General features: G+C 59.8%; 50 protein-coding genes and 1 pseudogene (1 of these 51 running past the window's edge). 30 read left to right on the top strand and 21 right to left on the bottom strand.

Going from position 1 to position 57259, the window contains the following annotated elements:
* The 3 genes from RYB09_RS00575 to RYB09_RS00565 all read right to left on the bottom strand — a co-directional run.
* Nucleotides 1–311, bottom strand: partial view of a RidA family protein gene (locus RYB09_RS00575; protein ID WP_058407567.1) — the 5' portion only. Its footprint begins 88 nt before the window's first position; the window shows 311 of its 399 coding nt (coding positions 1–311); its start codon is at nucleotides 309–311; the stop codon falls past the left edge of the window.
* Between the two features lie 77 nt (nucleotides 312–388).
* Nucleotides 389–2362 (bottom strand): DNA topoisomerase III, encoded by a 1974-nt coding sequence (locus tag RYB09_RS00570; RefSeq protein WP_122281716.1) that lies wholly within the window; start codon nucleotides 2360–2362, stop codon nucleotides 389–391.
* 158 nt (nucleotides 2363–2520) lie between these two features.
* Nucleotides 2521–3348 (bottom strand): HDOD domain-containing protein, encoded by an 828-nt coding sequence (locus RYB09_RS00565; protein WP_316887114.1) that lies wholly within the window; start codon nucleotides 3346–3348, stop codon nucleotides 2521–2523.
* Between the two features lie 334 nt (nucleotides 3349–3682).
* Between RYB09_RS00565 and RYB09_RS27095 the strand changes: the two are divergent.
* The 16 genes and pseudogenes from RYB09_RS27095 to RYB09_RS00490 all read left to right on the top strand — a co-directional run.
* Nucleotides 3683–4714 (top strand): annotated as a pseudogene (locus tag RYB09_RS27095) (cache domain-containing protein); the annotation flags it as partial.
* Between the two features lie 93 nt (nucleotides 4715–4807).
* Entirely contained in the window at nucleotides 4808–5572 is a 765-nt protein-coding gene (locus RYB09_RS27090; protein WP_371875234.1) for a methyl-accepting chemotaxis protein, read from the top strand.
* A gap of 264 nt (nucleotides 5573–5836) precedes the next feature.
* Nucleotides 5837–6670, top strand: a complete 834-nt coding sequence (gene phnC / locus RYB09_RS00555) for a phosphonate ABC transporter ATP-binding protein (RefSeq protein ID WP_002553874.1) — start codon at nucleotides 5837–5839, stop codon at nucleotides 6668–6670.
* A gap of 38 nt (nucleotides 6671–6708) precedes the next feature.
* Complete coding sequence (phnD, locus tag RYB09_RS00550; protein ID WP_316887113.1) at nucleotides 6709–7719, top strand: phosphonate ABC transporter substrate-binding protein; 1011 nt, start codon at nucleotides 6709–6711, stop codon at nucleotides 7717–7719.
* A 28-nt stretch (nucleotides 7720–7747) separates the two neighbouring features.
* Nucleotides 7748–8536, top strand: a complete 789-nt coding sequence (gene phnE / locus RYB09_RS00545) for a phosphonate ABC transporter, permease protein PhnE (protein WP_060707654.1) — start codon at nucleotides 7748–7750, stop codon at nucleotides 8534–8536.
* Between the two features lie 36 nt (nucleotides 8537–8572).
* Complete coding sequence (phnF, locus tag RYB09_RS00540; RefSeq protein ID WP_058400264.1) at nucleotides 8573–9307, top strand: phosphonate metabolism transcriptional regulator PhnF; 735 nt, start codon at nucleotides 8573–8575, stop codon at nucleotides 9305–9307.
* A 14-nt stretch (nucleotides 9308–9321) separates the two neighbouring features.
* On the top strand, nucleotides 9322–9786 hold the full coding sequence (phnG, locus tag RYB09_RS00535) for a phosphonate C-P lyase system protein PhnG (protein ID WP_004658080.1): 465 nt from the start codon (nucleotides 9322–9324) through the stop codon (nucleotides 9784–9786).
* Nucleotides 9786–10382 (top strand): phosphonate C-P lyase system protein PhnH, encoded by a 597-nt coding sequence (gene phnH / locus RYB09_RS00530; protein WP_316887112.1) that lies wholly within the window; start codon nucleotides 9786–9788, stop codon nucleotides 10380–10382. The genes phnG and phnH overlap by 1 nt, the downstream gene beginning before the upstream one ends.
* On the top strand, nucleotides 10382–11461 hold the full coding sequence (locus RYB09_RS00525) for a carbon-phosphorus lyase complex subunit PhnI (RefSeq protein WP_002553868.1): 1080 nt from the start codon (nucleotides 10382–10384) through the stop codon (nucleotides 11459–11461). The genes phnH and RYB09_RS00525 overlap by 1 nt, the downstream gene beginning before the upstream one ends.
* A gap of 11 nt (nucleotides 11462–11472) precedes the next feature.
* On the top strand, nucleotides 11473–12345 hold the full coding sequence (locus RYB09_RS00520; protein ID WP_371875235.1) for an alpha-D-ribose 1-methylphosphonate 5-phosphate C-P-lyase PhnJ: 873 nt from the start codon (nucleotides 11473–11475) through the stop codon (nucleotides 12343–12345).
* Nucleotides 12342–13163 (top strand): phosphonate C-P lyase system protein PhnK, encoded by an 822-nt coding sequence (gene phnK / locus RYB09_RS00515; RefSeq protein WP_054076594.1) that lies wholly within the window; start codon nucleotides 12342–12344, stop codon nucleotides 13161–13163. The genes RYB09_RS00520 and phnK overlap by 4 nt, the downstream gene beginning before the upstream one ends.
* A 47-nt stretch (nucleotides 13164–13210) precedes the next feature.
* Nucleotides 13211–13927, top strand: a complete 717-nt coding sequence (gene phnL / locus RYB09_RS00510; RefSeq protein WP_316887111.1) for a phosphonate C-P lyase system protein PhnL — start codon at nucleotides 13211–13213, stop codon at nucleotides 13925–13927.
* The gene (locus RYB09_RS00505; protein WP_316887110.1) at nucleotides 13921–15066 is read left to right on the top strand and encodes an alpha-D-ribose 1-methylphosphonate 5-triphosphate diphosphatase; all 1146 of its coding nucleotides are present in this window, start codon (nucleotides 13921–13923) and stop codon (nucleotides 15064–15066) included. Before phnL ends, RYB09_RS00505 begins: the two co-directional genes overlap by 7 nt.
* Nucleotides 15066–15632: a phosphonate metabolism protein/1,5-bisphosphokinase (PRPP-forming) PhnN gene (phnN, locus tag RYB09_RS00500; protein WP_122258624.1), complete on the top strand. Its 567-nt coding sequence runs from the start codon at nucleotides 15066–15068 to the stop codon at nucleotides 15630–15632. Before RYB09_RS00505 ends, phnN begins: the two co-directional genes overlap by 1 nt.
* The gene (gene phnP / locus RYB09_RS00495; RefSeq protein WP_122281721.1) at nucleotides 15623–16384 is read left to right on the top strand and encodes a phosphonate metabolism protein PhnP; all 762 of its coding nucleotides are present in this window, start codon (nucleotides 15623–15625) and stop codon (nucleotides 16382–16384) included. The genes phnN and phnP overlap by 10 nt, the downstream gene beginning before the upstream one ends.
* 126 nt (nucleotides 16385–16510) lie before the next feature.
* A complete protein-coding gene (locus RYB09_RS00490) occupies nucleotides 16511–18874 on the top strand; it encodes a glucose/quinate/shikimate family membrane-bound PQQ-dependent dehydrogenase (RefSeq protein WP_316887109.1) in 2364 nt (787 codons plus the stop codon).
* 79 nt (nucleotides 18875–18953) lie between these two features.
* On the opposite strand, the gene RYB09_RS00485 is transcribed toward RYB09_RS00490, so the two are convergent.
* The 12 genes from RYB09_RS00485 to RYB09_RS00430 form a co-directional block, all read right to left on the bottom strand.
* Nucleotides 18954–19256, bottom strand: a complete 303-nt coding sequence (locus RYB09_RS00485) for a contact-dependent growth inhibition system immunity protein (RefSeq protein WP_219171740.1) — start codon at nucleotides 19254–19256, stop codon at nucleotides 18954–18956.
* 136 nt (nucleotides 19257–19392) lie between these two features.
* Nucleotides 19393–19854, bottom strand: a complete 462-nt coding sequence (locus tag RYB09_RS00480) for an SMI1/KNR4 family protein (protein ID WP_219171391.1) — start codon at nucleotides 19852–19854, stop codon at nucleotides 19393–19395.
* Between the two features lie 101 nt (nucleotides 19855–19955).
* Nucleotides 19956–20429, bottom strand: coding sequence for a hypothetical protein (locus RYB09_RS00475; RefSeq protein WP_058407555.1), 474 nt, complete (start codon nucleotides 20427–20429; stop codon nucleotides 19956–19958).
* Entirely contained in the window at nucleotides 20429–21799 is a 1371-nt protein-coding gene (locus RYB09_RS00470) for a DUF6861 domain-containing protein (RefSeq protein ID WP_316887108.1), read from the bottom strand. Before RYB09_RS00470 ends, RYB09_RS00475 begins: the two co-directional genes overlap by 1 nt.
* A 335-nt stretch (nucleotides 21800–22134) precedes the next feature.
* Complete coding sequence (locus RYB09_RS00465; protein WP_316887107.1) at nucleotides 22135–23658, bottom strand: amidase; 1524 nt, start codon at nucleotides 23656–23658, stop codon at nucleotides 22135–22137.
* Nucleotides 23659–23776: 118 nt separating this feature from the next.
* On the bottom strand, nucleotides 23777–24928 hold the full coding sequence (locus RYB09_RS00460) for a M20 family metallopeptidase (protein ID WP_122258620.1): 1152 nt from the start codon (nucleotides 24926–24928) through the stop codon (nucleotides 23777–23779).
* Nucleotides 24925–26352 carry a M20 family metallopeptidase gene (locus RYB09_RS00455; protein WP_316887106.1) on the bottom strand — a complete coding sequence of 476 codons (1428 nt, stop codon included), beginning with the start codon at nucleotides 26350–26352 and terminating at the stop codon, nucleotides 24925–24927. The genes RYB09_RS00460 and RYB09_RS00455 overlap by 4 nt, the downstream gene beginning before the upstream one ends.
* Nucleotides 26349–27362 carry an ABC transporter ATP-binding protein gene (locus RYB09_RS00450; protein ID WP_122281726.1) on the bottom strand — a complete coding sequence of 338 codons (1014 nt, stop codon included), beginning with the start codon at nucleotides 27360–27362 and terminating at the stop codon, nucleotides 26349–26351. Before RYB09_RS00450 ends, RYB09_RS00455 begins: the two co-directional genes overlap by 4 nt.
* On the bottom strand, nucleotides 27359–28360 hold the full coding sequence (locus tag RYB09_RS00445) for an ABC transporter ATP-binding protein (RefSeq protein WP_122281727.1): 1002 nt from the start codon (nucleotides 28358–28360) through the stop codon (nucleotides 27359–27361). Before RYB09_RS00445 ends, RYB09_RS00450 begins: the two co-directional genes overlap by 4 nt.
* Nucleotides 28361–28376: 16 nt before the next feature.
* Nucleotides 28377–29285 carry an ABC transporter permease gene (locus tag RYB09_RS00440; RefSeq protein ID WP_122281728.1) on the bottom strand — a complete coding sequence of 303 codons (909 nt, stop codon included), beginning with the start codon at nucleotides 29283–29285 and terminating at the stop codon, nucleotides 28377–28379.
* Nucleotides 29286–29293: 8 nt separating this feature from the next.
* The gene (locus tag RYB09_RS00435; RefSeq protein ID WP_003348343.1) at nucleotides 29294–30211 is read right to left on the bottom strand and encodes an ABC transporter permease; all 918 of its coding nucleotides are present in this window, start codon (nucleotides 30209–30211) and stop codon (nucleotides 29294–29296) included.
* Between the two features lie 102 nt (nucleotides 30212–30313).
* Nucleotides 30314–31834, bottom strand: coding sequence for an ABC transporter substrate-binding protein (locus tag RYB09_RS00430; RefSeq protein ID WP_054070851.1), 1521 nt, complete (start codon nucleotides 31832–31834; stop codon nucleotides 30314–30316).
* Between the two features lie 205 nt (nucleotides 31835–32039).
* Between RYB09_RS00430 and RYB09_RS00425 the strand changes: the two genes are divergently transcribed.
* The 4 genes from RYB09_RS00425 (at nucleotide 32040) to RYB09_RS00410 (ending at nucleotide 35817) form a co-directional block, all read left to right on the top strand.
* The gene (locus RYB09_RS00425) at nucleotides 32040–32948 is read left to right on the top strand and encodes a LysR substrate-binding domain-containing protein (RefSeq protein ID WP_316887105.1); all 909 of its coding nucleotides are present in this window, start codon (nucleotides 32040–32042) and stop codon (nucleotides 32946–32948) included.
* 173 nt (nucleotides 32949–33121) lie between these two features.
* On the top strand, nucleotides 33122–34027 hold the full coding sequence (gene folE2, locus RYB09_RS00420; protein WP_316887104.1) for a GTP cyclohydrolase FolE2: 906 nt from the start codon (nucleotides 33122–33124) through the stop codon (nucleotides 34025–34027).
* A gap of 11 nt (nucleotides 34028–34038) precedes the next feature.
* Nucleotides 34039–34599, top strand: coding sequence for a carbonate dehydratase (locus RYB09_RS00415; RefSeq protein ID WP_005733507.1), 561 nt, complete (start codon nucleotides 34039–34041; stop codon nucleotides 34597–34599).
* 51 nt (nucleotides 34600–34650) lie between these two features.
* The gene (locus RYB09_RS00410; RefSeq protein ID WP_316887103.1) at nucleotides 34651–35817 is read left to right on the top strand and encodes a DUF1624 domain-containing protein; all 1167 of its coding nucleotides are present in this window, start codon (nucleotides 34651–34653) and stop codon (nucleotides 35815–35817) included.
* 48 nt (nucleotides 35818–35865) lie between these two features.
* Here RYB09_RS00410 and RYB09_RS00405 read toward each other — a convergent pair whose 3' ends face one another.
* On the bottom strand, nucleotides 35866–36471 hold the full coding sequence (locus RYB09_RS00405) for a helix-turn-helix domain-containing protein (protein ID WP_004665568.1): 606 nt from the start codon (nucleotides 36469–36471) through the stop codon (nucleotides 35866–35868).
* Between the two features lie 290 nt (nucleotides 36472–36761).
* Between RYB09_RS00405 and glnT the strand changes: the two genes are divergently transcribed.
* The 5 genes from glnT (at nucleotide 36762) to RYB09_RS00380 (ending at nucleotide 42962) form a co-directional block, all read left to right on the top strand.
* Nucleotides 36762–38096: a type III glutamate--ammonia ligase gene (gene glnT, locus RYB09_RS00400; RefSeq protein ID WP_002553848.1), complete on the top strand. Its 1335-nt coding sequence runs from the start codon at nucleotides 36762–36764 to the stop codon at nucleotides 38094–38096.
* Nucleotides 38097–38235: 139 nt separating this feature from the next.
* On the top strand, nucleotides 38236–39156 hold the full coding sequence (locus RYB09_RS00395; RefSeq protein WP_058400283.1) for a class II glutamine amidotransferase: 921 nt from the start codon (nucleotides 38236–38238) through the stop codon (nucleotides 39154–39156).
* The gene (locus RYB09_RS00390) at nucleotides 39153–39836 is read left to right on the top strand and encodes a protein glxC (RefSeq protein WP_058400284.1); all 684 of its coding nucleotides are present in this window, start codon (nucleotides 39153–39155) and stop codon (nucleotides 39834–39836) included. The genes RYB09_RS00395 and RYB09_RS00390 overlap by 4 nt, the downstream gene beginning before the upstream one ends.
* A 15-nt stretch (nucleotides 39837–39851) precedes the next feature.
* Nucleotides 39852–41192, top strand: coding sequence for an FMN-binding glutamate synthase family protein (locus RYB09_RS00385; protein ID WP_003423978.1), 1341 nt, complete (start codon nucleotides 39852–39854; stop codon nucleotides 41190–41192).
* A 444-nt stretch (nucleotides 41193–41636) separates the two neighbouring features.
* Nucleotides 41637–42962 carry an ammonium transporter gene (locus RYB09_RS00380; protein ID WP_316887102.1) on the top strand — a complete coding sequence of 442 codons (1326 nt, stop codon included), beginning with the start codon at nucleotides 41637–41639 and terminating at the stop codon, nucleotides 42960–42962.
* Between the two features lie 169 nt (nucleotides 42963–43131).
* Here RYB09_RS00380 and RYB09_RS00375 read toward each other — a convergent pair whose 3' ends face one another.
* Both RYB09_RS00375 and RYB09_RS00370 read right to left on the bottom strand, forming a co-directional pair.
* Nucleotides 43132–44169: an LLM class flavin-dependent oxidoreductase gene (locus RYB09_RS00375; RefSeq protein WP_122258608.1), complete on the bottom strand. Its 1038-nt coding sequence runs from the start codon at nucleotides 44167–44169 to the stop codon at nucleotides 43132–43134.
* 207 nt (nucleotides 44170–44376) lie between these two features.
* Nucleotides 44377–44712, bottom strand: coding sequence for a hypothetical protein (locus RYB09_RS00370; protein ID WP_058401113.1), 336 nt, complete (start codon nucleotides 44710–44712; stop codon nucleotides 44377–44379).
* 323 nt (nucleotides 44713–45035) lie between these two features.
* Between RYB09_RS00370 and sfnG the strand changes: the two genes are divergently transcribed.
* Nucleotides 45036–46136: a dimethylsulfone monooxygenase SfnG gene (gene sfnG / locus RYB09_RS00365; RefSeq protein ID WP_044322159.1), complete on the top strand. Its 1101-nt coding sequence runs from the start codon at nucleotides 45036–45038 to the stop codon at nucleotides 46134–46136.
* A 334-nt stretch (nucleotides 46137–46470) separates the two neighbouring features.
* Nucleotides 46471–48054, top strand: a complete 1584-nt coding sequence (locus tag RYB09_RS00360; protein WP_058401114.1) for a sensor domain-containing diguanylate cyclase — start codon at nucleotides 46471–46473, stop codon at nucleotides 48052–48054.
* A 38-nt stretch (nucleotides 48055–48092) separates the two neighbouring features.
* Here RYB09_RS00360 and RYB09_RS00355 read toward each other — a convergent pair whose 3' ends face one another.
* Nucleotides 48093–51236 (bottom strand): efflux RND transporter permease subunit, encoded by a 3144-nt coding sequence (locus tag RYB09_RS00355; protein ID WP_122258607.1) that lies wholly within the window; start codon nucleotides 51234–51236, stop codon nucleotides 48093–48095.
* Nucleotides 51237–51269: 33 nt separating this feature from the next.
* Entirely contained in the window at nucleotides 51270–52430 is a 1161-nt protein-coding gene (locus RYB09_RS00350) for an efflux RND transporter periplasmic adaptor subunit (RefSeq protein WP_122258606.1), read from the bottom strand.
* 180 nt (nucleotides 52431–52610) lie between these two features.
* Between RYB09_RS00350 and RYB09_RS00345 the strand changes: the two genes are divergently transcribed.
* Nucleotides 52611–53165 (top strand): TetR/AcrR family transcriptional regulator, encoded by a 555-nt coding sequence (locus tag RYB09_RS00345; protein WP_005779656.1) that lies wholly within the window; start codon nucleotides 52611–52613, stop codon nucleotides 53163–53165.
* 17 nt (nucleotides 53166–53182) lie between these two features.
* Here RYB09_RS00345 and RYB09_RS00340 read toward each other — a convergent pair whose 3' ends face one another.
* Nucleotides 53183–55681 (bottom strand): TonB-dependent receptor, encoded by a 2499-nt coding sequence (locus RYB09_RS00340; RefSeq protein ID WP_316887101.1) that lies wholly within the window; start codon nucleotides 55679–55681, stop codon nucleotides 53183–53185.
* A 394-nt stretch (nucleotides 55682–56075) separates the two neighbouring features.
* Here RYB09_RS00340 and RYB09_RS00335 point away from each other — a divergent pair, with 394 nt between their 5' ends.
* A complete protein-coding gene (locus RYB09_RS00335; protein WP_004658527.1) occupies nucleotides 56076–56681 on the top strand; it encodes an SCO family protein in 606 nt (201 codons plus the stop codon).
* Nucleotides 56675–57169, top strand: a complete 495-nt coding sequence (locus RYB09_RS00330) for a copper chaperone PCu(A)C (RefSeq protein ID WP_031596194.1) — start codon at nucleotides 56675–56677, stop codon at nucleotides 57167–57169. Before RYB09_RS00335 ends, RYB09_RS00330 begins: the two co-directional genes overlap by 7 nt.
* Nucleotides 57170–57259: the final 90 nt, after the last annotated feature.

Genomic DNA, 57259 nt, shown 5'->3' with positions numbered 1-57259 from the left:
CATTGGCCGCGCGGGAAGATACGGTTTTTCACGTCACGAAACACTGCCATGTGTTCGCTCATGGCTACGTGATAAGTCGTCATGTCGACTATGTCGTCGAACGTGCAGCCGCCCTCGGCAAGTACCGTGCGCAGGTTTTCCCAACAGGCGATGAACTGCGCTTCGGGGTTGAGGATGACTTCCATTTCCCGTGTGCGCCCCACCTGCCCGGCGCAGTAAAGGGTGTCGCCGACTCTGACTGCGGGTGCATAGCCTGCGCGGTCCATGATCGACTGCATGGTGGGCGGAACGATGAGCTCTCGGTCTGACATGTTGTAACACCTGTTTGTAACGCTTGAGTGTGTAACACCCGACGATGCAATTGCTGATCGGGTTGTATATGAGCCAGTCATCTGGCCGCCGGTTTGGCTGTACGTCGCGGTTTTTTCGTCGTAGTGCCCGTTGCAGCAGAGGGCGTAGCAGCGCTGCGCTTCGCGGTTTTGCGTTTTTTCTTCCAGGGCGGCGCAACGCCTGCCGGGCTGGCCGGGCCGCTGATGCTCATGCGCATGCCGACGCAACGGCTGACCTGTTTGCTCATCCACGCTGCCTGTTTGGCGACGAACTCTTCAAGGCTCATTTCGCCGCTTTGTACCATGTCCAGTGCCTGCTCCCAGATCGCTGTAGTGCCGGGGTCGGCGATGGCGCGGGGAACGGCGTCTATCAGGCTGAACGCTGCGGGCGCTGCGCAGAGTGCCTTGCCCAGTTTGGTCAGATAGCCACGATCCAGCAGGCCTTGAATGATCCCGGCGCGGGTGGCTTCGGTACCGATGCCGGTCGTGTCCTTGAGCTTTTGCTTGAGCAGTGGGTCTTCCACCAGTTTGGCGACGTTTTTCATCGCCTTGATCAGATCGCCTTCGGTGAACGGTTTGGGCGGTTGGGTCCAGAGGTCCTTGAGGATGACCTCAGCGACGGCGCACTCGCAGCCTTGAAACAATGCCGGCAACGGCTGCGGCGCAGGCGCTTCGCGACCCTTGGCCGGTGCCAGTGCCTCGGGCATGGCACGTTTCCAGCCTGGCTCGACAATTTGTTTGCCGACCGCCCGCAGCGCATGGCCTGCGCAGTCGAAGTCGGCCTGGGTACGGTCGTATTCGTGGTTGGGCAGGAACTGCGCCAGATAGCGCGCCCTGATCAGGGTGTACACCGCTCGCGGCTTGCCGGTCAGACGCTCGACGCCGCGCACGGCAGCAGTGGGAATGATGCCGTGGTGGGCTGTCACTTTGCCGTCATTCCAGGCCCGCGACCGGCGTTGCGGGTCAAGGTGCGGCGACAGGCTGGCCAGCGTCGCGTCTGCCTTGCACAGCGCTGCGATGATACCCGCGGCTTCGCCATGCTGACTGTTCGGCAGGTAACCGCAATCGCTGCGCGGGTACGTGATGACCTTGTGGGTTTCATACAGCGACTGAGCTATATCAAGGGTTTCCTGCGCCCCGAGCCCGAGCTTTTTCGAGCAGATTTCCTGCAGGGTGCCCAGATCGAAAGGCAGTGGGGCAACTTCGCGAATCCGCTCGGTGCGCAGCTTGACCAGCCGTGCGCTGGCCGCACTGCGCATCGCTTGGGCAGCCTGTTGCGCCAGCGGTTGATTCAGGCAGCGGTCCTGATCGTCGCAGGCGTCGGACGGTGCGCGCCATTGGGCGATAAAAGCCTGGTTGTCGTGCAACAGCCTGACGTCGATGGCCCAGTAGGGTGCCGGTACGAAGTTGGCGATGCTGCGATCACGGTCCACCACCAGCCGCAGGGTCGGGGTTTGTACTCGTCCGACTGGCAATACGCCCTGATAACCCGACTGGCGACCCAGCAGGGTGAACAGGCGGCTCATGTTCATGCCGATCAGCCAGTCGGCACGGGATCGACCCAGCGCCGAGTGATACAGGCTGAACGTATCGGCACCGGGTTTGAGCGCTGCCAGCGCCTTGCGGATGGAGGCGTCATCGAGTGCCGACAGCCACAAACGCTGAATCGGCCCGCGATAGCGACAGTGTTCGACCAGCTCGCGGGCGATCATCTCGCCTTCGCGGTCGGCGTCAGTGGCAATCACCAGCTCTTGAGCTTCGCCCAGCAATCGCTTGACTGCCTTGAACTGGCTGGCAGTTCTCGGCTTGACGAGCATCTTCCACTTTTCCGGAATGATGGGCAGGTCTTCCAGCACCCAGCGTTTGTAACGCGCATCGTAGGCGTCGGGCGGGGCGGTTTCCAGCAAGTGGCCGATGCACCAGGTTACGGTGGCATTGGCACCCACCCAGCAGCCGTCGCCACGCCGGGTCGCGCCGAGCGCAGCCGCAATGTCTTTGGCCTGGGAGGGTTTTTCGCAAAGAAACAGCCGCATGACTACCGTCGTCGATTACCGGTGCAAGGGCTGCAAGGATGAACGTTGAATACGCTACGGGCAAGTTTTATCTGTATGGATATACAGATAAATGAGGAGGACCATGGGGTGAAGCACTCACGCCATGGCCGCTCTTGCAGCCGTGGAGAGTGGCCGGCTTAGCTCAACAGGTCGGAGAACGCCTTGTCGGCTTCAAGCACCGCTGGCAGCCCGGCAAACAGTGCGTCCAGATCGACTCCTTCCATCAATGGCCCGCCGCAGGCCAGCTGCGCTTGCGCAGTTGCGCCGCCGTGGGCTTCCAGTGCATCGGAGATGGTGATGGCCTGAGCGACGATCTTTGGCAGCGGTGCGTCGGCCGGAGCCTTCAGCGGTGTGGCCTGATAGGCGATAGCCTGTTTGATCAGCTCTGGCAGATGCCAGCGACTGGCCAGTTCTGCGCCTACTTCCGGGTAGCTGAAACCCAGTTGCAGGGTTTCGTTGGCTGCACGCCCCGGCGTACCGGCCTTGGCTGCGTTGTTCAGGCGCTCTGCAACGTCGGGCGCGCCGGTCTGGATCAGCAGTTCGCCGATGTTATGCATGACCCCGCAGGTAAAGGCGATTTCAGGGTCGACGCCCGTTTGTTTCGCCAGCATTCGGCAGATCCCTGCAACCTGAAAGCTTTTGAGCCAGAACCCTTTGAGGTCAAAACTCGGCCCGGCTTTGAACGCGCCGGTCACTGCCGAGGCCATTACCAGGGTGCGCAGGGTGTTGAAACCCAGGCGCATGGCCGCGTCTTCGATACTGGAAGATTCTCGCGAGCCGCGAAACCGCGCCGAGTTGGCAAGGCGCAGCACCTTGGCAGCAATCACTGGGTCTTTCTCGATGTTTCGGGCAATGCTTTCCAGGTTCGAGGAAGGGTTGTCAAATTGCAGAATCAGGTCCTGAGCCACTTTGGGAATGCTCGGGAGACTGTGCAAATCGTCAAAAAGTTTTTCGATACTCAGCATGGCAAGACCATCCTCTGCACGGCGGGGATGAGTTCACCATAGCCAGTTTTTCCGGCTCTGCACGTTTCACCGTCGATTGTGGGAGACAGGTCTCAGCATGCTTGGAAAAAAATAATCAAGGACTCGTCCATCTCGGCCGATATGGCGATACAAGCGTCTCTGTAAGGTTTCGGTGCTCGAACCTGCCTGATGATCGACACCGCAGGCGTTTGTGTATCGACTCCGGTTGCTGAAGGGCCTGTAGGTTGTAACGTGAAATAGACGGCACTGTTGTGAAGTTTGATTGGCGATTCAGAGATCGTCCTTATTGGTTTTTTGCCGTGGAAGTAACCGTATGAAAAGTCTGGGTTTCAGCAAAAAAATTCTTCTCGCCGCCGCATTGATTGTGGTCGTGGCGTTCAGTGTGTTCATTGTCATCAATGACTATCGACAACGTCAGTCGCTCAAATCCAGCGTCAGGTCCGAGCTGCAACAACTGGGTACGCTCACCACGCAGAACATCCAGACCTGGCTGGAAAGCCGCATGCAATTGCTGCAATCGATGTCGCAGCAAATCGCCGCGGATGGCAAGGAGCTGCCACAGTTGCAGCGCGCCATCGGCCTGCCTGCCTACAGCGAAAGTTTTCAGTTGAGCTACTTTGGCAGCACCGATGGCGTGATGTTCTCGGTGCCGTCGGCCAATCGCCCTGCTGACTACGATCCGCGTGCGCGTGGCTGGTACAAGGCGGCACAGAATGCGCCCGGCACCATTGTGACCGAACCCTACATAGCGGCATCTTCCGGCAAGCTGGTCATGACCATGGCCACACCGGTCAAGTTTCAGAATCAGTTCGTGGGTGTGGCCGGTGCTGATATCGCTCTGGACAACGTCACCAAGATCATCAACTCGCTGAACTTTGATGGCCATGGTTACGCGTTTCTGGTCAGTGCCGACGGCAAGATTCTGGTGCATCCGGACAGCAAGCTGGTGCTCAAGAACATCAATGAAGCGTACCCGGTCAATACGCCGAAAATTGCCACTGGTGTAACGGAAATCGACTCCGGTAAAAAGCCGGAGATCATTTCCTTCACGCCCGTTCAAGGTGTCTCGACGGCCAACTGGTACGTGGCGCTGGTACTGGAGCAGGATTCCGCCTACGCCATGTTGACCGAGTTCCGTACCTCGGCCATCACCGCGATGGTGGTTGTGGTGATGGTGATCATCCTGCTGCTGGGCTTGTTGATCCGGGTGCTGATGCAACCCTTGCATCAGATGGGCCGAGCGATGCGTGATATTGCCGATGGCGAGGGCGATCTGACCAAGCGTCTGGCCATCACATCGCAAGACGAATTCGGCGCACTGGCTGAGTCCTTCAACCATTTTGTCGAACGTATCCATACCTCGATCCGCGAAGTGGCCTCGACTGCCGCGCGATTGGGCGAGGTTGCCACACAAGTGGTCAAGGTCTCCAACGCGTCGATGGACAACTCCGACCAGCAGGCCAACCGCACTGAAAGCGTGGCAGCGGCGATCAACGAATTGGGTGCCGCCGCCCAGGAAATCGCCCAGAATGCGGCACGCACCTCGCAACAGTCCAGCGATGCCAGCGGCCTGGCCAGCGACGGCCAAGGTGTGGTGCAGCAGACCATCAAGGCCATGAACGAGTTGTCCGGCAAGATCAGCGAGTCGTGCGTGAACATCGAAAGCCTGAATGGCAAGACCGCCAACATCGGGCAGATTCTCGAAGTGATCACCAGCATTTCCCAGCAGACCAACCTGCTGGCGCTCAACGCGGCCATCGAAGCGGCGCGTGCCGGTGAAGCAGGCCGCGGGTTTGCCGTGGTGGCTGACGAGGTGCGTAACCTTGCGCACCGCACCCAGGATTCGGCGCAACAAGTGCAGAAGATGATTGAAGAGCTGCAGGTCGGCGCTCGTGAGGCAGTGGTCAACATGACTGAAAGCCAGCGTCAGAGCGAGGACAGCGTAGGCATCGCCAACCTCGCCGGCGAACGCCTGAGCAGCGTGACCCGACGCATCGAAGAGATCAACGGCATGAACCAGTCGGTGGCCGCTGCAACGGAAGAGCAGACCTCGGTGGTGGAGTCGATCAATGTCGACATCACCCATATCAACACCCTCAACCAGCTGGGCGTCGACAACCTGCGTCAGACCCTGGACGCCTGCAACTCGCTGGAAGAGCAGGCGGCCCGCTTGCAGCAACTGGTCGGCAGCTTCCGGATCTGATCCGGCAGCTGTCCACTATGATGATGATCGTTACCACGCGGAGCATTGTTACGATAGTCATCTCATAGGTGCGTGTATAACTCGAGCGCGTAGGCAAGCCGTACGTCTGCGCGCTCTGCTTCAAAGATCTGAGCTGCAACACCTTCTGCGACAAACTGTTATCAGCTCTTCACTCACGGTTCATGAGGCTGCAACAACACAGGTCCAGTTTGGTTGACAACCGAATACGACCTGTCCCGGGTCGTGCGCAGACCGAGAAGCCTCATGAACGATGCCATTCATGTACAAGGCCTGAACAAGACCTTCTCGCACAAAAGTGCGTTGGTTGACCTTGCGTTGTCTATACAACCCGGTGAAATGGTTGCGCTGATTGGCGCTTCCGGCTCTGGCAAGTCAACCTTGCTGCGCCATCTAGCCGGTCTGGCGTGCTGTGATCGCAGCAATGGTGGTCAGGTCCAGGTGCTGGGTCGCGAGGTTCAGTCGTCCGGTCGTCTCAACAGCCAGGTGCGACGCCTGCGCGCCGATATCGGCTACATCTTCCAGCAATTCAATCTGGTCAATCGCCTCAGTGTGCTGGACAACGTCCTGCTTGGTTGCCTGGGCCGCATGCCGCGCTGGCGCGGCAGTCTGGCGCTGTTCAATCGCGAGGAAAAACAGCGTGCGATGGCCGCGCTGGACAGGGTAGGGCTGGCAGATCTTGCCGCTCAGCGGGCTTCGACCCTGTCTGGGGGCCAGCAGCAACGAGTGGCGATTGCTCGCGCCTTGACCCAGCGCGCCGAAGTGATCCTGGCCGACGAACCGATTGCCTCGCTGGACCCCGAATCGGCCCGCAGGGTCATGGAAATTCTTGCCGACATCAATCGCAGCGACGGCAAGACCGTCGTCGTCACCCTGCATCAGGTGGATTACGCGGTGCGCTATTGCCCGCGTGCCGTGGCCCTCAAGGGCGGGCGGATACATTTTGATGGCCTGGCGCAGGATCTCAGCAAACAGTTCCTCAATGACCTCTACGGTGCAGACGCGGACGCGAGCCTGATGATCACCGAACGAAGCCGTCGCGTTCGGCAGAAACCACGTCTGGAACTGGCCAAAGTCTGAAGCTTTTCAACATCACCCCATTTATCAGGAGAGCCTGCATGTTCAAGCGTATCGGTCGTCTTCTCGCCTCTGCCGCCTTGCTGACCGCCTGCGCGTTGGGCACCGTCCAGGCCGCAGAAGAAAAAGCCATCAATTTCGGCATCATGTCCACCGAGTCTTCGCAAAACCTGAAAAGTATCTGGCAGCCGTTCCTCGATGACATGAGCCGCAAGACCGGTCTCAAGGTCAATGCCACCTTCGCTTCGGACTACGCCGGCCTTATTCAGGGCATGCGCTTCAACAAGGTGGACGTGGCCTGGCTGGGCAACAAGGCGGCGATGGAAGCGGTGGACCGCTCCAACGGCGAGATCTTTGCCCAGACCTCCGCCGCCAACGGTGACGCGGGTTACTGGAGCCTGCTGATCGTGCGCAAGGACAGCCCGATCAATAGCGTCGAAGACATGCTCAAGAATGCCAAGAGCCTGACCTTCGGCAACGGCGACCCGAACTCCACCTCGGGCTATCTGGTGCCAGGTTATTACGTGTTTGCGAAAAACCACGTCGATGCGTCCACTGCCTTCAAGCGCACCTTGAACTCCAGTCATGAAGTCAACGCCCTGAGTGTTGCCAAGGGGCAGCTGGACGTTGCGACCTTCAATACCGAAAGCTGGGATCGCCTGGCTGTGACCCAACCCGACAAGGTCGAGCAACTCAAGGTGATCTGGAAATCGCCGCTGATCCCGGCCGACCCGATTGTCTGGAGCAAGGCGCTGTCGGACAAGGACAAGGCAAAGATTCTTGAGTTCTTCACCAGTTATGGCAATACCGATGAAGAGAAAACCGTCCTGAAGAACATGCAGATGGGCAAGTTTCTCAAGTCCAGCGATGACCAATTGCTGCCCATCCGCCAGCTCGAACTGTTCAAGCAGCGCACCGAAGTGGCTGCCAGCACCACGCTGGACGCCCAGGAGAAAACTGCCCGTCTCAAGGATATCGATGCCAGCCTGAGCAAGTTGCAGGAGCGTATCACTGAGCTGAACCAGAAAACCGCAGGCAGCTCCGCAGGTTGAGCCAGCCGTTCACGATCAGGAGTTCGTCATGACCACTCACGTTGCCTACGCCCAGGTTGCAGGCAAAGCCAACTGGTCCCGTTATCTGGGCTGGGGCCTGTTGCTCGCTGCACTGGCCTGGGCCTGGCAGGGCGCAGAAATGAACCCGATGGCACTGGTTCGCGACTCGTCGAACATGGCCACATTCGCCGCCGATTTCTTCCCTCCGGACTTCCGTGAGTGGCGCAGTTACCTCAAGGAAATGCTGGTGACTATCCAGATCGCCCTGTGGGGTACGGCGCTGGCGATTGTCTGCTCGATACCGTTGGGCATCCTGTGCGCCGAGAACATCACGCCGTGGTGGATTCATCTGCCGCTGCGGCGCTGCATGGACGCTTTTCGTTCGATCAACGAGATGGTGTTCGCGATGCTGTTTGTGGTCGCCGTCGGGCTGGGGCCGTTCGCCGGGGTGCTGGCACTGTGGATCAGCACCACCGGGGTCCTCGCCAAACTGTTCGCCGAAGCTGTCGAAGCCATAGAGCCCGGACCGGTCGAAGGGGTGCGCGCCACCGGTGCCAGCGCCTTGCAGGAAGTCATCTACGGGGTCATTCCGCAGGTCATGCCGCTGTGGATCTCCTATGCTCTATACCGGTTCGAATCCAATGTGCGCTCGGCAACCGTGGTCGGGATGGTCGGCGCAGGGGGCATCGGGGTTATCCTCTGGGAAAACATTCGCGCCTTTGCGTTCGTCCAGACCAGCGCCGTGCTGCTGGTGATCATCGTTGTGGTAAGCGTCATCGACATCATGTCGCAGCGCCTGCGCAAGCAATTCATCTGACAGAAGAGGGGTGTTCAATGAACACTTTTTTTAATCATGCAGTTGTCTAGACAAGCTGAGCCGATGTACCTCGAACTGGCTGAAACCCTGCGCGATGAGCTGGTTTCGTATCGGCCCGGCGATTATCTGCCTGCCGAGTTTCAGTTGGCCGAACGCTTCTGCGTCAACCGCCATACGATCCGCCGAGCGGTCGATGAACTGGTCCGTGAGGGCAGTGTGCTGCGACGCCAGGGCAAGGGCACGCAAGTGCTGGAACGTCCGTTGATCTACCCGATGCAGGCCGACAGCGCCTACAGCCAGTCGCTGTCGGCACAAGGCATCGGCGTGGAAGCGATTCTGCTGTTGCGCCGCGAATGCCTCGCCAGTCACGAAGATGCGCTGCATCTGGGGCTGGCCGAGCATGCGCCGCTGATCGAAATGCAGACGTTGCGCAAGCTGGATGGCCAGCCTGTAAGCCTGATCTGCCACCGCTACAGCGCCCGCTACAGCGATGTGCTGGCTGAGTATCAGGGTGGTTCGGTTCGCCAGTATCTGGCTGAGCGCGAGTTGCCGCTGAGCCGTGCGCAGAGCCTGATCGGAGCCCGCCTGCCGTCCCGTGAAGAGGCCGGGCTGCTGCTGATGCCCCGGCACATGCCGGCGCTGACGGTGTTGACGGTTTCGTGTGACCGATCGGGGCAGCCGGTGGAGCTTTCTCGCTCGGTCAGCCGCTGCGACCGCTTCCAGTATCAGGTGGCGTTCAATCAGATCGCCGTTACCCCAACGACTGACTGACATCGAGGTGTTCCATGCAAGCAACCCCTGAAACGGCCGCACGGCAGCACTGGATGGGCGTACTGGCGCGCGCCCTTGTCGATGAGCCGAGCCGCGAACAATTACAGCGTCACGAAGCGGCGTTGCGTGACACCGATTACCAGATGATCCGCGCCCCGGAAATCGGCATGACCCTGGTGCGTGGCCGCATGGGCGGCACCGGTTCGGCGTTCAACCTTGGCGAGATGAGCGTTACCCGCTGCGTGGTCCGTCTGGCCGATGGCCGCACGGGTTACAGCTATCTGGCCGGACGCGACAAGCGCCATGCCGAACTGGCGGCTCTGGCCGACGCCCATTTGCAAGGCGCGCAACAGGCCTGGTGGCTGTCCGAGCTGATCGAGCCACTGGCACGTGCGCAAGCCGAGCGTCGGGCACGCAAGGACGCCGAAGCCGCTGCAACCAAAGTGGAATTCTTTACCCTGGTCCGAGGAGAAGACTGATGAATGCCGTCCTTCTGCAACCTGCCTTCACCGATCCGGTGCTGGATGCCCAGCGCAGTTTTCGCGTAGCGCTCAAGGCCTTGTCCGGTCCGGGTGTGATTCAGACCCTGCCCACCAGGCATCAGCCGCCTGCCTTGCAGGGCCTGGACAGCGCAACTCATGCCTTGTGCCTGGCGCTGCTGGACCTGGACACTCCGCTCTGGCTCGCCCCTGCATTTGATACCCCGGCGATTCGCGCGAACATTGCCTTTCATTGCGGCAGCCCGATTGTCACTGACCGGAGTGCTGCCCGCTTCGCGTTGCTTGATGCGTCGACTGTCGGTGAACTGCGAGGTTTTGATACCGGCAACGACCGTTACCCTGATCAGTCCTGCACCTTGCTGATTCAGCTGCCAGGCCTGCAAGGCGGACCGGCCCTTGCCTGGAGCGGTCCCGGCATCGAGCAGCAAAATTCTGTGGCCTTGCCGCTGGACGAGGCGTTCTGGACCGAGCGTGAAGCATGTAATGTCTTCCCCTGCGGGCTGGACGTGTTCTTTGTGTCGGGCAACCAGATGCTCGGCTTGCCACGCAGCACCCGCGTGCAGGAGTGTGCCTGATGTACGTCGCCGTGAAAGGTGGCGAACAGGCCATCGATAACGCCCACCGCCTGCTGGCCAACAAGCGCCGTGGCGATACAAGCATTGCCGAGCTCGATGTCGAGCAGATCCGCCAGCAGTTGCCATTGGCGGTTGCGCGAGTCATGAGCGAGGGTTCGCTGTACGACCCGCAGCTGGCCGCACTGGCGATCAAGCAATCGGCGGGGGATTTGATCGAAGCGATCTTTCTGCTGCGCGCGTACCGCACGACGCTCACGCGTTTTTGCGCCAGCGTGCCCATCGACACCTCGAACATGCAGCTCAACCGGCGTTTGTCCGCCACGTTCAAGGACGTGCCCGGCGGGCAATTGCTGGGCCCGACATTTGACTACACCCACCGCTTGCTGGATTTCACCTTGCTGGCCGAAGGCGAGCACCCTGGCCCGGACGTGGCACCGGACGCAACGCTGCAACCCTGTCCGCGAGTGCTGGGGTTGCTGGCCAAAGAAGGGTTGATCAAACCTGAAGTGGACGATGGCGAGAGCGTTGCGGACATCACTCGCGAGCCGTTGGAGTATCCGTCCAGTCGTGCCCAGCGTTTGCAGGCGCTGGCCCGTGGCGACGAGGGTTTCCTGCTGGCGCTGGGTTATTCGACCCAGCGCGGTTACGGTCGCAACCATCCGTTCGCCGGAGAAATCCGCATCGGCGAAGTAGAGGTCTGGATAGAGCCTGAAGAACTGGGTTTTCCGATTGTGATCGGCGACATCGAAGTGACTGAATGCGAGATGGTCAACCAGTTCGTCGGCTCGGCCAGCGAACCTGCGCAGTTCACCCGTGGCTACGGTCTGGCATTCGGCAACGCAGAGCGAAAGGCAATGGGCATGGCACTGGTGGACCGCTCGTTGCGCGCCGGGGAATTCAACGAAGAAGTCCGCTCGCCGGCCCAGCAGGAGGAATTCGTGCTGGCGCATTGCGACAACGTCGAGGCGGCCGGTTTTGTCTCGCACCTCAAGCTGCCGCATTACGTGGACTTCCAGTCCGAGCTGGAGTTGATCCGCAAGCTGCGCAAGTCCGCACCGCAACCGGAGAGCGACCAATGACTAATGCACCCATGAACACCGCAGAGCAAAGGCCCGCACGGGATGACGCCTACAACTTCGCGTATCTGGACGAGCAGACCAAACGCATGATTCGCCGTGCCTTGCTCAAGGCGGTGGCGATTCCCGGTTATCAGGTGCCGTTCGGCGGGCGCGAGATGCCGCTGCCTTATGGCTGGGGCACCGGCGGGATGCAACTGACCGCTGCAATCCTGGGGGCCGATGACGTGCTTAAGGTCATCGATCAGGGCGCTGACGACACCACCAATGCCGTCTCGATTCGGCGCTTTTTTGCCCGTACGGCAGGCATCGCCACCACTGAGCGCACCCCCGAGGCGACTGTCATCCAGACCCGTCACCGCATTCCGGAAACACCGTTGCACGCCGATCAGATCATGGTCTATCAGGTGCCGATTCCCGAGCCGCTGCGTTTCATCGAGCCTTCGGAAACCGAGACCCGCACCATGCACGCGCTGGATGATTACGGCGTCATGCACGTCAAGCTCTACGAAGACATCGCTACCTTCGGCCACATCGCGACCAGTTACGCCTACCCGGTGATGGTCGATGAGCGCTACGTGATGGACCCGTCGCCGATTCCCAAATTCGACAACCCCAAGCTGCACATGAGCCCTGCGCTGATGCTGTTTGGTGCTGGACGGGAAAAGCGTCTGTACGCCGTGCCGCCGTTTACCCAGGTGGTAAGTCTGGATTTTGAAGATCACCCGTTTGAAGTACAGCGCTGGGAGCAGTGCTGCGCAATCTGCGGCAGCCATGAGTCCTTTCTCGACGAGCTGATTCTTGACGACGCCGGGACGCAGAGCTTTGTCTGCTCCGACACTGATTACTGCGCCCAACGCGTCAAACAGCAGGAGAACGCCCGATGATCAGTGCTCTCTCATTGAACCCGGCGGGCGACCGCCAGCCCGAACCTGCGCAACCACTGCTCAAGGTGCGCGGCCTGACCCGTTTGTACGGGGTACAGAAGGGCTGTCAGGACGTCAGTTTTGACCTTTATCCCGGCGAAGTGCTGGGCATCGTCGGCGAGTCCGGCTCGGGTAAATCTACGCTGCTGTCGCTGTTGAGCGGACGTTGCCCGCCGGATCGCGGCAACATCGATTATCGAAGCAAGGATGGCAACTGGTTTGATTTGTACAGTTCCAGTGAGGCGCAACGTCGCACCTTGTTACGTACAGAGTGGGGCTTTGTCGAGCAGAACCCGCGTGATGGCCTGCGCATGGGCGTCTCTGCCGGAGCCAATATCGGCGAGCGTCTGATGGCCCAGGGCGTGCGCAATTATCAGCAATTGCGCAGTGCGGCGGTGGACTGGCTGAGCCAGGTCGAGATCGACCCGCTGCGCATTGATGATCTGCCGCGCACGTTTTCCGGCGGCATGCAGCAACGCCTGCAGATCGCCCGCAACCTGGTGTCCAGTCCCAGATTGGTGTTCATGGACGAACCCACCGGTGGGCTGGATGTGTCGGTGCAGGCGCGGTTGCTCGATCTGTTGCGTGGCCTGGTTCGGGAGCTGGACCTGGCGGTGGTCATCGTCACTCACGACCTGGCGGTCGCGCGGTTGCTGGCTGACCGGCTGATGGTCATGCGTCGCTCGGAAGTGGTCGAGAGCGGCCTGACCGATCAGATTCTCGATGACCCGCAGCATCCGTATTCACAACTGCTGGTGTCCTCGGTATTGCAGCCATGAACCAGACAACCCGATCAGACACCGTTCACAGACAAGAGGTGAATCCGATGACGACGTTGATCGAGGTCCGCGATCTGTCGAAAACCTTCACCCTGCATCAGCACAATGGCGTGGTCCTCAACGTGCTGCGCGGGCTCAATTTTTCGGTGCGCGCTGGCGAATGCCTGGTTCTCAGCGGGCAGTCCGGCGCGGGCAAAAGCACATTGTTGCGCACTTTGTACGGCAACTACCTGCCTGCCGCTGGCAGCATCCGCGTACAGCACGAAGGCGAGTGGACCGAACTGGTCGGGGCAACCCCGCGCCAGGTGCTTGAGGTGCGGCGCAAAACGCTCGGCTATGTCAGCCAGTTCTTGCGCGTCATTCCGCGTGTCTCCAGCCTGGATGTAGTGATGGAGCCGGCACTCGCACGCGGATGGTCGCGCGAACAGGCTCAGGAGCGCGCGCAACTGCTGCTGAACCGGCTGAATATTCCCCAGCGCCTTTGGCCACTGGCTCCCAGCACCTTTTCCGGTGGTGAACAGCAGCGTATCAACATCGCCCGGGCATTCATGGTGCCGTGGCCGGTTTTATTGCTCGACGAACCGACGGCTTCGCTGGACGACGCCAACCGTCAGGTGGTGCTGGAGCTGGTCGACGAGGCCAAACAGGCCGGTGCCGCACTGATCGGTATTTTTCATGACCGCGACGCCCGCGATGCAGTCGCCAATCGTCAACTCGACATGAGCCCGGTGGACCTCACCGCCAAGGAGTTGCTGCAATGCTGAACGAACAGATCTTCAGTAACGCCCATGTGGTGACTGCCGAGCAGGTGTTCGCCGGCACAGTTGTGGTCCGTGACGGCCTGATTGCCGAGGTTCAGAGCGGGCGTAGCCAACTGAGCCAGGCTCAGGACATGCAGGGTGATTATCTGCTGCCTGGGCTGGTGGAATTGCACACCGACAACCTGGAGAAGCACCTGTCACCGCGGCCGGGTGTCGACTGGCCGTCGATGTCAGCGGTAATCAGCCATGATGCGCAAATCGTCGCGGCCGGTATTACCACGGTGTTCGATGCGCTGTCGATTGGCGACATCAACCCCAAGGGCAAGCGCATGCAGCAACTGCCCGCGATGCTTCAGGCGATTGCCGACGCCAACGCAGCGGGCCTGACCCGCGCCGAGCACCTGTTGCACCTGCGTTGCGAGGTCAGTCATCCGGATACCCTGAGCGTGTTTCGTGACCTGGTGGACCAGCCGCTGGTGCAACTGGTTTCGGTGATGGACCACGCGCCTGGCCAGCGTCAGTTTGCCCTGGAGTCCAAGTACCGCGAGTACTACATGGGCAAGTACCACATGAATCATGAGGAAATGGATCGCTTCATCGTCGAACAGGTCGCCAACTCCACCGAGTACGCCGACCGCTACCGGCGCGCGATTGTCGAGCTGTGCCTGGCGCGTGGCCTGTCGATTGCGAGCCACGACGACGCAACCATGGCGCATGTCGAGGAATCAGCAGGTTTCGGCATGAACATTGCCGAATTCCCTACCACTCTCGAAGCGGCCCGCGGCTGTCGGCAACTGGGCATGAGCGTGCTGATGGGCGCACCGAACATCGTGCGCGGTGGCTCGCACTCCGGTAACGTGGCGGCAGCATCGCTGGCCCGACACGGGCTGCTGGACATTCTGTCCAGCGATTACTACCCGGCCAGCCTGTTGCAGGCCGCGTTCATGCTGGCCGAACAGGACAACGACTGCGAGCTGCCGCACGCGATCAATATGGTCAGCCGCACGCCCGCTGTTGCGGCAGGGCTGGCGGATCGTGGCGAGATTCGCATCGGTCTGCGCGCTGATCTGATCCAGGCGCGCAATCATGCAGGCCTGCCGGTGATCGACAAGGTCTGGCGACAAGGCAAGAGGGTGTTTTGATGGTTGGCAGGTTGATCTATCTCATCGGGCCGTCCGGTTCAGGCAAGGACAGCCTGCTGGATGCAGCCCGTGAAACGCTGGCACAACGCAACTGCCGGGTTGTACGGCGGGTGATCACCCGTTCTGCCGAAGCGGTGGGTGAGGCGGCACAGGCGGTGACGGTCGAACAGTTCGAGCAGATGCGCGAGCGTGGCGCGTTTGCCTTGAGCTGGCAGGCGAATGGCTTGCACTACGGCATCCCCATCGAGATCGATCAGTGGCTGCTGGAGGGGCACGACGTGTTGATCAACGGCTCCCGGGCGCATCTGCAGAAGGCGCAAATACGTTACCCGACGCTGCTGGCGGTGCTGCTGACCGTCAACCAGGACGTGCTGCGCCAACGGCTGTTGGCGCGCAACAGGGAAACCCTTGCGGAAATCGAGGAGCGCCTAGCGCGCAACTCGCGCTTTGCCGGGGATTTACTGGCGAACAATCCGCAGGTCTTCCCGCTGGATAATTCGGGCGATCTGCAACAGACCGTCGCCACGCTTATCGGCTTGATGGAGCGACGTGACGCATGCGCCTGACCCTGCTGGGCACCGGTGATGCACGACAGGTGCCGGTCTACGGTTGCCAGTGCCCGGGCTGCTCGGCGGCGCGGGCGAATCAGGACCTGCGGCGCTTGCCGTGCAGTGCGCTGATTGAATGCGCCGATCAGCGCTGGTTGATCGACAGCGGCCTGACCGACCTTACCGACCGTTTCCCGCCGCGCAGCCTGAGTGGCATCCTGCAGACGCATTACCATGCCGACCATGCCCAGGGTCTGTTGCATCTGCGCTGGGGGCAGGGGCTGGTGATTCCGGTCCACGGCCCGGCGGATCCGGAAGGCCTGGCCGACCTCTACAAGCACCCCGGCATTCTCGATTTCAGCCAGCCGTTTGCAGCCTTCGAAACCAGAGCCTTGGGCGCACTGCAGGTCACGGCGCTGCCGCTGACCCACTCCAAGCCCACGTTCGGCTACATGTTCGAAGGCGACGGGCAACGTTTTGCCTACCTGACCGACACCGTCGGCTTGCCTGATGACACCCGCGAGTATCTGCAACGTGCACCGCTGAATCTGCTGGTGCTCGACTGCTCGATGCCTCCACAGCTTCAGCCGCCACGTAATCACAATGACCTGACCCTGGCGCTGCAAACCGTCGACCAGTTGCGACCGGGCAAGGCGGTATTGACGCACATCGGCCACACGCTGGATGCGTGGTTGATGGGGCAGCCGCAAGGACTGCCAGGGGATGTACTGATCGGTCGGGACGGTATGTCGCTACAGGCGTGCGCATAAACGCAAAAACTGTGCGCTGATCGCCCGCAAACGCCTGTTCCAGACGCTTGGCAGGCTGCGACAATTTGTCATTATGAACCGTTTGGTACATTCTGTTCGGCTGTAAAAATCCGACAGGTTTGAAAAATGACAAACAAGCAAGACACAGGAACTGGCGGCAGGTTGCTGCTGCTCGGGCTGGGAGTACTGATCGCCCTGATCGGGCTCGGTCTGGCAGGTGGCGGCGGCTACCTGGTGACATTGGGCGGCAGCTGGTTCTTCCTGCTGATGGGGCTGGCGATGCTGGTCAGTGGTGCGCTGATCGCCGTGCGCAAACCCAAAGGTGCCGTGTTGTATGGCATCGCCCTGATACTGACCGCCGTCTGGGCTATCTGGGATGCAGGCCTGCACTATTGGCCGCTGGTTTCCCGCCTATTGACCTTTGCCGTGATCGGCCTGGTGATTGCGCTGATCTACCCGACACTGGTTCGCGCTTCGGGTGCTCAGGCAGGCCGCGGTGCCTATGGTCTGGCCGGCATGCTGGCTATCGGTGTTGTGGCGACCATCGGTTACATGTTCGTTCCGAGCCATGTGGTCAGCGCCAGCAGCGTGCCGGCTATTGTCCCGGTGGCACCGGGTGCCGAGCAGAAGGACTGGGCACACTGGGGCAACACCCCGGCAGGTAACCGGTTCGCGGCTCTGGATCAGATCAACAAGAGCAACGTCGACCAGCTTCAGGTTGCCTGGACCTTCCACACCGGCGACATTCCGCAGAGCACAGGTGCCGGCGCAGAAGACCAGAACACCCCGCTGCAGGTCGGCGATACGGTCTACACCTGCACCGCCTACGGCAAAGTGTTCGCACTGGATGCTGACACCGGCACCCAGCGCTGGAAGTTCGACCCGCAGGGCAGTGCGCCCAACTGGCAGCGCTGCCGCGGCCTGGGTTACTTCGCCGCACCCGCAGCCGACGTACCTGCCCAGCCAGCCGCCGCATGCGCCACACGCGTGTTTCTGCCGACTGGCGACGCTCGCCTGATCGCACTCGACGCCAGGACCGGCGAGACCTGCAAGGACTTTGGTAATCAAGGCGTAGTCGATCTGAAAACCGACATGGGCGAAGTCAAGGAAGGCTACTACCAGCAGACCTCGACACCGCTGGTGGCGGGCAATGTGGTTGTGGTGGGCGGTCGGGTTGCCGACAACTTCTCCACCGGCGAACCTCCAGGCGTAGTGCGTGCTTTCGACGTACACAGCGGCGAGCTGGTCTGGGCATGGGATCCGGGTAACCCGAATACCAACAAGCGTCCGCCAGCAGGCGAAACCTACACGCGTGGCACGCCGAACGTCTGGTCGGCCATGTCCTACGATGACAAGCTCGGCCTGATCTACCTGCCGACCGGTAACGCCACACCCGATTTCTTCGGCGGGACGCGTACCGAGCAGGACGACAAATGGTCTTCGTCAGTCGTTGCGGTGGACGTAAAGACCGGTCAGGTGCGCTGGAACTTCCAGATGACCCACCACGATCTGTGGGACTTCGACATTCCGGCGCAACCGTTGCTGTATGACATCCCGGACGGCAAGGGCGGTACGCAGCCAGCATTGGCGCAAGTCACCAAGCAGGGCGAGATTTTCCTGCTCAACCGCGAAACCGGCGTGCCGATCTCGCGTGTCGAAGAACGCCCTGTGCCGCAGGGTAATGTGCCGGGCGAGCGCTATTCGCCGACCCAGCCGTTCTCGGTGGACATGCCGTCGATTGGCAACCAGACCCTCAAAGAGTCCGACATGTGGGGTGCCACGGCGTTCGACCAGTTGATGTGCCGCATCGCTTTCAAAGGCATGCGTCACGAGGGTGTCTACACGCCGCCAGGCCTGGACCCTGCGTTGCAGTTCCCCGGCTCGCTGGGCGGCATGAACTGGGGCAGTGTCTCGGTCGACCCGACCAACAACTATATGTTCGTCAATGACATGCGTCTGGGCCTGGCCAACTACATGATCCCGCGCGACAAGATCGCCGCCGGTGCCAGCGGTATCGAAATGGGCGTCGTGCCGCAGACCGGCACACCGTTCGGTGCCATGCGCCAGCGCTTCCTGTCTGCCGTCGGCATTCCGTGCCAGGCACCGCCGTTCGGCACCATGTCGGCGATTGACTTGAAAACCAAAAAACTGATGTGGCAGGTTCCGGTCGGTACCGTGAAAGACACAGGCCCGATGGGCATCCGCATGGGCCTGCCGATTCCGATCGGCATGCCGACGCTGGGCGCTTCGTTGTCCACACAGTCGGGCCTGCTGTTCTTCGCCGGTACTCAGGATTTCTACCTGCGCGCCTTCGACAGCGGCAACGGCAACGAAATCTGGAAGGCCCGTCTGCCCGTAGGCAGCCAGTCCGGCCCGATGACCTACGTGTCGCCCAAAACCGGCAAGCAGTACATCCTGCTCACCGCCGGCGGCGCCCGCCAATCGCCGGATCGTGGCGATTACGTGATTGCCTACGCGTTGCCCAAGTAACGTGCTTCAACGTTGAGGGGCAGATTTTGCCCCTCGATTTGTTATGTCACACGCTCAATGTCTCGCGGACAGATGGATGCTATTGTTGGCTTTTGAAGTAAATGGCCATTTTGGATAGCCAATCCGAATAATGAGTGTGTTCACTGCTGGGCTCGAAATAGCACCCCAATGTGGTTGTCATTATTTCGCTGTAGTCTGTTTCCGTCATGGGCTGGCTTAACAGATGCTCAATTTCTTTTACGCTATCTCGCAAACAGCTCAAGGGTTCACATTTTACGATCTCTTCAAACACATGATTGCTGTCCAAGAACTCTTCCGTCCAGTCCTGATGAAAATAGCAGCCTAGTAATCGGCTCAAGTTGGCGTATTGTTCTTTTTTCATCATGATGTCCGGCTTTTTATTATTGGGAGCTGGCTTCAATCTTTGATTATTGTTGATGTCTGGTGCGAATCTATCTAATAGGGGGCGGAGCGGCCTTGTTGGTAGAGTGTTGTTAGGCCGCAGTTTGGCTATATGTCTAGGCGTTGGCTATTATTCTTTTGGCAAGATACTCATAAAAATTTTCTGCATAGTGGATCGCTGTTCCTGAAGGTATTCGCAAGAAGATTTGACATTCATTATCTTTGTAGATGTCATAGTTGAAGAAGAAAACTTCGCCCAAGTCCGTTTTGCTGATGACTACTTTTTCTGGAGTTGTCGACTTGTTTTTGAGTCCGTTAATATGTTGGAAGACAATATCTCCACCATTTATGTCATCGAAGTCCATGCCGTAGATGCTGTAAATTTCCTCGGTGCCTACTTCTCCTCCCGCATAATTTCGTAAAAACCATTTGTAGGAGTCAGGCAATGGGTGACCTAAACGCTGTTCTGCCTTAATAATCCACTCGTCGGCCACCGCGTCGGCAGGTGTTCCGAATGCTGCTACATCCTCATTTGTCTTCATAAGGTTTCCAAGATCAAATGCTGTCAAATTAGTCATTTCATTACTCGTGAGTATTCGCGCAGTTAAATCTAGTTCCACCTCCTGTATCTGCTCCTGAAAATTCAAATAGTTCAGTATTTGCTAGAGGCTTTCCACGCTCATCTGTTGACTTTGGTTACGTTTGAGTAATCGCCGAACTCGGGGATTTTTTCGTAATTGTCTTTAGGCTCGAAATGCGATTTGGCTTCCTCAAGCTTATGTGGGTTTAGCTGCTCCCGACGAATCAAAAGCTCGCCGCTTTCTTTGAAGATGTAGCTGGTTCCAACTGAGATTTTCCCAGCGTCATCAAATTCACGATGGGTTGCCATCGTGAGGAAAAGCGTTTCTGAATCCAGGCATTGAAACTGATAGGTAAGGTATTCGCGCTGATGGTCATCCAGAAATCCAACGCCCACCATGTTCTTGTCTAAAATCATTTCTACGAAACAAGCTGGTTTAGAGTCTGAGCCTATCAACGCTGTATAAGGCTTTTTAGCCAAATGCAAAGCGTTGGAGGTAGCCTCGTCAATAGGGTCGATTGCACGATGCTTGAGGCGGAACCAGGACTTGCAATAAAAAATAGAAGGACTCATCAATACACCTTTCCGTTGATATCTCTTATTAAAACTCCTGCTTTGTCTGCAGAGTCTAAAATAGTTTGGGGTATTATACCTGTTTGAGGTGGAACTTCCAGTATCAAAGCGCCCTGTAATTTTTGTCCTGCCAAAGAGCCACTGAATGGAACATTCGCTATAGTAGAGCCGCTCGGGTACTTTGATATTACTTCATTTATATAGCTTTTGGCGGTGGATTCAGATATTTTTGAAAATTGAGTTAATTTACGTGATATGATTTCTCCAGTTGTTGGGTTGTATGAATCTAGTCGGTAATAGCCATTGCCGTCAGGCCTCTGTATGTAGACCTCATTGTAGGGGTAATTTTTTGATTGAACTCTATTAAACTCGTTACCTGCATCGAGTCGCTGCAGCCACTCTGGTTTTGATGAGGTATTTGCCACGTCGTTGGATTCTTTTTTTGCATCTGGCCGATTAGATGGCGAGGGTGTAGTTGGCGGCTCTTGGGTGTCCATTACTCCCCGGAACGGTGAAGGCTCACTCCTCTGCAACTCAGGATGAGCCAGCAATCTCTGCTCATTTCGAGCCAACCAACCCGCAATTTGCTTATTGGTCATGTCTGCTTGAAGCTTCGCGCTTCTTGCGGCGATGCCGTCCAGACTGCCTACGATCCCAGCCTTGACCTGACCTCGTGTGATGTAGGTAACGATGGCAGTCAGTAGGAGCATGACTAATTGCTCCTGACCTCTGGCAAGTTGCCGCGCGGCGGCATCTATACGCTCATCAATCAGCCACGCGGAGGCTCCTGTGGGATCAAGCCCTGGCGGTTTGACACCTTCCTCTGCATTCCAGGCAGTCACAATACCTTCATAGAGAGTTGCAAGACAGGCAGGGAGCCCTTGATAAAAGTACTCGGCAATGGCTGAAAGCCCCATGCCCAGCAGAATTAGGTTGCCGACCTGTAAGCCTATGCCGCTGCCTGCTATGGCCCCTGGTACAGCGCCCGCCCCGAATGCTAGCGATCCAGCCGCACCACCAACAAGAGTTCCTACGGCTACGCTGCCGCCCATGATCATGGCGACCTCTTTTACCAGTTGCAGCAAGACGGGAAGGATTTCCGTAATGTCTATGGAAGCCCACTTGCGCATCAGATTCAGCTGGATGATTGGGTAAGACTTGGACATCGCCAGCTTCACCGACTCAATGCGGTTTCCGCCGATACTGCCAAAGGCCAGTGTGGCCTCGTTACTGACTCGTCGAGTGAAACCGTTCCAACCATCCAAAGCGCTTTCCCAGCCTTGATCGAAAGACTGATTCAGATGGTTGAATTTGTTATCGAGGGTTCGCTCGATGTCTTCCCATTTGGGGACGTTGGCTAAAAGATCCATTTATTCATCTCTGTCCTTGAAAAGAGTAAATTCCGATTCTCGATCCTTGAGTCATCGGACTACAGCCTGCGCTAAAGGTAACCTTTGCCTGATCGTCTGGCATGCCAATTCGATCTCAGATACTGCCATTTTTCTCATTTGTGCGACGATCGCAATGATGTCAATGAGATAGCAGTTGGGTGTTCACGACTGTGATAGCTAGGTGACGCATTGAATTCCCGGCGCTTTTCCTCACCGCTGTGGTTTGAAAGTTTTTTTGGTTGATCGCTAAAAAGTGAAGTGCGGCACGTTTTTTGAACGCCTGGTATTGGTCTTGCTCCTTCACACATCCCCAACTACATCGCACCAATCTCCGGCTTGCCCGTTCTCGACCCGCCGTAAACCGGTGGATGCGTGACGATATGCGTCAGGTCGACCGCCGAGGCCAGCAGTTTCTGCAGGTCGGGACGCGGACGTGACAGGCGTGGATCATTCAGTGTTGCCTGCTCGAGCGCCGCTGCGCAGGCGAGCAGTTTTGCGTCGCCGCGGAACCCGCCGATCATCTGTAGCCCGAACGGCATGCCGTTGTGGTCGGTGCCGCAGGGCAGGGACAGTGCCGGGTTGGTGGTCAGGGTGATGGTGTAGCACAGCGCCAGCCAGCGATAGTAATTGTCCAGTGGCACACCGTTGACTTCGCGCAGGTACAGTTCGCTCCACGGGAAGGGCGAGACTGGCGTGGTCGGCGCGAGGATCAGGTCGTAGTGTTCGAATTGCTTCTGGAAACCGCGGAAGAGCCGGCTCTGCTCGCCATGTGCCTTTACGCAGTCCTGCAGCGACATGGCGGCACCCATCTCAAAGTTGGCGCGGGTGTTGGGTCCCAGCGCATCGGGGTCGCGGTCATGGGCGTCCTGCAACCCGGCAACGAAGGCTTCGGCACGCAGCACATCGAAGGTGCGATGGGCGCTGCCCAGGTTCAGGTCGATGGCTTCGCAGGATTTGAAGAGCGGCTTCAGTGCGTTGATTTTTTCCCGGAAGACGGCACGGATTGTGTCATCGACTGCGCACGCGCCGAAGTCTTCGCTATAGCCGACCCGCAGTTGGCTGAGGTCGACGGTGCGTGTTGCAAACGCGTCATCGGCAATGGCATAACTCAACGGATCGGACTGCCCCAGCCCGGCGCTGGCGCGCAGTTGCAACAGCGTGTCGGCGACATTGCGACCCATCGGGCCAACAACGGAAATCGGCGTCCAGCCGAGTTTTTTGCGTTCGCTCGGTACCAAGCCGGGTGAAGGTCGCAGGCCGACGATGCCGCACAGTGCTGCGGGAATGCGCAACGAACCACCGGTATCTGAACCGCTGCACAGCGGCACCATGTCTACAGCCAATGCGGCGGCTGAACCGCCCGAGGAACCGCCTGCGTTGAGTTCCGGATTGAACGGGTTGCCGGTCGCGCCCCAGACGACGTTGCGGGTGTTGGCTCCGGCACCGAGCTCCGGGACATTGGTCTTGCCGACGACGATTGCCCCGGCAGCACGCAGGCGCGCGACGAACAGGTTGTCCTGCGCTGGAATGTTGTCGCGGAACAGTTGTGAGCCGTAAGTGGTGAGTACTCCGGCGGTTTCTTCCAGGTCCTTGATGCCGATTGGCAGACCATGCAGCAGCCCCAGCGGTTTGCCTTGCAGGACTGCATGTTCGGCCAGCAGTGCTTCGTCGCGGGCGCGCTTGAAACAGGTGGCGGCGAACGCATTGATTTTCGGATTGAGGGTTTCAATCCGCTCGATGCAGGCGTCGAGCAATTCCACTGGCGAGATCTGTTTGTTGCCGATCAGCGCACGCAGTTCGGTGGCGGATTTGCCGAGCAGCCCGGATGGGTTTTGCATGGAGTGTTCTCCCGAATGTAATCGTTCACCGCGTGGGAATGCATTTCGTGACGCTCTGCGTCACACATCTGCGTCGCGCCTCTTTTTCCAGGTCGGGCACAGCACGTGGGCAGTCTCTTCAAACATCCCCCAGCGCCAGTATCGTTGCCACCAGCGCCTGGCCTCTGGGCACCAGGGTATCAAGCTCCAGATACTCACGGTCGGTGTGTACCTTGCCGCCGACCGGGCCGAGGCCGCATAGCGTGGGGATGCCCAGGCTGGCGGTGAAGCCAGAGTCGGCGCAGCCGCCGGTGAACTCACCTTCCACGCTGAAACCCAGTTCCTGCGCAAGCCCCTGATAGATACTCAGCAGTTCAGTGCTGTGCCGGGCTTCCATGGGCAGGAAGGTCGTGGCTTCCAGCAGTCTGGCCGATGTGCCGGGCAGCTCCTCTTCGGCGACGATGGTCTGGACGGCGGCGAGAATTTCATCCCATTGGCGCAGTTCGACAAAGCGCACATCGAGCTTCGCCGTGGCGCTGGGTGCAACGGTGTTGCTGGAGGTGCCGCCCGAGATCAAGCCGACGTTGGTGGTAATGCCCGCTGCATAGTCGGTCAACGCATGCAGCTTGATCACCTTGTGCGCCAGCGCCTCAATCGCGCTGGCACCGTCGGTGTGATTGACCCCGGAATGCGCCGCACGGCCGCTGACTTCAATGATCAGCGTGGCGCCGCCTTTGCGGGCACTGACCACATTGCCGCTGGCGCGTCCCGGTTCCGGGTTGAGCACCGCGCGAGCCTGGCGTGCGTACTCTTCGATGTGAACACGAGCGCTGGCGGAGCCGATTTCTTCGTCGCCGGTATAGAGGATCTGTACCGGAAATGGCAGCGGGCCGATGCGCTTCAACGCTTTCAGCGCAAAGCAGTTCAGCACCAGTCCGCCTTTCATGTCGGCCACGCCAGGGCCATAGGCCAGTTCAGCATCTTTGGTATAACCGCGAGCGGACGTGGTGCCTTTGGGAAATACCGTGTCGCGATGGCCGAGCAGCAGCACCGGCTTGCCGGGTCCGCCGGGCAACTCAGCCAGCAGCACATCGCCGAAACCCTCAACCGGGATACGTTCGACGCTGATCCCGTCGGCCTGCAATTGCGCGGCGAGCAGTTCGCCGACCGCATCGACTCCGGCCTTGTCGTAACTGTTGGAGTCGGTATCGACCAGGCTCTGCAACAGCGCCTCCATCGCCTCGTACTGCCCGTTCAGCCAGTCGCTGGCCTGCCGTTGTGCCTCATTCATTCACTCAGCTCCTGTGCCCGATGCTCGCGGGTCAGCCGTGTGCCGTCCGTTCCCAGGTCCCAGAACAGTCCGGCCATGATTTGCAGACTTTCTTTTACCACCGGTGCCAGCAAATGCTCGTCGGGGGCATGTTGCGAGCACGCTGGATACGAGTGTGGCACCCAGACAGTCGGCAGGCCCAGCACTTCAGCGAACACGTCATTGGGCAGCGAGCCGCCCAGGTTGGGCAGCAGTGCCGGCTTCTTGCCGGTGGTGGCGGCCAGCGATTCCAGTGCCCAACCGACCCACGGGCTGTCGGGTGACAGGCGCGTGGCATGCATCACGTCCATGCGCGTCTGACGGACTTCGACCTGGGTGAAACCGTGCGCATCCAGGTGCGCACGCACGGCGGGAATGAACGCGTTGTAATCGCTGTCGACCACAAAGCGAATGTGGCATAACGCGTGCGCTTTACCGGGAATGGCGTGTACCGGGGCGTCCGGGTTGCCGGTCTTGAAAGCGAGAACGTCGAGGGTGTTCCAACCGAAGACTTTTTCGCTGAGCGACAGCGCCGGCTCGCCCCAGTCAGCGTCGATGTCCGGGTCGCCGGGGCCGCCGCCGACCTCGATATCCGCCAGCGCAGTTTTGACCGCTTCGGGAATGGCGGTGGGCATGAGCCCCGCGACGTTCACCCGGCCGTGCGCATCGACCATGCTGGCAATTGCGTTGGCCAGAATGATGCCAGGGTTGGCCAGCAGCCCGCCCCAGTTGCCGGAATGGTGCGCGCCTTCACGCAGGTTCACCGTCAGTTCGAAATTGAACACGCCGCGCGAGCCAAGAAACAGGGTAGGGCGCGCCGCTGCCAGGCGTGGGCCGTCGGAGGCGATGAAAATATCCGCGGCGAGTGCTTCTGCGTGGGCCTGGCAGAACGCGCTAAGGCCCGGCGAGCCGTCTTCTTCGCCCATTTCCAGCAGCAGTTTGACGTTGAAACCCAGCTTGCCGTCGCGTGCCTTGAGGGTCTGCTCCAGAGCGGTCAGGTTGATCAGGTGCTGGCCCTTGTTGTCCGCAGTGCCACGTCCGTACCAGCGTTCGCCACGTTCGATGACCTGCCACGGCGACAAGCCCGGTTGCCACTGCGCGTCATAACCGCGAACCACATCGCCATGACCATAACTGAGCAGGGTCGGCAGGGCCGGGTCTTCGATACGGGTCGCGATCATAAGGGGGCCACGCCCGGCGACCGGGTTGTCGTGCACCGCGACGCTGAAACCCAGACGCTCGACATGCGGTGTGATGAACTCGTGCAGATAGCGATAAAGCTCCGGCAGGCTCTCGGCCTCCTGGCTCTGGGTCGGATAGGCGACGCTTTCGCCAAGCAGGGCGAAAAATGCGCCGTTGTCGAACTGTTCAGTGACGTTTTCGATGGCGTGCGAACGGCTACTCATGAGGGCATCAGCTCCAGGGTTTTCGAGGTGTCGCGCAAGTGGCAGCGCACGGTTCCGCCTTCCATGCGGCCAATCACCGGAGACTTCTCCTTGCACACCGCCATGCAGGCCGGGCAGCGCGGGTGAAAGGCGCAGCCGGACGGCGGCGACATGGGGTTGGGGAAGGCCCCGTGCAAACCCAGATCGGGAATGCCCAGATGCGGATCAGGGGTCAGTACCGAGTCCAGCAACGCCTTGGTGTAGGGATGACCGGGTCTGGCGAACAGCGATTCGCGGCTGCGCTCTTCGACAATCCGCCCCAGGTACATCACCGCGACGCGGTCGGCGAGGTGTTCGATAACGGCCAGGTTGTGGCTGATCAGCAGGTACGTCAGGCCGAATTCCTGTTTCAGGTCCTGTAGCAGATTAAGAATCTGTGCCTGCACTGAAACGTCCAGCGCCGAAGTCGGCTCGTCGCAGATCAATACATCCGGGCGCATCACCAGGGCCCTCGCAATCGCTACCCGCTGGCGCTGGCCACCGGAAAGCTGGCTCGGGTAACTGTCGATCACGCGCTTGGGCAGACCGACCACGTCCATCATCGCCTCGGCACGCTGGCAACGTTCGGCCGGGGTGCCAATGCCATGCACGACCAGCGGCAGAGTGACGATTTCGCGCAGGGTCTTGCGCGGGTTGAGCGACGAGTAAGGGTCCTGAAAGATCGGCTGGATGCGCCGTGCCATCTCCTTGCGGTCGGTTCCGGCGAGGTGTTTGCCGTTGACCAGTACATCGCCGCTGCTGGGCGCGAGCAGGCCCAGCAGCATCTTGGCCAGGGTGCTCTTGCCGCATCCCGATTCGCCGACCAGCCCGAGGGTTTCGCCGCGCATCAAGCGCAGTGACACTCCGTCGACGGCTTTCAAAGTGGCATTGGGTTTGAAGAATCCACGGCTGATGCTGAATTCGCGACGGATGTCGCACAGCTCCAGAGCAATGTCTTTTTTGACACTCGTGTTAAGGGCCTGATTGTTCATGACGTCATGCCCTCACGGTGCAATACAGTTTCTACGCCCGTTGAAGCAAACAGGCAGCGGGTCATGTGGTCGTGGCTGTGAACCTGAGGGACATCATCAGCACACGCTGCGATTGCTTGCGGGCAGCGATTGCGAAATGCGCAGCCGTGTTGCTCGCCCACCAGGCTGGGCACCAGCCCCGGAATCGACCCCAGCGGCTGGCCTGGCTGAGTGCGTCCTGGGATCGGTATGCTCGCCAGCAGGCCACGGGTGTAAGGATGTTGCGGGTTCTCGAACAACTCGACGGCCGGGGCGGTTTCGACGATCTGCCCGGCGTACATCACCGCGACCCGGTCGGCAATACGCGCCACCAGCCCCAGGTCGTGGGTAATGAAGATCACGGCCAGCCCCAGCTCCTTCTGGATGTCGCGGATCAGGCGCAGGATCTGTGCCTGAATGGTCACGTCCAGCGCAGTGGTCGGCTCGTCGGCGATGATCACGTCCGGTTCGCACATCAGGGCCATGGCGATGATTACCCGCTGGCGCAGGCCGCCCGACAATTGATGCGGGTACTGACGCAGGCGCTCGCCAGCGTTGCTGATCCCGACTTTTTCAAGCATTTGCGCCGCACGTTGCAGCGCTTCCTTGCGCGATACCTTGCGGTGTCGGGTGAGCACTTCGCTGAGCTGATCGCCAATGCTGTAGGCCGGGTTCAGCGAGGTCATGGGCTCCTGGAAAATCATCGCCAGACGGTTGCCACGCAGGTCGCACATCTGCCGTTCGCTCTGGGTCAGCATATCGATGCCGTCCAGGCTCAGCGTCGTTGCGGTACGCCGGGCCTTGCGCGGTAGCAGGTCCATCAGCGCCAGCGAGGTCAGGGATTTGCCGCAGCCGGACTCGCCGACGATGCACAGCATTTCGCCGCGCTCGACTTGAAAGTCCAGGCCGCGCACTGCGTGGAGCGTGTCTTGGCCGAGAGGAATCTCGACACGCAGGTTTTCAACCTTTAACAGGGCCATGTGCGTATCTCCTCTGTCAGTTGCGCCCGTCGGGCAGGATCAGGTCGCGCAGGCCGTCACCGACCAGATTGATGCCCAGCACCAGCACCATCAGGGCGACGCCGGGAATCGCGATAACCCAAGGGGAAAAGAACATGTACGGTTTGCCCTCGGCGATCATCAGGCCCCAGGACGGAATCGGTGGCTGCACGCCGACCCCGAGAAACGACAGTGCCGACTCGAGGAGGATCGCGTGAGCCATTTCCAGGGTAGCGACAACGATCAGTGCGCCGACCAGATTAGGCAGAATTTCGCTGGCCAGAATGCGCAGCGTCGAACAGCCCAGCGCCTGGGCCGAGGCCACGTATTCGGCGTCGCGAATCTGCTGCACGGCAGCGCGCACCACCACGGCAAAGCGGTCCCAGAGCAGGCAGCCAAGCAGCACGATCACCACTTTCAGCGAGCCACCGATCAGCGATGCGGAGGCCAGTGCGATCATCACCACTGGCATTGCCAGGCGCGTGGTGATCAGGTAGCTGATCACAGCGTCGGTCTTGCCGCCGAAGTAGCCGGCCAGCAGGCCCATGATGGTGCCGATGACGCCAGAGATGAGCGCCGCCGAGAAACCGATGAATAGCGAGATGCGTGCGCCGTACAGCAGGCGTGACAAGTAATCGCGGCCCAGTTTGTCGGTGCCCAGCACATAGTCCCAGGTGCCGTTGGCCATCCATACCGGTGGTTTCATGCGCAGCATCACATCCTGCGTGTAAGGGTCGTAGGGGGCCAGCCAGGGGGCGAACAGTGCGCCGAACAGAATGATCAACAGCAGTACCGCGCCGATGGCGAAGCCGCGGTGCGCGAAGCTGCTGCGCAACGTGCGCCAGACACTGCGCGCCGGTGGCTGGTAATCGTTGATCAGCAGCGGCGATGAGGTGGTTGTGCTCATGGGGCCTCCTATTTCACGCGAATGCGCGGGTCGAGCAATGCGTTGAGCACGTCGGCCAGCAGGGTGAGGACGATGTAGATCACCGCGATCAACAGCACGACCGCCTGCACCACCGGAAAGTCGTCGCGGGCAATCGCATCCCAGGCCAGTTGGCCGATGCCTTGCAGCGAGAAGACCGTTTCAATGACCACCGAGCCGCCAAGCATGAAACCGAACTCCACGGCGGCGAGCGCCACCACCGGGATCAACGCGTTGCGCAACGCATGCTTGAACAGCACGGTGGCGGGGCGCAGGCCCTTGGCACGCGCGGTGCGGATGTAATCGGAATTGAGCACGTCGAGCATGCCGGCGCGGGTCAGGCGCATGATCGCCGGTGTGGCGTAATAACCCAGCGCGATGGCGGGCATGACGAAGTGCGCCCAAGTCGAGTTGCCCGATACCGGCAGCCATTTCAGGGTGACCGAGAACACCACGATCAGCATCAGTGCGAACCAGAAACTCGGCATCGCCTGACCCAGTACCGCGATGCTCAGCGCCAGGCGATCAATCCATGTGTCGCGCTTCACGGCGGCCAGCACGCCCAACGGAATGGCAATCAGCAGCGCAATGCTCAGGGCCATTGCCCCCAGCCCGAGGGTGATCGACAGGCGCGAGGCGATCAGGTTGTAGACCGATTCCTGAAAGAAGAACGAGTCACCCAGATCCAGGCGTACCACGTCGGCCAACCATTCGAAATACTGCGTAACCAATGGTTTGTTGAGGCCGTATTGCACACGGATCTGTTCGATCTGCTCGCTGCTGGCTTCCGGCCCGCCGATGGCGGTGGCCAGGTCGCCGGACAGGTGCAGCAGGGAAAAGCTGATCACCGACACGGTGATCGCTACGCACAGGGCAATGCCCAGGCGGCGCAAGAGAAATCCGAACATGGCAAGTGACCTTGTGTTCAGGGAATGACGGGCTGGCTGCCGATGCTGCAAGGCGCATCACGCACCTCACAGCCGGTCTCGCCAATTGACTTCACCAACGGCCTATTTCCAGCTCGACAGCACGAAGCGCGGCAGCTCGTCCGGATACGGCTTGAAGTTCAGGTCCGAGACGTAGGCGTAGTTCATCGAGTAGTTGAACAGCGGCGCCCAGTAGGCCTGCTCGCTGATGCGCTGCAACGCCTTGCGGTAATTGTCCTTGCGCACCTGCGGGTCCAGTGCATTGTCGGCGGTCTGCAGCCAGCCCTGGACTTGCGGGTCCTTGATGTTGTCGTCCGGGTTGCCCTTGAACCAGGTGCCGGCCGAGGCCGAGGTATCGAGAATCGAGAACGAACCCCAGGCCTGAAAAGACATTGGCACCTTGCCGCCACGCTGCTGGTCACGCAGGGCTGCGTACTTGAGGTAGCGCAGCTTGGCGTTGATGCCGACTGCACGCAGGTTGCCGATGATGGCTTCAACGTAGTCGCGGTCGCGGTAGGCGAATATTTCGGTTTCAAAGCCGTTCGGGTAACCCGCTTCGGCAAGCAGCGCCTTGGCCTTGGCCGGGTCATAGTTGTAGACCGTGGCTGCCGTGGTGTCGCAACCGAACTGACCGGGGTAGCAGGCGACCTGCAATGGTTTGCTTTCGCCACCGACCAGTTGCGAGGCCAGACCGTCACGGTTGATCGCATAGTTGATTGCCTGGCGTACTTTCAGGTGCTTCATTGGCGAGTCGGCGCTGGAGGTGCCGCGCGCATCCAGAATCAGAAAGCCGATACGCATGGTCGCGCCGCTGGTGACCACCAGGTTGGGCATGGCTTTGAGGTTTTCGGCCTGATCCGGCGCTACGCGCCAGGTCCAGTCGATGCCACCGGTCATCAGCTCGGCCAGACGTGTTTCAGCATCGGCAATCACGCGAAAATTGATGTGAGCGATCTTCGGCTGGCCCTGTGGGCTGCCCTGAAAGTAATCCGGGTTCTTGTCCATCTTCACGCCTTCACCGGTAGCAATGGCCGTCACCTTGTAAGGCCCCGTGCCAATTGGTTTACGGCTGAAGCCTGCCATCCCGACCTCTTCGAAATACTTTTTCGGGAACATCGGCACAGCGTTGGAAAGGTATTCCAGCGCAGGCGGGAAAGGCTTTTTCAGGTGCAGGCGCACGCTGTAGTCACTCAGTTTTTCGGCACTCTTGATCCAGTCGACGTTTTGTACGGTGACCACCTTGGATTCGGGCGATACCACGTAATTGAGGGTGAATACCACGTCATCTGCGGTAAACGGATCGCCGTTGTGAAACTTCACGCCCTCGCGCAGCTGGAAATCGATGGTGGTGTCGTCGACCTGCTTCCAGCTGGTGGCGAGCATGGGTTGGTACTCGCCGTTGTCGGGGTTGCGATAGACCAGGTTGTCCCAGATCAGGCGACCGAGAATCACGCCCTCGCGCAGGTCGTTGTGATAGGGGCTGATGTTCTCCGGTTCGCTGTCGGAGGCGTAGACCAGTGTGTCGTCGGCCTTGCCAGCCAAGGCGGAAAAACTGCTGAACAGGCTCAATAGCGCGATGCTGCGAGCGAAACCCTTGATTCCCATGCCGTCGTCTCCAATAGGCAAAGTGGATGTATCAAAGGGCAGTGGGGTCGCAAATGCGAGAAGAGGGGAGAAGCGAGGCTGCAGTGTTCTTTTGATTGGGTTGTTTTGATGTTGCGCCTCGACATGACTCTAGGCAAAGCGTATCAATGCCACAAGCACAATATTTCGAACCTTTCATTGCCGAAAAGGCAACGCAGGAGCCGCAATGCAACTCTACGGCGTACAGTCCACTGCGTTGCGCTACTTCCTCGAAGTGGCGCGTTGCGGGTCAATCAGCGAGGCGTCGATCCGGCTGAATGTCGCGTCCTCGGCAGTCAGTCGGCAGATCAGCAAGCTGGAGCGCGAGCTGGATGCCGTGCTGTTCGAGCGCCAGGCACGCGGCATGATGCTCAGCGAGGCGGGTATCCGTCTGGCAGCCTATGCGCGCAAATCACAACTGGAAGCCGAGCAGGTGGTGCTGGAAATCACCGAGCTGCAAGGCTTGCAGCGTGGGCATGTGCGAATTGCCTGCTCGGAGGGCTTTGCCCTGGATTTCCTGCCACGGTGCATTGCGCGGTTCCGGCGGCTGTATCAGGGCATCCATTTCTCGATGGAAGTCTGCGCGCCGGCCCAGGCCACAGAGCGGGTGCGCTCCGGGGATGCGGACCTGTGTCTGACCTTCAGCCTGACACCGCAGAACGAAATCAAGGTCGAGCACATTCACAGCGGCGCGATCTGCGCGGTGGTCAGTCATAACCATCCGCTGGCCTCACGCACAGAAGTCTCGCTGGCCGAGCTGCAACCCTATGCCATCGCCCTGACCAATACCGATACGACCTTGCGCCAGTTGTTCGACATCTGCTGCGGGGTGCAGGGCCTGCTGTTCGATCCGGTGCTGACCAGCAATTACATTGGCGCGCTGTTGCGGTTCGTGCGTGAGGAGGGCGGTATCAGCCTGTCCAGCGAGATGACGCTGGACAAGCGCGCCCACGAAAAACAGCTCAAGTCGCTGCCGATCAGCGACGAAGGCATGAAGGCGCGCCGTATCGAACTGCAAAGCATGGCCGGGCGCAACTTGCCCGCAGCGGTTGCGGCCTTCAGGGATTTTCTGATCGAGGAACTGGCAAAGACCTGACACGCAGATGGCGTCGGCGGTGCGCGGTAACGGGCTGGGAGCGTTTGGTTGATGAAGTTCGTAAGCATGATGTTATAGTATAACGAATTTACGGCTGCACGCTGTATAGCCGTGAACCGCCAACATCAGGCCTCGCCCTTAGGCGAGGTTTGCCAAAGAGACGACTGACGCACATGAACAACCCCCTCCCAGACGTTGCCCTGACGGAAGTTTCCTCGGCCCTGGTTTCACTTGACTGGGTCGGCATGCAGGGCGTCGAAGTGCCTGTCAGGCTGGCCGAAGCGGGCGTCCGGCACCCGGTCCATGCGCATGTCGATCTGCAAGTCGATCTGGCCGATCCGAGTGTCAAGGGTATCCATATGTCGCGGCTCTACCGGCTCCTCGACAGGTTTGCCGAGCACCAGATACTGAGCCCCGATACGTTGTCTGCGCTGATGGAAGCCATGGTTGAAAGCCACCTGGACTGCCATTCCAGCCGCGCCCGGCTCACCCTGAGCTTCAATCTGCTGTGCCGTCGCCCGGCGTTGATTACCGAAGGGCTCAGCGGCTGGAAATCCTACCCGGTGAAGCTTGACGCCACTTGGCACGCTGGCCGTTTGTGCCTCGACGTTTCAGCCGACATCACTTATTCGTCTACTTGCCCGTGCTCGGCTGCACTGTCTCGACAATTGCTGGAAGGCGCTTTTACGGCACGCTTTGGCAGGCAGTCGTTTGTCGACCCGATGCAGGTTGCGACCTGGCTGCGCGAGAACGCCTCGTTCGCCACGCCGCACAGCCAGCGCAGCGTGGCTACCGTTCAGGTGCGGGTGGCCGAGCAGGCGACCGAACTGGGCCTGATGACGCTGATCGACGCGGTCGAGCAGGCGTTGGGCACCCCGGTGCAAACCGCCGTCAAACGTGCCGACGAGCAGGCATTCGCCCGGCTCAACGGCCAGAACCTGATGTACGTCGAAGACGCCGCACGCAAGGTCCAGCAAGCGCTGGAAGGCCGCTATGCAGCCTCCAGCGTCAGTGTGCGTCACTTCGAAAGCCTGCATCCGCACGATGCGGCCGCCCAGACTTCCAACTACCTGTCCTGAGGCTTCATACCGTGATCCGTAAAAATCCTTCCGGCCATCTGCCGGTCATCGCCGAATCCGCCTACATCGATAAAACCGCGATCATCTGCGGCAAGGTGATCATCAAGGACAACGTGTTTGTCGGCCCTTATGCCGTGATCCGCGCCGACGAAGTCGACGCTACAGGGGACATGGAGCCGATTGTCATCGGTGCCAATTCCAATATTCAGGATGGCGTGGTGATTCACTCCAAATCGGGTGCTGCGGTGACCATCGGCGAGTTCACCTCGATTGCCCACCGCTCCATCGTGCACGGACCTTGCATGGTCGGAGATCGCGTGTTCATCGGCTTCAACAGCGTGCTGTTCAACTGTCAGGTCGGCAACGGCAGTGTGGTCAGACACAACTCGGTGGTCGACGGTCGCGATTTGCCGGAGAATTTTTACGTGCCGTCCACCACCCGGATCGGGCCTAATACTGATCTTTCGCAATTCCCGCCGGTGAGCATTTCGGCCTCGGAATTTTCCGAAGACGTGGCGCACACCAACATTGACCTGGTGCGCGGCTACAAGGCACTTCAGAACGAGTTCTGACACAGAACACAATCGACTCATTGCACTTCCGGCTACGGATCTGGATTTTTCATGACAGCAGTTGTTCAACCAACCCGCGCGCCAGCATCACGGCTGCGCTCTATTGATGCTCTGCGCGGGCTGATCATTCTCTTCATGCTGCTGGACCACGTGCGGGAAACCTTCTTCCTGCACCGCCAGGTCCTCGACCCGATGGAGGTCGCAAGCACCGAACCCGCCCTATTTTTCAGCCGCACACTGGCGCATTTATGTGCGCCGCTGTTCGTTCTGCTGACCGGGCTTTCGGCGTACCTGTATGGCGAGAAATATCAGGGCAAGACTGACGTGTCGGCGTTTCTGCTCAAGCGCGGGCTGTTCCTGATTGCCCTGGAGTTCACCTTGGTGAGCTTCGCCTGGACCTTCCAGTTCCCGCCGACCATCATCTACCTGCAAGTGATCTGGGCCATCGGCCTGAGCATGGTTGCGCTGTCGCTGATGGTGTATCTGCCGCGCTGGGCGCTGGTGGTCATTGGCGTGGTGATCATTGCCGGGCATAACCTGCTGGACTCACTGCACTTCGGCGTCGAGTCGGCCATGCACATCCCGTGGGCGATTCTGCATGATCGGGGCTGGATCGAAGTGTCCGATAACCTGCGTTTCCGTACCTCTTACCCGTTATTGCCGTGGATCGGCATTATCGCGCTGGGCTACGCCGCAGGCCCCTGGTTTGCCGGCAGCTACGATGCTGCGAAACGACGTGCAAACCTGTGGATGTGGGGTGGGGGAGCGCTGTCGGGCTTTGTGGTCCTGCGCATGATCAACGGCTACGGTGAAAAACCGTGGAGCGTTGGCGAGACCGGTGTGCAAACGGTCATGAGCTTCTTCAACATCACCAAATACCCACCGTCGTTGCTGTTCATCAGTCTGACGCTGGGGATCGGTCTGCTGATTCTCATCGCCTTCGAACGCAGTCAGGAAAAAAGCTGGTTGCGGCCATTGGTAGTGCTCGGCTCGGCACCGATGTTTTTCTACCTGCTGCACTTGTACGTCCTGAAGATTCTGTACCTGATTGCCGTAGCGATCTGGGGAACCAATCAGGGCAAGTACTTCGGTTTCGACCACATGTGGGGCGTCTGGCTGACCTCGGTGGTACTGGCGGTGCTGCTGTTTCCAGCGGTGCGCTGGTTCGCTGCGCTGAAGGCGCGTCGTCGCGATATCAGCTGGTTGAAATACCTGTAACCACCGTAGGCACGGCGCGCCAGCAGGCGCGCCGCTGCCGGTCTGGCCTCAATCGCCCTGCGCACCATAGTTCATGATCGACAGTAGCTTGATCGGCACCTGCACCAGTTGCTCGGGTCCGTGGGGAATGTCGCCGTCGAAGGTCAGGCTGTCACCGGCCTGCATCGGATACAGCTGATTGCCGTGGCGGTAGATCAGTTCACCTTCGAGCAGGTGGAGAAACTCGGTGCCGGGGTGTGAGAAGGTCGGAAACTCCTCGCTGGCATCGTCCATCGTCACCATGTACGCCTCGAAACTCTTCTTCGGCCCACGGGTATGGTTGAGCAAGTGATAGGTGTGGCCTTTCTCGGTGCCGCGCCTCACCACCTCAAGCCCTTCATCGGCTTTCACCAGCAGTGCACTGCTGCCTTGCTGATCGTACTGGCTGAACAGCTTGGACATGGGCATGCCCAGCACGTCGCAAAGACGGCTGAGATTGTCGAGGCTGGTCGACACCTGTGCATTCTCGATCTTGCTCAGCATGCCTTGGCTGATACCGGCAATGCGCGCTACGTCGGCAAGCTTCAGCTCTTGAGCCTGGCGCTGGCGTTTGATCTGAATACCCAGGTACTGCTCAAGCTTCAATTTGGGATGCGGTTCGGTCGGCATATTCATCGGCTGCGCACAGTTTCCGTTCAATAATTTTTATTTCGCACTGGGAATGTGCATTTCGCCGCTGTCATCGCGTGCTTCAGTTGCAGATTATTCCCGGAGGGAAAACGAGTTTCCCATAGAAACAGCTGAATTGCCCCTTCCACGTCTCTTCGATTTGCTGGCATACCAAACTGGCAAGCGCTTTGCATTCCTAAAGGGAAAGTAACTTTCCTGTTCAGAATATATTCTCGGCAGGTAGTGAAACAACGCTCCTTCCCTGAAACGTTTTGCCATGCCAGGAGACACGTCCCATGTTGCCACCCGAAACACAGCGCCTGATCGAACAGCACGGCATCAAGTACGTGCTGGCTCAGTTCGTGGATATTCATGGTTCGGCCAAGACCAAGTCGGTTCCTGTGACGGGCCTGGAAATGGTTGCAGAGGACGGTGCCGGGTTCGCCGGTTTCGCTATCTGCGGCATGGGCATGGAACCCCACGGCCCGGACTTCATGGCCAGGGGCGACCTGTCGTCGCTGACCCCGGTGCCTTGGCAGCCGGGGTATGGGCGGGTGGTGTGCATCGGTCATGTGGATGGCAAGCCGTGGCCCTATGACAGCCGTTATGTGTTGCAGCAGCAGGTCGAACGCCTCAGCCAGCGTGGCTGGACCCTCAATACCGGGCTGGAGCCCGAGTTCAGCCTGTTCAAGCGCGATGCTGCGGGCAGCCTGCAAATGGTCGATGCCAGCGATAACCTCGACAAGCCTTGCTATGACTACAAGGGGCTGTCGCGTTCGCGTGAGTTTCTCGAGCGCTTGACCGAGGCGCTACAGCCGGTGGGCTTCGACATCTATCAGATCGATCATGAAGATGCCAACGGCCAGTTCGAGATCAATTACACCTACAGCGAGGCCATGGAATCGGCGGACCGCTTCACTTTCTTCCGCATGGCCGCCGGGGAGATCGCCAACGACATGGGCATGATCTGCTCGTTCATGCCCAAACCTGATCCCAAGCGTGCCGGCAATGGCATGCACTTTCACCTGTCGATCGCCAGTGCCAGCAGCAAGAACCTGTTCCACGACGCCAGCGACCCCAGCGGCATGGGCCTGTCGAAAATGGCCTATCACTTTGCGGCTGGCCTGCTGGCTCACGGCCCCGCGCTGTGTGCCTTCGCGGCACCCACGGTCAACTCCTACAAACGCCTGGTGGTCGGCAATTCGCTGTCGGGGGCCACCTGGGCCCCGGCCTTCATTGCCTTCGGCGCCAACAACCGTTCGGCGATGGTGCGCGTGCCCTATGGCCGTCTGGAGTTTCGCCTGCCGGACGCCGGTTGCAACCCGTATCTGGTCAGCGCCGCGATCATCGCCGCAGGGCTGGACGGCATCGACCGGCAACTGGAAATCGATCACGTCTGCAACGAGAACCTTTACACATTGAGCCTGGAAGAAATCGCCGCACGGGGCATCAAGACCCTGCCGCAGTCACTCAAGGAAGCCTGCGATGCACTCGAAGCCGACCCCTTGTTCGCCGAGGTGCTGGGCAACGAGATCGTTGGTGAGTTCATCCGCCTCAAACGCATGGAATGGGTGGAGTACAGCCGCCACGTGAGCGACTGGGAAGTGAAGCGTTATATAGAGTTTTTTTAGTGGAGCAGCTGCAAGTTTCAAGCTTCAAGCGGCAAGCAGAAGCTGGATTGCGGCGTATTTGATTTCTCTGTCTATGCGGTTGGTTTCTAGCTTGCAGCTTGTAGCTAAAAGCTTGCCGCTCCCGAACAAGGTGAGGCTTATGTGCGGAATCGTTGGTTTGTATCTGAAAAACCCGGCGCTGGAGTCGCAACTCGGCAAGTTGTTCGAGCCGATGCTCGAAGCCATGACCGACCGTGGACCGGACAGTGCCGGGTTCGCTATCTATGGCGATGAAGTGGCGCAGGGCTGGGTCAAGCTGACCTTGCAGGCCACCACCGAACAGCATGATTTCACGGCGCTGATCGCGGCACTGCAAAGCAGGCTGGATGCACCACTGGAATGGTTTCAGAACGCCAGCGCCGTGGTATTGAAGATTCAGGCCGAAGAAGCCCCAGTGCGTGCCGCGCTGGCGGAGCTGGCGCCCACCGTGCGCATCATGAGCGCCGGGCAGAGTATCGAGATCCTCAAGGGCATGGGGTTGCCGAGGGAGATTTCCGAGCGCTTCGGTCTGGCGTCCATGAAGGGCAGCCACATCATCGGCCACACGCGCATGGCCACTGAAAGTGCGGTGACCATGGAAGGCAGTCATCCGTTTTCCACGGGTTCGGACCTGTGTCTGGTGCACAACGGCTCGCTGTCCAATCACTTTCGCCTGCGCCAGAACCTGCGCCGTGAAGGCATTCACTTCGAGACCGACAACGACACCGAGGTGGCCGCCGGTTATCTGGCCTGGCGCCTGCAACAGGGCGACAGCCTCAAGCAGGCGCTCGACAAATCGCTGGAGGACCTCGATGGCTTTTTTACCTTCGCCATCGGCACGCGCAACGGTTTTGCGGTGATTCGCGATCCGATTGCCTGCAAACCGGCCATTCTCGCCGAAACCGACGATTACGTCGCCATGGCCTCGGAATATCAGGCGCTGTCCAGCCTGCCGGGGATCGAAAACGCCAGGGTCTGGGAACCGGTCCCGGCGACCATGTACATCTGGGAACGCGAGCCAGCCGAGGGAGCACGCTCATGAAAACCGTCGATCTTTCCAGCGCCACCGTGCGTGATCTCAATCAGGCCCTGCACGACCAGGTCAAGGCATTGCAGGACCGCGAATGGCTGGTGACGCATCCCGATGGCGCGCATAACCTGGCGGTCGGCGTCAACGAGGCCATCTCCATCGATATTCAGGGCCATGCCGGCTATTACTGCGCGGGCATGAACCAGAAAGCCTCAATTACCGTGCACGGCAATGTCGGTGTTGGCTGCGCCGAGAACATGATGTCCGGCGCAGTCCGAGTCAAGGGCAGCGCTTCGCAGGCCGCAGGTGCCACAGCGCACGGCGGTTTGCTGGTGATTGAAGGCGATGCCGGGGCACGCTGTGGCATTTCCATGAAAGGCATCGACATTGTGGTCGGCGGCAGCATTGGCCACATGAGCTGCTTCATGGGCCAGGCCGGTCGGCTGGTGGTCTGCGGCGATGCAGGCGATGCGCTGGGCGACTCGTTGTACGAAACGCGGATCTACGTCAAAGGCAAGGTCGAGTCGCTGGGCTCTGACTGCATCGCCAAGGAGATGCGCGAAGAGCATCTGCAGGAGTTGCAGGAGTTGCTCAATCGCGCGGGCTTCAACGAGAAGGCCGCGGATTTCAAGCGCTACGGCTCGGCCCGTCAGCTTTACAACTTCAAAGTCGATAACGCCTCCGCGTACTGATCCAGGAGCACTACCATGAGCGACCCTATCAGCCACAAACCTGCTCCAGTCCTGCGCGAGTCGGCCACCTTCGATCGCCTGACCATTCAGGAAATCCAGCGTGCTGCGGAAACCGGCATCTACGATATTCGCGGCGGCGGCACCAAACGCAAACTGCCGCACTTCGACGACCTGCTGCTGCTAGGCGCCAGCGTCTCGCGCTACCCGCTGGAAGGCTATCGCGAGAAGTGCGGCACCGACGTGGTGCTGGGTAATCGGTTCGCCAAAAAGCCGCTGTACCTGAAAATTCCGGTGACCATTGCAGGCATGAGCTTCGGCGCATTGTCGGCCAACGCCAAGGAAGCGCTGGGTCGCGGCGCAACCATCGCAGGCACCAGCACCACCACCGGCGACGGCGGCATGACCCCGGAAGAGCGCGGTCAGTCGCAGCATCTGGTCTACCAGTACCTGCCATCGCGTTACGGCATGAACCCGGACGATCTGCGCAAGGCCGATGCCATCGAAATCGTCCTGGGGCAGGGCGCCAAACCCGGTGGCGGCGGCATGTTGCTGGGCATGAAAGTCACCGAGCGCGTGGCTGGCATGCGCACCTTGCCGGTCGGCGTCGATCAGCGTTCTGCGTGCCGTCACCCGGACTGGACCGGCCCCGACGATCTGGCGATCAAGATTGCCGAGATCCGCGAGATCACCGACTGGGAAAAGCCGATCTACGTGAAGATAGGTGCCAGCCGCCCGTACTACGACGTCAAGCTGGCGGTGAAGGCTGGTGCTGACGTGATTGTGCTCGACGGCATGCAGGGCGGTACTGCGGCCACTCAGGAAGTGTTCATCGAACACGTCGGCATCCCGATTCTGCCCGCCATCCCGCAAGCGGTGCAGGCATTGCAGGAAATGGGCATGCACCGCAAGGTGCAACTGATCGTCTCCGGCGGTATCCGCAACGGCGCCGACGTGGCCAAGGCCATGGCGCTGGGTGCCGACGCAGTGGCAATTGGTACAGCCGCGTTGATTGCCCTGGGCGATAACCATCCGCGGCTCGACGAAGAACTGAAAAAGATCGGCTCGGCAGCGGGCTATTACGATGACTGGCAGAACGGCCGCGACCCTGCGGGCATCACCACGCAGGACCCGGAACTGTCCAAACGTCTCGACCCGGTCGAAGGCGGGCGGCGTCTGGCCAACTACCTGCGCGTACTCGTCCTCGAAGCCCAGACCATGGCCCGCGCGTGCGGTAAATCACACCTGCACAACCTCGACCCGGAAGATCTGGTGGCACTGACCGTCGAATCAGCGGCCATGGCCCGAGTGCCCCTGGCCGGGACATCGTGGATTCCGGGGTCCGGCTCTGGATACTGACGCCATAACGTGCTTTTCGATCACGATGGCACAGACGACGCAGAGTGCGACGTTAGTGACGGCTGAGTCCTGGCGCTGATCCGGGGGTAGCCTGGCAGGACGCCAGGCTAGCCGCACCGGACCATGGATGGTCCGTTGCGGCGACCCCCGGATCAGTGACAGGGCGAAGGAACGCGACGAAGTCGGGCCGGAAACAGGAGCGAGGGGGTTTGCCTACTTTGGCCCCATCAAAGTAGGTCGCCGAGGGGCGAAAAGGTAACCTGAGCCGAACCTCAATGCATCTGAAGTCGCAGAACCGCTGTGTGACGCAGAGCGTCACGAACTGCATTACCACGCGGAGCGTGGGAACGAGAACTTGACCCCCAAGAGGCCGAAGAGCCTCGCCTGTCTCGATGACCTTCCTTGCTGCCAGACACTTTCCATTCATTTGTGGGAGCTTTGAACATGGTCAATCGTCTACACGGCAAATCCCTTACAGCTTTACTCGCGCTAGGTGCCTTTGCTCCGATTGCGCAGGCAACTGACGCCCCCGTACTGAACACCGGCAGCACGGCATGGATGATCACCGCAGCCGTGCTGGTGCTGTTCATGTGCCTTCCGGGGCTGGCACTGTTTTACGGCGGGCTGGTGCGGGCCAAGAACATGTTGTCGCTGTTCACCCAGTGCTTCGGCATTGCCGGAGTGGTCGGCGTACTGTGGGTCATCTACGGCTACAGCATGGTGGTGGATACCAGCAACATGGTCGAAGGGCAGGTGAGCTTCAACAGCTTTGTCGGCGGACTGAGCCGCGCGTTTCTGGCCGGCATGACCCCCGACAGTCTGGTCGGTGACATTCCGGAAGGCGTGTTTGTGACCTTCCAGATGACCTTCGCCATTATCACGCCTGCGCTGATTGCCGGAGCCTTTGCCGAACGCATGAAATTCTCGGCCGCGCTGCTGTTCATGGCGCTGTGGTTCACCCTGGTGTATGCGCCGGTGGCGCATATGGTCTGGGGCGGGGCAGGTGCACTGATGCACAACTGGGGCGTGCTGGACTTCGCCGGTGGCACGGCCGTGCACATCAATGCCGGTGTCGCGGCACTGGCGGCGTGTCTGGTGCTGGGCAAACGCAAGGGCTATCAGAATACCCCGATGCCTGCACACAACCTGAGCCTGACCATGGCTGGCGCGGCGATGCTTTGGGTCGGCTGGTTCGGTTTCAATATCGGCTCCGGTGGCGGCCTGAACGGCACCTCAGGCATCCTCATGCTCAACACGCAGGTGGGTGCCTGCGCCGGAATACTCGGCTGGATGTTCACCGAGTGGTTCAAGGTCGGCAAACCCAGCGCGCTGGGCCTGGCAAGCGGCGCGTTGGCGGGTCTGGTCGGCATCACCCCGGCGTGTGCCTACGTCGGAGTCGGCGGAGCACTGGCGATTGGCGTGCTGTGCGGGGTGTTCTGCTACCTGAGCGTGACCGTCCTGAAGAAACGCCTGGGTTACGACGACAGCCTCGACGTCTTCGGCCTGCACGGCATCGGCGGCATGATCGGTGCAGTGCTCACCGGCGTGTTCTGCGTGCCGGCAATGGGCGGGCTGGTGCCGGACGTGACCATGGGAGCCCAGGTGATTGCCCAGATCAAAGGCGTGTTGTTCACCACGGTATATTGCTTCGCAGTCAGCTGGATCATCCTCAAGGCCGTGCAGGCACTGATCGGCCTGCGTGCGCATGAATCAGTGGAAGAGATGGGGCTGGATCTGGCCGAGCATAACGAGCGGGCTTATAACCATTGAAGGTTGGCCTTAACTGAGTGGAGCGAGAGTAAAGTCCAGACACCTCTCGTTCCGCACGCTCCAGCGTGGGAATGCATTTCGCGACGCTCTGCGTCGCAAGGGACGCGGAGCGTCCTGAACTGCACGCCAACGCGGAGTATTGGCAAGCGAACTGTCGTTCTCGTTCAGCTCAACGAAACACCGGCACCACGTACTTGATAAACAGCTCAAGTGATTTTTTCTTCTCGGCGTGCGGCAGACTGTTGTCGCACCAGAAGCTGAACTCGTCGACCCCCAGCTCCTGGTAATGGCGGATGCGCGGGATGATCTCTTCCGGCGTGCCGATCATGGTGTTCTTGCGGATATTCTCCAGCTCGAACTCCGGACGCTCCTTGAATTTCTCTTCCGGGCTGGGCGCCAGAAAACCATTCACCGGCGTCTGCTTGTTGCCGAACCAGGCGTCGAAGGTGCGGTAGAACTTCGCGATGGCGGCAGCACCGGTTTTCCAGCCTTCAGGGTTGTCCGCAGCATGCACATGCGTGTGGCGCAACACCATCAGTTGTGGCCGAGGTACGTCAGGGTTATTGGCCAGCGCTGCTTCGAACTTGTTCTTCAGGTCGACGACTTCTTCGTCGCCCTTCATCAATGGTGTGACCATCACATTGCAGCCGTTCTGCACGGCGAAGTTATGCGAATCAGGGTCGCGCGCAGCGATCCACATGGGTGGCGTGTTGATCGGCTTGGGCACGGAGGTCGAAGTCGGGAATTTCCAGATATCGCCGTCGTGGGCGTAGTCACCCTGCCACAGCGCACGCACCACCGGCACCATTTCGCGCAGCGCCTTGCCGCCTTCGGAGGCCGGCATGCCGCCCGCCATGCGGTCGAACTCCACTTGATAGGCGCCGCGTGCCAGGCCGACTTCCATGCGTCCGTTGCTGATCACATCCAGCAGCGCGCATTCTCCCGCCACCCGCAACGGATGCCAGAACGGCGCAATGATGGTGCCCGCGCCCAGATGAATGCGCGTGGTTCTGGCGGCCAGATACGCCAGCAGCGGCATCGGGCTCGGCGAGATGGTGTATTCCATCGCGTGGTGTTCGCCGATCCATACGGTGCTGAAACCGCCTTGCTCGGCCATCAGCGTCAGCTCGGTCAGGTCTTCGAAAAGCTGGCGATGACTGACACTTTCATCCCAGCGTTCCATGTGCACGAACAACGAAAACTTCATGACACTTACCTCGCTTAAATCCTGACGCCTGCACGGGCGTGGTGAGTTATTTCTGTCTGATGGTATACCGTAATACTTTACGTGCAAGCGTTTTTTGCGTCCGACGTGTTGGCTGAATGGCGCGGCAGCCGAAATGAAAAAGCGCCTCATGAGAGGCGCTTTCGGGCGTGGTGAATTCAGCCGGGGAGGTGCTTGATCAGGGCGAGATCAGCTGCAGGCTTCGGACTCGATATAGTCGGCTGTGGAGTCACGTATCACCGGTCCCATGCCGCTGATGGCCTGAGCCTGTTCCATGATCTCCAGGGTAGAGCCGGTGCCCACCAGGTTCACTGTGTGATTGGCGCAGTTGTAGACGCGCTTGGAGTAGATCACGCCCAGCAGACCTTCACGTCGAGTAACGACGACGCGCGCTTGGGCGCTGCCGCTTTTCTCCACCAGCGCGTGCTGCCCGGTCGGGTCATGGGGGACGTTTATGGTTTTGGCTTCGGCATGCGCCGACAGTGCGGGGATCATCAAGACCAGTAAAAAGGCATGCAGTTTCATCGGTGCTCCTGCGGATGAATACGGTTTCATTGGATCCAAAATTACCCTAGCCATTTGATTCTGGATAGCTGCGCGGTCAGCCTTCCGTCGGTTTGTTTCTGCGCAATTAAACGCTGCGTGAGTGAGTAACCCGGCCAGGTACTGTTGCTCTGGCAACAGCGTTTCGACAGCCTGCCGAAGTGCAAACAGTTGACGCTACTCTCCAGGCGCTGCAACCCTTTGATCTATAGTCATTTAACTGTCTGGCACGGTTGCTGCTCTGTGCTTCTGCAAGCCCGTTCGATTAATGCGCTCGGGAAGCCTGCAGTCAGAGGAGTGCCGATATGAGCCAATCTTCCATAAAATTTGCGTACTGGGTTCCGAACGTCAGCGGTGGGCTGGTCGTCAGCAAGATCGAACAGCGCACCAGCTGGACCATCGACTACAACCGCAAGCTGGCGCAGATCGCCGAGCAATCCGGTTTCGAATATGCGCTGACGCAAATTCGCTTCACCGCCGGTTACGGTGCGGAATTCCAGCATGAGTCCGTAGCGTTCAGCCATGCCCTGTTGGCGGCCACCGAAAAGCTCAAAGTCATTGCAGCAATATTGCCAGGACCGTGGACGCCCTCTGTGGCGGCCAAACAACTGGCAACCATTGATCAGCTCACCGCCGGGCGCGTGGCGGTCAATATTGTCAGCGGCTGGTTCAAGGGCGAGTTTCAGGCCATTGGTGAACCCTGGCTGGAGCACGACGAGCGCTATCGCCGTTCCGAAGAGTTCATTCGGGCCCTCAAGGGTATCTGGACCACCGACAATTTTACCTTCAAGGGCGACTTCTATCGCTTCCACGATTACACCCTCAAACCCAAGCCGATCCAGCGTCCTCATCCCGAGATCTTTCAGGGCGGCAGTTCACGTGCTGCGCGTGATATGGCGGCCCGGGTGTCAGACTGGTATTTCACCAATGGCAATACCGTCGAAGGCATCAAGGCCCAGGTCGATGACATTCGAGCCAAGGCTGCCGCGAACGGCCATTCGGTGAAAATCGGCGTCAATGCCTTCATCATTGCCCGGGACACCGAAGAAGAAGCGCGAGCGGTGCTGGCCGAAATTGTCGACAAGGCAGACCCGGAAGCCGTCAATGCGTTTGGTGATGCTGCGAAACAGGCCGGCAAGGCCAGCCCGGAAGGCGAGGGCAACTGGGCCAAATCCACCTTTCAGGATCTTGTGCAGTACAACGATGGCTTCAAGACCAATTTGATCGGCACGCCGCGTCAGATTGCCGAGCGCATCGTCGAGCTCAAGTCCGTTGGTGTCGATCTGGTACTTTCCGCATTTCTGCATTTCCAGGAAGAAGTCGCCTATTTCGGCGAGCACGTGCTGCCTTTAGTGCGCGAGCTGGAAGCTGCGGCACTGCGCAAACCTGTCGCCGAAACAGCATGAAGCCCGGCAAATACGTGCGTCCTGCCTTGCCCCTGTAAGCGAGCTTCGCTTCCAGCCCCTTCAGAAAACAGCCCTCCAGAAAATCAGGCACCACTGTGATCCAGTGCGTGCCTGTCTGCGTATGTTGAACCCCGATCAACCAATAGACCGCTGTACGTGGCATTATGATGCCACTCTCTGGCATGCTTCATTAATGCCAGGCCTTCAGGTACGGCCGAACGCTTGCCGACAATGGCAGTTGATAGCGAAAGGATTGTCGATGGCCCCTGAGCAATCAGGTCCGGTTTTCAGAAAAACCAGATGCACTGGTTCTCACCTGTTGTGGAGGCAAGTTTTGAAACGCGACCTTCGGCTTGCGTCATGGCTGATCTTCGTAGTGTGCGCCTGCGTGGTGATGTTGATGGCCTGGCAAGCATGGACCGCGCGCCGTAACACGCTGGAGAACATCCAGACCAGCACGATTAATCTGGCTGGGGCGCTGAGCACTTACACGGACGGCATTTTCAAACAAAGCGAGCTGATGCTGATCGGCCTGACGGAGCGTGTCGAAAGAGACGGTGCCGGGCCCGAGCAGATCGAGCGTCTCAGATGGGTCATTGCCCGTGAGATGGGCGCGTTGCCGCAAATCGGTACGGTTTCGCTGTACAACGCTGACGGTATTTGCACCTTTTCAACCAATCCCAAGGCGATTGGCGTCAACAGCACCCAGCGCGAGTTCTTTCAGCACCACCTGCAGACGCCTGACAAAGCACCTTACATCGGCCCGACGATTCGCAGTCGCGCCTCCGGCGAATGGGTCATATCGGTCAGCAGGCGCATCAACCACCCTGATTCGAGTTTTGCCGGGCTGATGGTCGTGACCATTGGTGTCGATCATCTGTTGAAGTTCTATTCGGATATTCAGGTCGGCAAAACCGGCATCATCAGCCTGACGTCGACGGCCGGGCAGTTGCGTGTGCGCTATCCGCACCTGGAAGCGGAAATAGGTCGTGACCTCTCATCGACGCCGATCTTTACTTCTGAGCGCAATCGACCCTCTGGCACCACTCAGTTTGTCTCCAGAATCGACGGCGTTGCGCGCTTTTATGCGTTCAAGCGCAGCGCCGTGTACCCGATTGTCACTGTCGTCGCGCTGGGCCAGAAAGAGGCCATGCTCGACTGGCTGGGCCAGACCAAACAGTCGATTCTGGTCATGCTGGTGCTGCTCGGGCTGGTGGTCGGCCTTGGCATCCGTCTGATAGGGCACATTCACAGCCGTATACGTGCGGAAGATCAGTTACTCGATTCTCAGGCAGCCCTCATCCAGTTGAATCAGCACCTGGAGTTCATAGCTTCGGAAGACAAGCTCACCGGGCTGGCCAATCGCAGAAGATTCGATCAGTTTCTGGAGGTTGAATTCAAGCGTGCCAGACGCGAGCGCAGCCTGCTCTCACTGATTCTGATCGATGCCGATCATTTCAAGCGCTACAACGATCATTACGGCCATCTGGCTGGTGACGAGTGCCTGGTGGCAATGGCCCGTGTGGTCGAACAATGCATCCGCCGCCCCGGTGATGTTGCTGCTCGTTATGGCGGTGAAGAGATCGCGGTGGTGCTGCCCGGCACTGACGAGTCGAGTGCTCGTCAGGTGGCCGAGAACATCCTGCAGGCTATCCGCGACGAGCAGATCGAGCATCCCGCCAGCCCGTTTGGCATCGTGACGGTCAGCCTCGGCGTTGCCACCTTCGTCGGCACGGATCGACAACTCGACCAGCGCAGCCTGATCGAACTTGCCGACCGTGCGCTGTATGCCGCCAAGTCACAAGGTCGCAACCGGGTGAATGTGGCGTCGGAAATCGCTACCAGCACACTGCCGGCCTGGACCCGCGTCAAGGCATCGGCGGACTCGCAAACCGGCAGCGGGCCAACGGCGGAGTGACGGGATTGAAGCCCGCCAGCCCGCTGACCACTCGTCGTTTATGGTTTCTCGGGTAGCTGTGCATCGCCACCAACCTGCTGTACGTGCGGCTTGCGGCGCAACACTGACAGGACCCAGACAAAAAATATCGGCACCAGAATCACGCCCAGCAGTGTAGCGCTGAGCATGCCGCCTATGACGCCGGTGCCGATCGCGCGCTGGCTCGCTGCGCCTGCGCCGGTCGCCAGCGTGAGCGGCACGACGCCAAGGATGAAGGCCAGCGATGTCATGACAATCGGCCGAAAGCGCAGTCGCGCAGCCTGAAGTGCCGCGTCACGTAGCGAATGGCCCTGATCCCACAGCTCCTTGGCGAACTCGACGATGAGAATCGCGTTTTTCGCTGCCAGCCCGATGATGGTGATCAACCCGACCTTGAAGTACACATCGTTGGGCATGCCGACCGCAGTCACTGCCAGCACGGAGCCCAGCGCACCGACGGGTACGATCAGCATCACCACCAGCGGAATCGCCCAGCTTTCATACAGTGCAACCAGCAGCAGGAACACCACCAGCAGCGCCAGGCCGAACAGGCCGGCTGCCTGGCCGCTGGCGACTCGTTCCTGATAGGAGAGGCCGGTCCATTCATAGCCGATGCCTTGCGGCAGTTCGGAAACGATCCGCTCGATTTCCGCCATCGCCTCACCGGTACTGACCCCCGGTGCTGCATCGCCGGAAATCCTGAACGCGGGGTAGCCGTTGTAGCGGGCGATCTGCACCGGGCCTTGTTCCCAGTGCGTCGAAACGAACGCGCCCAGCGGCACCAGCGTGCCGCTGCTGTTGGGCACGTAGAGCTTGAGCACGCTTTCCGGGGTCATTCGCGAACTTTGTTCTGCCTGCACGACGACACGTTGCTGACGCCCGGCATTGGCGAAGTCGCTGATCACCGAGGAGCCGAATGCAGTGGACAACGCGTTGCTGATCGACTCGAAACTGACGCCAAGCGCACGGGCTTTTTCGCGGTCGATATTCAGGCGCAATTGCGGCGCTTCGGCCAGACCTTCCATCATCGCGTAGAGAATCTTCGGGTTGCCGTTGGCTTCGCCGAGCAGCTTGTCGCGTGCCGCCAGCAGGGCTTCGCGGCCCAGGCCTGCACGGTCCTGCAGGCGCAGCGAGAAGCCGCCCGAGGTGCCCAGGCCGTCAATGGGCGGAGGCGTCACCGCCATCACCGTACCGTCGGCGAGCCCGGCAAAATGCTGGTTGAACGCCGCCGCTTCTTCAGCTGCCGACTGGCCCTTGCCGCGCTCCGACCAGTCCTTCAGGGTCGGGAACGCAAGACCGGCGTTTTCACCCATGCCCGAGAAGCTGAAGCCCAGCAGCATGGTCACCGCGCCGGTTGCCTCGCGTGACAGCATGTAGTTTTCCAGCAGTTGCGCGGTGGCGTCGGTACGCGCCCGGGTCGCGCCGGGCGGCAGTTGCACGTCGATGATCAGGTAACCCTGATCTTCCACGGGCACAAAAGACTCCGGCAGACGCAGGTAGAAAAAGCCCAGCAGACCGACGATACCGACGTACAACAGCATGTAGCGGCCAGCGCGTTTGATCATGCTGGAACTGGCCCGCTCGTAACGGTCGGTGAATTTACCGAACAGCCGATTGAAGCCGCCGAAGAACCCACGCTTCTCACTGTGCCCGGCAGGAATCGGCTTGAGCAACGTGGCACACAGTGCCGGGGTAAAGGTCAGGGCCAGGAAACCCGAGAACAGAATCGACACGGCCAGCGACAGCGAGAACTGCTGGTAGATGACCCCGACCGAGCCACCCATGAACGCCAATGGCAGAAACACGGCGGCCAGTACCAGCGTGATACCGAAAATCGCGCCGGAGACCTGCTGCATTGCCTTGACCGTTGCGGCTGCCGGAGAAAGGCCTTCTTCGGCCATGATCCGCTCGACGTTTTCCACCACCACAATGGCGTCGTCGACCAGAATACCGATGGCCAGCACCATGCCGAACATGGTCATCATGTTCACCGAGAAGCCCATCAGGTACATGATCGCCAGGGTCCCGGCCAGACACACCGGCACCACAATGGTCGGGATCAGCGTGTAGCGAATGTTCTGCAGAAACAGGAACATCACCAGGAACACCAGCACCATGGCCTCGATCAGGGTGTAGATCACCTTGTCGATGGCCACGTCGACGAAGCGTGAGGTGTCGTACGGTATCGAAAACTCGACGCCTTCCGGGAAATTGACCGACAGCTCGGTGAGGCGCTGATTGACTGCCCGGGCGGTCTGGATCGCATTGGCACCTGGCGACAGTTGCACGGCACCGGCCACTGCACGTTGCCCGTTCAGGCGCGATTCAAAACTGTAATCCTGACTGCCGATGGCCACGCGTGCCACATCGGACAAATGCACCGTGGAGCCGTCTTCGTTGGCACGCAATACGATGCGGCCGAACTCCTCCGGGTTGTCCAGCGTGCCCTTGACCGCCAGTGTCGCGGTCAATTCCTGCAGTGATGAGCCCGGGCTGCTGCCGAAGCTGCCTGCGGGAACCTGCACGTTCTGCGCACGAATGGCCGCGTTCACGTCATCGATGGAGAGCCCGAAACCAACCAGCTTCTGCGGATCGATCCAGACCCGCATTGCGGCTTCGGCGGCGAAAAACTGTAACCGGCCGACGCCGTTCACCCGGCTGATTTCATTATTGACGTTGCGGGCCGCGTAGTCGGCCAGCGCGACCGTATCCTTGGTGGCCGAGCCGTCCTTGTAGTTCAGGGTAAAGATCAACAGGAAGCCGGAGCTGGCCTGTTCGACTTGCAGGCCCTGGCTGAGCACCGTCTGCGGCAGACGCGCTTCGGCTTTCTTGATACGGTTCTGGACTTCAACCTGTGCCAGGTCCGGGTTGGTGCCCGGTACGAATGTCACATTGATTTCAGCGCTGCCGGTCGAGTTGCTGGTCGACTCGTAATACAGCATGCCCTTGGCACCGTTCAGCTCTTCCTCGATGACGCTGGTCACCGAATCGACCAGCACTTTCGCGGATGCGCCGGGGTAAGTAGCGGTAATGGTGATCTGCGGCGGTGCCACATCAGGGTACTGCGCCACTGGCAAGGCGGGCAGGGCCATCAGGCCTGCCAGCAGAATGAACAGGGCCAGCACCCAGGCAAAGTTGGGTCGCTTGATAAAGAACAGAGACATGAACGGTGATCCTCGATCGCGCTGAAGGCGGCTTTATTGCGACTTGGATTGCGGCTGGGCGGAGGGCGATTTGGCGACGACCTTGTCACCGGAATTGAGCCCGGTCATGTTGCCGACGACAACCTGTTCACCTGCCTTCAGCCCCTCGGTGATCTGCCAGCGCGAATCCTGCATTGCGCCGGTTTTGACCGGGCGGACTTCGACCGTACCGTCCTGCGCAATCACCAGTACGCGAGCTGCGCCATCACTGGAGCGCTGAACGGCACGTTGCGGGACGAGAATGGCATTGGCATCGACCCGCTGCGGTGTGCGCACCCGCACATACATGCCCGGCAGCAACACACCTTTGGGGTTGGCGAAGCGGGCGCGTAACGAAACCTGGCCGGTGGTCCGGTCTACTGCAACGTCGGTAAACAACAGGGTGCCAGTGCTTTGATAGTCAGTACCGTCGACGCTCAGCGACAGCGCGTCTTCGCCACCCTTGGGCAGGCGACCTTCCTGAATGGCCTCGCGCATTTGCAAGGCGTCGGCAACCGGCTGGGTGAAGTCGGCGTAGACCGGGTCGAGTTGCTGGATGGTTGCCAGCAGGGTGGTTTCGCCCTGACCGACCAGCGCGCCTTCAGTGACCATCGCGCGGCCGATGCGTCCTGAAATAGGCGCCTTGACCGTGGCATAGCCCAGGTTCAGCCTGGCGGTTTCGACATCTGCCTGAGCCGACTTTTTAGCGGCGATGGCGTTTTGCAGCGCAGAGCGGGCGGTGTCGAAGGTCTGACGGCTGACCGCTTCGATTTCGACCAGCGACTCGTAACGTTTGACCGTAGCTTGAGTTTCGAACAGTGTGGCTTCTGTGCGGGCCAGGTCGCCCTGAGCTTTGGACAGCGCGGCCTTGAACGGTGCCGGGTCGATCTGGAACAGCACCGCGCCCGCTTTCACATCGGCGCCTTCCTCGAAATTGCGCGTGAGCACGATACCGGCCACCCGGGCGCGTACCTGCGCCACACGAACCGGTTCGATACGGCCGGGCAGTTCATCAACGACCGTGAACGATTCGGCTTTGACGGCAATGGCCTCCACCTCTTTGGGTGCTGTCGATGCAGCGTGATCCTGCTGCTGTTTCTGCTCGCACCCGGCCAGACCCAACACTGCCAGTAGCGCTACCGCAGGCATGACACGCCAATCGCTCAAACCACTCATCGCTCACCCGGGCGCAGCCCATCAGACACTAAAGCCGCGAATGATCTACTGTGTAAGAGAGTGAGTCAACATTGACTCATGTGAGACTTTAGTGACTAATTGTGTATAGGCTTTGAGAACGCGGTAAGGTTTCTGCACAATGCGCCGCCTGCCACTTAACACGAGTTGAAGACGTACCCGATGGAATTACCTGCCGCTGACGACAAATTTCTGAAAGCCCTGGCCGTTGCGCTGGTTGACCATTCCAACGGTACGCTCAAGGATATTGCTCAAGCGGCTGGCGTCAGCAAGGCGACGCTCAACCGCTTCTGCGGCACCCGCGCCAACCTCGTGGAACTGTTGCTCAATCACGCCTCGGACCTGATGAACCAGATGGTCGCCGACGCGGATCTGCAGCATGCTCCGCCGCTGGAAGCGCTTCAACGACTGGTCGACAACCACCTCATGCACCGCGAAATGCTGGTCTTTCTGGTATTTCAGTGGCGCCCGGATTCGCTCGATGAAAGCAGCGGAGGGCGCCGCTGGTTGCCTTACTCCGACGCCCTCGATGCGTTTTTCCTGCGTGGTCAGCATGAAGGTCTGTTCCGGATCGACGTCAGTGCCGCCGTCCTTACCGAAATGTTCGCAGCGCTGCTCTCCGGGATGGTCGACGCCGAACGCCGCGGCCGTGTGGCTCGCGCCGGTATGGGCGCATTGGTGACGCAGTTTTTTCTGCACGGCGCGGCGGCACGCTAAGCAAGTCTGTGCAGACGTCAGAAATCATAGGCAATCTTGCTGTACCAGAATCCACCGCCCGGATAGAACGGTGAATTGCCGTACAGGTTGAGTCCGACGGCGGAGGGGATTGCATTCTTGTCCGGGCGCACATCGAAGATATTGGTGCCGCCAACACTGAGGGTGATGTTGTCGTAGAGGGTGTAGGACACATCCAGGTCGGTGATCCACTTGGCCCCGAAGCTGCGATCACCGCTTTCCAGCTGCTGGAGGGTCTTGACCTTGCCGTAACGGGTGGTTTGCAGATTCACGCCCAGGTCGCCCAGCGTCCATTTGCCGCCCAATACCCATTTGGTTTTCGGTTGAGCATCGGTCAGGTCGCCTTCGCGGGCCCGGCCGACCCAGGTCAGGCTGCCGCCAGGGTTGCTGCCCAAGCCCTGCAAGGCTGCCGGTGCGTCCTTGACGTCGGTGATAATGGTCTTGTTGTAGTTGAACCCGGCGCTCCAGCGCACGTTGCCCCATGCACCGTACTGGCTGGAATGGTCGAGGACGATGTCCAGGCCGCGGGTGCGGGTGTCAAACGCGTTGGTGTAATACGAAGTCCAGGTGCTGGTGTCCACACCTTGAGCCGCCAGGATGGGCGCCAGCGCTGGGCCGTACAGGCTTTCGGTACGGGCGATGCGGTCGTCGATCTCGATCCAGTAGGCGTCTGCGGTCAGGCTGGTGCGCGGTGCCGGTTGCCAGGTCACGCCGAACCCCAGATTGCGCGATTTCTCCGGGTCCAGGGTGGTCGCGCCGAGCGCCTGGGCCAGCGCCGAGTTGACCGGCGCGATGCGCGTTACCGCGGGCACGATGGTGCCATCCGGCGCCGCACCGACCCGGTTGTCCGAGATGCTGTAGCCGATCTGGGTCAGCGAGGGCGCACGAAAGCCAGTGCCGACGGTGCCGCGTACGGCGAAGGTGTCGGTAAATTCGTAACGCGAGTTGAGCTTGGCACTGACCGTGTTGCCCGAGTCATCGTCGAAATGCTCTGCACGCAGCGCCAGGTCGACAAACAACGGTTCTATCGGGGTGATACCGAAATCGACGTAAGCTGCGTAGTTGTTGCGTTGCAGGCTGGTGGCATCCTGCGGCGAGATGACCGCTGCGGCCTGGGCGGCAATCGACGCCAGCTGTCCGGCCAGCGGGTTGGCCTGACCATTGGGCAGAGTAGCCGGAAAGCGATAGCCGCCCACCTGATAGGCCTGCGCGTCGCCGGAAAACGTCCGGAACCGTTCCCAGCGATGCTCAAGCCCTGCGGACACTTGCAGCGGCACGCCAAACAGCCCGTCGAACGCACGAGTGATGTCGACGTTGTTGACCCATTGTTCGAATCGGTAGGTCGCCAGGTCGTCGAACGACGTCGGCGAGGCCGGTCCCAGCGACGGGTTGATGGTCAGATCGCTGTACTGATGGTTGTTGTTGCGCCCGTATGTAGTGCTCAGGTCCCAGTTCCAGCCCAGCGCTTCACCCTTGGCGCCAATCAGGTACTGATAGTCGGTGTCGTCCAGATTGTTCAGCGGGTAGTAGCCGTCGGCAAACAGTTCGGGAACGTTGGCGTTGCTGTTGGGATAGCGGAAGTAGTTGTTGATGATGGCGTCGCGTTGTCCGTAAGTGCCGTAGGAATACAGCTTCATCTGATCATTCAGCGGCAGTTCGGCGTTGTAGGCCAGGTTGAACGCCTTGATCTGCGGGTCGCCATTCTTCACGCCGACCCGGTCCCACGTCGCCTCTCGAGGGTCGCCGGGAAAGTAGGCGTTATTGGTGGCTTTTTCGTTCCAGCTGGCATCGCCACGCTTGCGTGCGTCGGCCGAAAGATGCAGAAAGCCGCCGTCACCCAGTTCGAAGCCGGTGTCCCCTTCGAATTTGGTCACTTCGCCTTCACCGCTGTACAGCTTGCCGTACGTCACCCCCAGATGGCCGCCCTCGGCGCTGGATTTGAGAATAACGTTGATCACCCCGGCAATCGCATCCGAGCCGTATTGCGCAGCGGCACTGTCCTTGAGCACCTCGATGCGCTCCACCGCGCTGATCGGGATCATGTCGATGTCCACCGAGTTCGCGCCGCTGCTGTCGGTCGAGCCATTGGCGGGCAGGGCGCTGTTATGGCGGCGTTTGCCATTGACCAGCACCAGTGTGTAGGCCGGTGCAAGGCTGCGGTTGGACAACGGGCGGATGGTCGAGTTATAGCCTGCGACGTTGGTGCCATAGTTGAACGAAGGCAGCAGTTTGGCGATGGCTTCGGTCAGGTCGGCGCGACCGGTTTTCAGTAACTGATCGCTGGTTACGATATCAATCGGGGCCGGGCTTTCAGTCACGGTGCGCTGTGTACCGCGAACCCCGGTGGAAATCACCGTGACCTTCTCCAGCCGGGCCTCACGGTCGAGGGTTTCATCGGCGGCCTGAGCGGGGTTCATCAGGCCAAGGCCGACAAGCGCTATGCTTTTGATCAGCGGGTTGCGCGGGGCGTGGCGGGAAGCGTGAGCGGGTAAGGCCATGACGGAGTGATCCTTGGGCAATGCTGAGAAAGTTTTGGGCACCTCCACAAGGCAAGGGTCGGTTTGCTGGCGAATATAGGGTTATGAAACGAGCCTGTGAAAGGCCTTTTGGTTATATGTTAATTATAAAAATATTGAATTATTTTTATTTGTTATATGTTTTATATGCATTTAAAGCGTTGCGCACGGGTGGTCGGTAACAGTACTTGAGGGAGGTAAAGCTGCCTGTGCTGTTTTGTCGCACGACGTATTGCAGCCCATGAGGCCGACGTTTGCGCGCCTGCTCATGGTTTGAAACAGGATTGGCGGTATTCCCTGTTGCCTTGGGGTGGTAAATTCGCGGCCTTTGAATGTGTCAGAACCCACGCGCCTAACCCTCCAGGGGACGCAAGACATGACGTACCAACCGACCCGCCGCGAGGTGGTCACAGGCCTCTCGTTGCTGAGCCTTGGCCTGCTGACTGGCTGCGGCAATTCCAATGCCTTGCCGTTCAAGCACGGCAAAGACATGAGCAACGAGATAGTTGGCCGCAACTTCCGACTCAAGGATGCACAAGGCAACGTCAAGACCCTGTCGAGTTTTCGTGGCCTGATGCCGATGATCTTCTTCGGCTTCACCCAATGCCCGGCCATTTGCCCGACGGCACTGGCGCGAGCTGCACAGATCAGAAAGCTGATGGGCGAAGAGGGCAAGACCCTCCAGGTAGTGTTCATTACCCTCGACCCGGAGCGTGATACGCCCGAGGTGATCGACGCCTACGTGAAGGCTTTCGATCCGACCTTCGTCGCCCTGTCCGGTACGCTTGAAGAAACGGCCGCAACGGCAAAGGAGTTCGGCGTATTCTTCGAAAAGGTCCCGCTGGGCGACACCTACACGATCTCGCATACCGCCACCAGTTATGTCTACGACACCCGCGGCGTGCTGCGCCTGGGCTTGTCGCACAGGCTGTCCGCCCAACAATGCACTGAAGATCTGCTCACTTTGATGGAAGTATGCTGATGACCGTTCTGATTCGTAACGTCGCAAAGCCGCTGTTGTTGACCCTTTCGCTGCTGGGCCTGAGCGCTCAGGCGCTGGCCGAAACCAAAGTCGATGACGCCTGGGTGCGTGCCACCGTGCCGGGCCAGTCCGCCACTGGTGCGTTCATGCGCATCACTTCGGACACGGACAGCAAGCTGGTCGACGTTGCTTCACCTGTTGCGAAAACCGTGCAGATCCATGAGATGAGCATGAAAGGCGACGTGATGAGCATGCAGCGCGTCAACTCGGTTGACTTGCCAGCCGGCAAACCGGTGATGCTCGATTCCGACGGCTACCACGTGATGTTCATGGGCCTTGCAGCGCAGGTCAAAGAGGGTGATCAGGTGCCTCTGACCCTGACCGTGGAAGACGCCAAGGGCGTGAAAGAGTCGATTCAAGTCACCGCAATTGCGAAGTCACTGACCAGCGACGAGCACAGCGGGCATGGTGATCACAGCGGTCATTGAGCCTGATCTACCTGACGGCTATCGTTCCTCACGCTCCAGTGAGGGAATGCCTCTCGTGACGCTCCGCGTCACAACTCTGCGCCGCACTGC

Source organism: Pseudomonas syringae group sp. J254-4, assembly GCF_032586855.1.
Classification (GTDB): Bacteria; Pseudomonadota; Gammaproteobacteria; order Pseudomonadales; family Pseudomonadaceae; genus Aquipseudomonas; species Aquipseudomonas amygdali.
This window is presented reverse-complemented; position numbering and strand designations above follow the sequence as displayed.

What these genes read in the sequence shown, in the direction of transcription:
- RYB09_RS00570 (WP_122281716.1), bottom strand. Translation starts at nt 2,362, where the DNA reads ATGCGGCTGTTTCTTTGCGAAAAACCCTCCCAGGCCAAAGACATTGCG.
- RYB09_RS00565 (WP_316887114.1), bottom strand. Translation starts at nt 3,348, where the DNA reads ATGCTGAGTATCGAAAAACTTTTTGACGATTTGCACAGTCTCCCGAGC.
- RYB09_RS27090 (WP_371875234.1), top strand. Translation starts at nt 4,808, where the DNA reads ATGGACAACTCCGACCAGCAGGCCAACCGCACTGAAAGCGTGGCAGCG.
- phnC (WP_002553874.1), top strand. Translation starts at nt 5,837, where the DNA reads ATGAACGATGCCATTCATGTACAAGGCCTGAACAAGACCTTCTCGCAC.
- phnD (WP_316887113.1), top strand. Translation starts at nt 6,709, where the DNA reads ATGTTCAAGCGTATCGGTCGTCTTCTCGCCTCTGCCGCCTTGCTGACC.
- phnE (WP_060707654.1), top strand. Translation starts at nt 7,748, where the DNA reads ATGACCACTCACGTTGCCTACGCCCAGGTTGCAGGCAAAGCCAACTGG.
- phnF (WP_058400264.1), top strand. Translation starts at nt 8,573, where the DNA reads ATGCAGTTGTCTAGACAAGCTGAGCCGATGTACCTCGAACTGGCTGAA.
- phnG (WP_004658080.1), top strand. Translation starts at nt 9,322, where the DNA reads ATGCAAGCAACCCCTGAAACGGCCGCACGGCAGCACTGGATGGGCGTA.
- phnH (WP_316887112.1), top strand. Translation starts at nt 9,786, where the DNA reads ATGAATGCCGTCCTTCTGCAACCTGCCTTCACCGATCCGGTGCTGGAT.
- RYB09_RS00525 (WP_002553868.1), top strand. Translation starts at nt 10,382, where the DNA reads ATGTACGTCGCCGTGAAAGGTGGCGAACAGGCCATCGATAACGCCCAC.
- RYB09_RS00520 (WP_371875235.1), top strand. Translation starts at nt 11,473, where the DNA reads ATGAACACCGCAGAGCAAAGGCCCGCACGGGATGACGCCTACAACTTC.
- phnK (WP_054076594.1), top strand. Translation starts at nt 12,342, where the DNA reads ATGATCAGTGCTCTCTCATTGAACCCGGCGGGCGACCGCCAGCCCGAA.
- phnL (WP_316887111.1), top strand. Translation starts at nt 13,211, where the DNA reads ATGACGACGTTGATCGAGGTCCGCGATCTGTCGAAAACCTTCACCCTG.
- RYB09_RS00505 (WP_316887110.1), top strand. Translation starts at nt 13,921, where the DNA reads ATGCTGAACGAACAGATCTTCAGTAACGCCCATGTGGTGACTGCCGAG.
- phnN (WP_122258624.1), top strand. Translation starts at nt 15,066, where the DNA reads ATGGTTGGCAGGTTGATCTATCTCATCGGGCCGTCCGGTTCAGGCAAG.
- phnP (WP_122281721.1), top strand. Translation starts at nt 15,623, where the DNA reads ATGCGCCTGACCCTGCTGGGCACCGGTGATGCACGACAGGTGCCGGTC.
- RYB09_RS00490 (WP_316887109.1), top strand. Translation starts at nt 16,511, where the DNA reads ATGACAAACAAGCAAGACACAGGAACTGGCGGCAGGTTGCTGCTGCTC.
- RYB09_RS00485 (WP_219171740.1), bottom strand. Translation starts at nt 19,256, where the DNA reads ATGAAAAAAGAACAATACGCCAACTTGAGCCGATTACTAGGCTGCTAT.
- RYB09_RS00480 (WP_219171391.1), bottom strand. Translation starts at nt 19,854, where the DNA reads ATGACTAATTTGACAGCATTTGATCTTGGAAACCTTATGAAGACAAAT.
- RYB09_RS00475 (WP_058407555.1), bottom strand. Translation starts at nt 20,429, where the DNA reads ATGAGTCCTTCTATTTTTTATTGCAAGTCCTGGTTCCGCCTCAAGCAT.
- RYB09_RS00470 (WP_316887108.1), bottom strand. Translation starts at nt 21,799, where the DNA reads ATGGATCTTTTAGCCAACGTCCCCAAATGGGAAGACATCGAGCGAACC.
- RYB09_RS00465 (WP_316887107.1), bottom strand. Translation starts at nt 23,658, where the DNA reads ATGCAAAACCCATCCGGGCTGCTCGGCAAATCCGCCACCGAACTGCGT.
- RYB09_RS00460 (WP_122258620.1), bottom strand. Translation starts at nt 24,928, where the DNA reads ATGAATGAGGCACAACGGCAGGCCAGCGACTGGCTGAACGGGCAGTAC.
- RYB09_RS00455 (WP_316887106.1), bottom strand. Translation starts at nt 26,352, where the DNA reads ATGAGTAGCCGTTCGCACGCCATCGAAAACGTCACTGAACAGTTCGAC.
- RYB09_RS00450 (WP_122281726.1), bottom strand. Translation starts at nt 27,362, where the DNA reads ATGAACAATCAGGCCCTTAACACGAGTGTCAAAAAAGACATTGCTCTG.
- RYB09_RS00445 (WP_122281727.1), bottom strand. Translation starts at nt 28,360, where the DNA reads ATGGCCCTGTTAAAGGTTGAAAACCTGCGTGTCGAGATTCCTCTCGGC.
- RYB09_RS00440 (WP_122281728.1), bottom strand. Translation starts at nt 29,285, where the DNA reads ATGAGCACAACCACCTCATCGCCGCTGCTGATCAACGATTACCAGCCA.
- RYB09_RS00435 (WP_003348343.1), bottom strand. Translation starts at nt 30,211, where the DNA reads ATGTTCGGATTTCTCTTGCGCCGCCTGGGCATTGCCCTGTGCGTAGCG.
- RYB09_RS00430 (WP_054070851.1), bottom strand. Translation starts at nt 31,834, where the DNA reads ATGGGAATCAAGGGTTTCGCTCGCAGCATCGCGCTATTGAGCCTGTTC.
- RYB09_RS00425 (WP_316887105.1), top strand. Translation starts at nt 32,040, where the DNA reads ATGCAACTCTACGGCGTACAGTCCACTGCGTTGCGCTACTTCCTCGAA.
- folE2 (WP_316887104.1), top strand. Translation starts at nt 33,122, where the DNA reads ATGAACAACCCCCTCCCAGACGTTGCCCTGACGGAAGTTTCCTCGGCC.
- RYB09_RS00410 (WP_316887103.1), top strand. Translation starts at nt 34,651, where the DNA reads ATGACAGCAGTTGTTCAACCAACCCGCGCGCCAGCATCACGGCTGCGC.
- RYB09_RS00405 (WP_004665568.1), bottom strand. Translation starts at nt 36,471, where the DNA reads ATGAATATGCCGACCGAACCGCATCCCAAATTGAAGCTTGAGCAGTAC.
- glnT (WP_002553848.1), top strand. Translation starts at nt 36,762, where the DNA reads ATGTTGCCACCCGAAACACAGCGCCTGATCGAACAGCACGGCATCAAG.
- RYB09_RS00395 (WP_058400283.1), top strand. Translation starts at nt 38,236, where the DNA reads ATGTGCGGAATCGTTGGTTTGTATCTGAAAAACCCGGCGCTGGAGTCG.
- RYB09_RS00390 (WP_058400284.1), top strand. Translation starts at nt 39,153, where the DNA reads ATGAAAACCGTCGATCTTTCCAGCGCCACCGTGCGTGATCTCAATCAG.
- RYB09_RS00385 (WP_003423978.1), top strand. Translation starts at nt 39,852, where the DNA reads ATGAGCGACCCTATCAGCCACAAACCTGCTCCAGTCCTGCGCGAGTCG.
- RYB09_RS00380 (WP_316887102.1), top strand. Translation starts at nt 41,637, where the DNA reads ATGGTCAATCGTCTACACGGCAAATCCCTTACAGCTTTACTCGCGCTA.
- RYB09_RS00375 (WP_122258608.1), bottom strand. Translation starts at nt 44,169, where the DNA reads ATGAAGTTTTCGTTGTTCGTGCACATGGAACGCTGGGATGAAAGTGTC.
- RYB09_RS00370 (WP_058401113.1), bottom strand. Translation starts at nt 44,712, where the DNA reads ATGAAACTGCATGCCTTTTTACTGGTCTTGATGATCCCCGCACTGTCG.
- sfnG (WP_044322159.1), top strand. Translation starts at nt 45,036, where the DNA reads ATGAGCCAATCTTCCATAAAATTTGCGTACTGGGTTCCGAACGTCAGC.
- RYB09_RS00355 (WP_122258607.1), bottom strand. Translation starts at nt 51,236, where the DNA reads ATGTCTCTGTTCTTTATCAAGCGACCCAACTTTGCCTGGGTGCTGGCC.
- RYB09_RS00350 (WP_122258606.1), bottom strand. Translation starts at nt 52,430, where the DNA reads ATGAGTGGTTTGAGCGATTGGCGTGTCATGCCTGCGGTAGCGCTACTG.
- RYB09_RS00345 (WP_005779656.1), top strand. Translation starts at nt 52,611, where the DNA reads ATGGAATTACCTGCCGCTGACGACAAATTTCTGAAAGCCCTGGCCGTT.
- RYB09_RS00340 (WP_316887101.1), bottom strand. Translation starts at nt 55,681, where the DNA reads ATGGCCTTACCCGCTCACGCTTCCCGCCACGCCCCGCGCAACCCGCTG.
- RYB09_RS00335 (WP_004658527.1), top strand. Translation starts at nt 56,076, where the DNA reads ATGACGTACCAACCGACCCGCCGCGAGGTGGTCACAGGCCTCTCGTTG.
- RYB09_RS00330 (WP_031596194.1), top strand. Translation starts at nt 56,675, where the DNA reads ATGCTGATGACCGTTCTGATTCGTAACGTCGCAAAGCCGCTGTTGTTG.